Below are 52,026 nucleotides of genomic sequence, written 5' to 3' on the forward strand. Positions count from 1 at the left end.
GAACACGGGAGGGCACCGATCCACGAACCCGGATTAAGTGACCTAGTCGCCGAACACACTGGCGAGAACCTAACGGCGACTACTTCGTACGAGAACGTCGCCGACGCTGACGTGACATTTCTGGCGATCCAGACGCCGTCGCAGGAAGACGGGAGTATCGATATCTCCCCACTCGCCGCGGCAGCGGAGATGACCGGCGAGGCGCTCGCCGATGTCGAGGACGACCACCTGATCATCGTCAAGAGCACGATCACACCGCCGAGCATCGAGGAGATCCGATCGACAGTCGCCGACAGCGCGGGCGACGCCGCCGACCGCGTCGAAGTCGCGACGAATCCCGAATTCCTCCGGGAGGGTACTGCCGTCGAAGACTTCCTGCAGCCCGAAAAGGTCGTATTCGGGACCGAATCGGAGTGGGCGACCCGGCGGCTCGAGGAAGTGTTCCAGCCGCTACTGGCCGATCACGATACCCATGTCGTCCGGACCAACCCGGAGACGGCGACGATGATCAAGTACGCGAACAACGCCTTCCTCGCGTCGAAGATCTCGCTCGTCAACGACCTCGGAAATATTTGCAAGGAGTTCGGGATCGACGCCTACGAAGTCGCCGACGCGATCGGGCTGGACGACCGCATCGGCGAGCAGTTCTTGCGCTCGGGCGTCGGCTGGGGCGGCTCGTGTTTCCCGAAAGACGTCGCCGCGATTGTCGCCGCCGCACGGGAGGCAGGCTACGATCCTGCCATGCTGGCGGCGGGTATCGAGGTCAACGATCGACAGCCTGAGCGCATGCTGGCGCTGCTGGACAAGCACGTTGACGTTGAAGGGGAACGTGTTGCGGTGCTCGGATTGGCGTTCAAGCCGGGCACCGACGACACGCGCAACTCGCGGGCGATCCCCGTGATCGAGGGGCTCCAGGAACGAGGTGCCGAGGTCGTCGGATACGACCCCATCGCTACCGAGAATATGCGAGATCGATTCCCGGAAATCGAGTACGCGGACTCGGCCATAGCGGCTTTGGAAGGAGCCGCGGGTGCACTGGTCGTCACCGACTGGGACGAGTTCACGGCGCTCGACGAGAAGTTCGACACAATGGCGACTCCGGTTGTCGTCGACGGCCGCCGGATCGTTGAACGCCGCGAGGGCATCGACTATGACGGACTGACCTGGTAAAGCGGCGCCTCTGAAGGGACTTCAGGGGGCACGACCAAACGAAAAACCCATCACACCTAGGTTTCACCATTCGTAGTAATGTCAACGGAGCTCGGACGGGAGCCGGATGTTTTCGAGACTGTCCGCTCGGTTCTGTGCAACCACCCGGATGACGAAGCGACGATCGGAAACGCACTTTCGGTTTACACCGAGAGCGAGACTAGGGCGTTCGAGGAGGGTGCCGCGGACTCGAGTGCGTTCGGAGAACTCGAGTACTCGATCAAGAAAAATACGGTTAGGGTCGGTCTGAGAGTCGTTTTCGAAGGCGGACGAATCGAGAAATGAGAATCGACCGGGACAGCACAGGGCTTATGTCGATCGCTGCGAGGACACAACTACGATGAAAACGGGGTGGCGGTACCGGTTGCTGAGTATCATTGGCGTATGTGCGATTACTGCGGCGGCAGTTCTCGTAGCGAACCACCGTATCCCTCAGTACCTATTCACGACGTACGTCCCCGTCTTCAATCGCCTCCCCGTAACCGTTTATACCGGCGAAAAATTCGTACAGATACTGAGCTTGAGTATTGGGTTCACGGTCGTCACCCTCCTCCCGCTGTACAAACCACGTCCGCGCCGGCACATAGACACGGTGACGCTCGTACAGAAGCGTACGCTCGTCGCCGGTCTCGCCCTCGCAACGCTAGGGTACTTCAACCGGTCACACAGCCTCCCTCGGGCGACGCTAGTTATGGCCACTGGGATTCTAATGGTAGCGCTCCCCCTCTGGTTCGTGCTAGTACGGCGAGCGCCATCGACAGATCCTGATCGGGTACTTATCGTCGGCGACGATATCGATCAAATCCGGCGGATCCACGAAGAGGTATCGATGCCGTTTATCGGGTACCTCTGCCCGACGACTGTCAGTACCGTCGACTCCCGGGAACGGGTCACGGCTATCGTCGACGGTGGCGATCCGATAAGTAATCTCGAACGACTCGGCGGCCTCTCACGGCTCAACGATACGCTCGTCGAACGCGATGTCGATACGGTCGTTCTCGCGTTCCAGCAGTCGGATCGCGAGGAGTTTTTCGGGGCACTCAATATCTGCTCCGAGCACGGCGTCGCCACGAAGGTCCATTACGAGTACGCCGACAGCGTCCTCACGTCCGAGTCATCCTCGAGGCCGCTAATCGACGTGGAGATCGAACCCTGGGATCTCCAGGACTACCTAGTGAAGCGCGGCTTCGACATCACGTTCGCGGTGACCGGGTTGATCGTGTTCGCGCCGTTGATCGCCTGTATCGCGGTGTTGATCAAACTTGACAGCGACGGCCCGGTGCTGTATCGGCAGAAGCGAACGGCGGGGCTCGGCGGTCGGCTCACCGTGTTCAAGTTCCGTACGATGTATCCGGAGGGCGAGTCATCAGTCCCGATCGAAGACGAGGAAAACGACCGCATCACGCGCGTCGGGCGCATGCTTCGGAAGACTCATCTCGACGAGTTACCGCAGCTCTGGCTGATCCTCGTCGGAAAGATGAGCACCGTAGGGCCCCGTCCCGTGTGGACCGACGAGGAGGCGTTACTTGAGGACGAGACCGAGGTCTGGCGGAAGCGCTGGTTCGTAAAGCCCGGGTTGACCGGTCTTGCCCAGATCCGCGGCGCAGGGAGCACGACGCCTGAAGCCAAACTACGATCGGATCTGGAGTACATTCGCCGGCAGTCGTTCCTCCTCGACTGCTACATACTCTTCAAGCAGATCTGGCTGGTCGTGCTCGACGTCGCATCTTACTGAATGGCCGCGCAATCGAGGGACCGATCATCGGGACACGGACTCGACGTGCGCGGTGAGCTTCGACCGCATTGCGGGTGAAGATACGAGAAACATGCCGTAAGTAGCTGCACCAGCCGCGATTACGGCGACCAGTTGGGGAACGGTGTGGATCGTGAGACGCGAGGAGATGGGAAACAGGACGGCGAACATACCGAGCGCAGAGAGCGTACACCAGCCCAGTGCCTTGCGATCGACGCGGAGCGTCAGGAACTTATTGAGGTACATAACATGCAGGTACGCGCTGATCGTAGCGGCGATCAGCGTCGCCACGGCCGCGCCCGGGAGTCCGAATGCCCAGACTAGCGACACGTTCAACAGCAGGTTAACCACGATACCCACCAGCGTCGCCCTCGCCGCGAGATCCGGGTGATCGATCGCCTGCAAGGAACGTCCCATGACCATGTGGAGCGCCTGAACTACCTTTTCCAACAGCAGGACGACGAGTACGAGCCAGGCGACGCCGAACTCGGGGCCGAAGGTGATCTGCAAAATCTCGCGGGAAAAAAGGACGGCACCGAAGAACGCGGGTATCACGAGGGACACCGCGGCGGTCGTCGCGTCCGGGATAACGGTCTCGATCTTGTCCGCGGCATCCTCCGCGTCCCACCTGCTCACCTGCGGGAAGATCGTAGTCGCAGTGGCTTCGCTCAACAGGACGACGACCGCGCTGATCCGCCAGGCGACTTCGTAGGCGCCGACGTGGAACTGAGAGAGGAAGACACCGATCACTAGAACGTCCATCCAGTTGTAGAACAGGCTCCCGATGGACGAGACCGAGTTGTATTTGGCGTAGCCGAGGAGACTGCGGGCGTGCGCTCTCGTCGGGCGTCCGATCGTCGCTCCGTTCCGGTACCAGGCCCAGACTAGGAGGACGAGCATGCCGACGAGCAGTCCGTAAACGAGAGCGCGCACGTCGTACCCCAGCACCAGCAGTCCGCCACCGACGAGCAGCCAACTCACCTTCTGGGCCAACTCGAGTACGGCCGTCTGGCCGACCTTGAGTTCTCCCTTGAGTACACTCAGGGCCAAGCGTGCGAGTTCTTGAATGACCAGAGCGACGACGAGCAGTCCGACGATGTCGGCACCGAGATACGCCGCGACCCGGTCGCGTGTCAGTACGAGTAGCACCACGACGAGACCGACCGGAACTGCTTTCAGGACGAGTGCCGTACCGAACACGGCATCGGGCAACGTCCCCTCGCTGATTCGTTTCTCGACAGCACCCCTCAGCCCGAAGTCGGCGGGAACAGTGAGTACGCCGAGCAGCGCGACGAACAGAAAATAGCTGCCGACCTGCGACGCCCCGAGCGCTCTGGCGAAGAGTGTGATTCCGATGAACGAGATCGCGGCGTTGGCGACGTTCGCCGAGAAGAGTTTGAGAGTGGCCTTGGCGAGATTCATGGAACAGATCGCCGCCGGTGTGTCCGACGGTTTCGGGAGCCCGAAATACGGTATCCAGATAGCGGACCTGCCATTAAAAACCGTACCGTTTTCTGCGTCGGAGGCTCGGTCACGGTTCGGAGCGAATCCGACGCACCGGCCGCGGAGGGGTCATCGACAATAGTAACACCTATATTTCGACTCGGGCAAACACGCCGTGATGGCTATAACGGCGGATCGGACCACGATGACGTACTTTGCCGCTGACTGCCATGGCTGACATCGCGGTTTTCCACCCGGATCTCACCTCCCGCGGTGGTGGAGAGGCCGTCTGCATGAACATCCTTGATACACTCGAGGAAGATCACACCGTGACGCTGTACACGATCGTCTCCCCCGATTTCGACGGTCTGAACGAGTACTACAGGACCAACGTCTCGGACGTAGGAGTTGATCACTTCGGACCCGTCGGCAGTGCGCTAGCGACGGCAGGCGCCGTCGCCGCGGAGTACGCGGACGTAACGTTTGGCCGCCTGCAGAGTTCTATCCTGAATCGGTATCTCGACGGACGCGACCACGATCTCATTTTCAGCACGTACAACGAGTTCAGCTTCGACTCTCCGGCGATCCAGTACATCCATTTCCCGAACTTCGGAGTGTCCAGAAACAGCCGCGTATACCGGGTGTACGATCGGATCTGCGACGTTATCGATGGGTTCGACAAGTCTCAGATCTGTGAGAGTACGCTGCTCGCCAACTCAGAGTGGACAGCGGGGGTCGTCGAAGACGTGTACGACGTTCGGCCGGACGTGGTGTACCCGCCGGTCGACACTGCGGGGTTCGAGGGAGCGCCCTGGAGCGACCGAGAGGCGGGGTTCGTCTCTATCGGCCGCGTCGAACCGAGCAAACACGTCCTTAGGAATATCGAGATAGTATCGCGACTCCACCAGCGCGGTCACGACGTTCACATTCATCACATAGGACCGGTCGCACACGACGGCTACGCTCAGAAGGTCAGCGAGGCGGCCGACCAACGAGAGTTCGTCCAACTCGAGGGCGCGCTTCCACGCCGCGAACTCGTCGATCTCGTCTGCTCGCACCGGTACGGCCTTCACGGGAAAAAGGAGGAGCACTTTGGGATGGCCGTCGCAGAACTCGCGGCGGGAGGAACGCTCCCGTTCGTCCACGACAGCGGCGGGCAGCGCGAGATCGTCGACCGACGACGAGAGTTGCTCTACCAGGATGTCGACACGGCGGTCGAAACGCTCGACCGCGTCCTTGGCGATCCAGCACGTCAGGAACGTTTGCGGGAAGCGCTCCCTGACGTCGAAGCGCTGTATGGACGGACCCGATTTCGCGAGTCGATCCGCGACACGGTCGACAGAGTGCTCGAGTCGTGATCGACCAGACGACCGTTCTGCAGGTGAGCAAGTATTACCCTCCTGCTGTCGGCGGCATTGAGCAGGTCGTTCGAGCGCTCGCGGAAGGCCTCACCGCAGACGTACGGGTTCTAGCGGCGGCAGAGCGCCGGATCGGACGTAGCGAGCAAGTAAATGGGGTCCGGGTAGCCCGTGCCGGACGGATCAGCACCGTGAAATCAGTCCCGATCGCCCCGACGTTCCCGGTTCGGCTCGGCGCGATGAGCCGTCGCGCGGACCTCGTCCACTACCACCTGCCGAATCCGCTGGCAGTGGCGTCTCACTTTGCGGCAGGGACCACACGGGGGCCGCTGGTGGCGACGTATCATAGCGACATCGTCCGACAGCAGACTGCCTTCCGGATCTACAGACCGGTACTCGAGCGCTTTCTCAACGAGTTAGACGCGATCATCGTCACGTTTCCTGCGATGGTCGAACACTCGGAGCGCCTTCGACCGTACGCCGAGAAATGTACGGTCGTCCCCCTCTCCGTGGACCTGGACGAGTTTGGAGGGCAGGCGCCGTCGGTTGGCCTTCCGGTTACGGACCGACAGACGGTCCTCTTCGTTGGGAGACTCACCTACTACAAGGGCGTCAGGTACCTCGTCGAGGCGATGGTCGATCTCGACGCGGACCTCTTGGTCGTGGGGGATGGGGAACGGCGCGACGAACTCGAGCGCCACGCCCACCGACTGGGGGTAACGGACAGAGTACGGTTCCTCGGACGGGTCTCAGACGAGACGTTGCACGCCTGTTACGACGCCGCCGACGTGTTCGTTCTCCCGTCGATCGCCGAGAGCGAAGCCTTCGGAGTCGTCCAACTCGAAGCGATGGCATACAGGACGCCGGTAGTCAACACGAACCTCCCCACGGGCGTGCCGTGGGTCAGTCAAGACGGTGAAACGGGTACGACGGTTCCGCCCGAAGATCCGGAAGCGCTGGCCGCCGCTATCGAGGAGCTACTGGAAAACCGGTCGCTTCGTCGCCGCTACGGAGATCAAGCCTACGAACGGGTAAAAACGGCGTTCTCTCGAGAGCGGATGATCGAGAGAACGGAAGACGTCTACGCCCGTTTACTTCGAGGGTAGAGGGTGTTATCTGTCTTGGTACCAGTCCAAGAATCGGCGCATTCCCTCTTCCAAGTCGACCTGCGGCGCCCAGTCGAGTTCTTCTCGTGCCCGGGAGATGTCTGAGACGTACACCTTCTGGTCGCCCTCTCTCCAGTCGTCGAACGTGATATCCGACCGGTTCCCGGTCGTCGACTCCAGCAGGTCGAGGAACTCGAGTAAGCTAGTTGTCTTCTCGGACCCGCCGCCCATGTTATAGACCGCCGACTTCCCTTCCGGATCGGAGAGGAACGCGTCGTAGGCCCGCACGAGGTCCTCGACGTAGAGGATGTCTCTGACCTGCTTTCCATCGCCGAATATGGTCAGCGGTTCGTCACGTAACGTGCTGATCGCGAAGTGGGCGACCCAGCCTTGGTCCTCGTTTCCAAACTGTCGAGGACCGTAGATGCAACTCATGCGGAACGCCGCCGCGTCCACAACATCCCGGGCGGCATAGTCTTGGACGTAAAGATCTGCGGCGAGTTTCGAGACACCATATGGTGTGTGTTCGCAGCTGTCTATGGAGAGGGACTCCGGGATTCCGTCCTGGTATTCGGGGCTGTCGTACCAGTATCGGTCTCCACGTTCCTCAACTGGGATGTCGTTCACGTTGTCTCCGTAGACTTTGTTCGTAGAAGCGACGACCACGGCGGGGTCGCTCTCGGCTTTTCTGGCGGCTTCGAGAACGTTCAACGTCCCTTCGGCGTTCACTTCGAAGTCCGTCCGGGGATCGGTGAGCGAAGACGTCACAGCTACTTGTCCCGCGGTGTGGACGACGCCGTCGTGTCCTTCGACGATGTCTTCGACGAGATCGGCGTCCCGCACGTCGCCCTCCACGATCTCAATCTCGGGGTACTCGTCCCGTAGGAACTGCAGGTTGTAGGAAGACGTATCACGGTCTTCGTCGGCCGTTTCCAGCGTATCGGTTCTGCTGAGGTTATCAAGAACAGTGACATCCGCACCTTTATTGCGATAGTACGTGGCGGCGTGACTACCCACGAAACCGGCACCGCCGGTTACCAGAACCTTGTCAAGACGAGTCATCAGCGGCTTCTTATCCTACTACTGCAATAAGCCTTCTCGTCTGGACAATTAAGACATCTCTAATCGTCGCGGACTAGTGGTCTACGGTACTGATCGCAGAACGAATGGCATACGACCTGATAGTGAGGAGGTATCCGGTCCAGTAAGGTAACACTTATAATGAAGGCAGTGACTTAATCACTACGTAAGGCACGCGTGCTCTGCGATATCAGAGACGACCGCTGCCGTTAGCAACACTGGTTATACATGAGTTCTGGTGACAAAGTCCCTCACGCGATCGTTACAGGCGGTGCAGGATTCCTCGGGAGTCATCTGGTGGACGAACTCCGCGAAGACGGGTACAGAGTAACGGTAATAGACCACTTCGGCAGCGGTCGCTCTGCGAACCTCCACGGCCACAGAAACGACCCGCTGGTAGACATTGTTGACTACGATATCCGTAATCCCCTGCCTGACTTCGACCGCGTAGATCAGATCTATCACCTCGCGTCTCGTGCGAGCCCCGCCGACTTCGAATCGCACGCAGTGGAGATCGCTCTTACGAACAGCATGGGGACCAGAAACGTGTTCGACCTCGCCCGGAGACACGACGCGAGGACGATCTTGGCTTCGACGAGCGAAGTGTACGGAGACCCGGAAGAGAACCCTCAGAAGGAGACGTACAACGGGAACGTGAACGTTCGCGGTCCGCGAGCGCCCTATGACGAAAGCAAGCGATTCGCGGAAGCGCTAGCGGTTGCGTACCGACAGCAACACAGCACTGATATCCGCACGGTTCGTATCTTCAACACGTACGGACCCCGCATGCGATCCGATGACGGCCGAGTCATCCCGAACTTCCTCTCGCAGGCTCTAAACGACCGGGATCTCACGGTGTACGGAGACGGGAGCCAGACGAGGTCCTTCTGCTACGTCGCAGATCTAATAGACGGAATCCGGACGTTTGGCGAGCTACCTCCCTCGGAGGGCTCGGGAGCCGTCGTCAATCTCGGTAGCACCCACGAGATAACGATCATGGAACTGGCCGAGACGGTGTTAGAGATGACCGACAGCGATGTCGGAATCACGTACGAGCCGCTCCCAACTGACGATCCCCAAGTCCGGCGACCAGACATCTCCAAGGCAAAGGATCTGCTCGGCTGGGAGGCCACTACGGATCTCGAGACCGGCCTACGAAAGACGCTCTCCCACTGGGAAACGGAGGCGGACGCCGAACCCGGTCGGCGAAAGGCGATCGAATCGCTGGAGGATTAGATCCCCCAGTATCGATGTCGTATCAGGACATACCGATCCGCCGATTCGTCCAGTTTTGCTTCGTTGGACTGAGCGGTGTCTTCGTGAACGTCAGCCTGTTGTACGTAGCGATCGAGATCGCCGGGATACACTACCTACTCTCCTCGGCCATAGCGATCGAAATTTCAATCATCTCTAACTTCCTGCTGAACGAGATCTGGACGTTCGAGGAGAAAGTCACGGAGGACGAAAACCGGTTGCGAAGGATGGTGAAGTTCAACCTGGCGTACACAGGAGGAATGGCCATAAATATCGCGGTTCTGGGCGTATTGACCGAGTACGCGGGTGTATACTACATGCTCGCAAACCTCGCAGGTATCGGTCTCGCGACTTTCTGGAACTACGGATTCAGCGAACGGTTCGTATGGAGTTCTGGAACATAGACGTTGGCAGAGCAGAACAAATATATACACGTAGTATCTGGGTACCTCATAATGCATATTACCGCAGTTATTCCTGCCTATAATGAACGAGACAATATAGAGGAACTCACGAGACGTCTAGATCCCGTATTGGCCGAACACGTGGACGAGTACTCGCTCCACTACGTCTACCAGGGAACCGACGGGGGCGCAGAGCGGATCAAAGAACTCTCCGACGAGTACCCGAACATCTCCGTTGATCACTATCCGGATCCCCTTGGTGTCGGTAAAGCGTACCAGGTCGGGCTCCACTCAATTTCCGACGAGACGACCCATGTGCTGACAATGGACGCCGACCTTAACCACCGGCCCGAGGAGTTAGACCGGCTCTTCAATGCCCGGGGTGACGGTGACGTCGTCATCGGTTCGCGCTTCGTTGAAGGGGGCAACTTCGACGACCTTCACTCGTGGCGGAAGCTCGCTAGCCCCTTTGCCGCGAAAGTGGTATCCGGTCTGTTCGGAGTCGACGCGAACGACGTGAGCTCGGGATATAGACTCTACGATGCGGAAGTCATCAGGGAGATACGGGATAATCTCACCTTCCAGAACTTCGAGTTTTATCCGGAAGCGCTGGTCAGGGCGACCCGAGCCGGTTTTTCGGTTACGGAAGTTCCGATCACCTATGACCCGCGAAAACACGGTGAAAGCAAGATGGACGAGTTTGGGACCGCCCTTGGATACGTGAAGTTGCTGTACGCGCTGAACTTCAGTCGTGAGTGAGACTAAATATAATGGACTGGGACCACACATCTAGCGCCTTTAGCCGAATGTCGGACCGGCTCCCAGCTCGGCGAGTCAGTGTCCCCCTGAATCTCGTACTTTTTGTTGGGGTAGTGCTCCGGTACCTGAACACACACCACTGGTTTAGCTACTTCAATGACTACGACGAGGGAGCGTGGGCCCTCGCAGCGCGGTTCCTTGCTGAAGGCCACGTGCCGTACAGAGAGTTTGTACTGGTTCACCCGCCGTTCCACACCACCGTTCTCGGGGCCGTCTACGCCGTGTTCGGGTACGACTTTTTTATGGGGAGATATCTCTCGATCGCCCTCTCGGCAGTGGCAATCGTACTGGCCTATGGCGTGGGCCGACGAGTCGGCGCGGAGAGTACGGGGCTGTTCGCTGCCAGCCTCGTCGCAGTCGCTCCGAACTTGGTATACTTCGGACGGCGCATCGTCCAAGAGCCGCTGGGACTCGTACTAGTGTTCGGCGCGCTATACGTCGTACTGGGAACCGACTTGGAACAACCGGATCGAAAACCGGTGTTTCTCGCAGGCGGACTTCTGGGACTAGCCGTCGCCACGAAGTACGTATTCATTCCGGCCGCCTTCGGCGTTTTCGCCGCATTACTGCTGGTAAACATAGATGAAAAGTGGTGGGACAGCGCCCGTATCATCGGCCAATTCAAAACGTGGTACTGGTACGGGATGTTGGTGCTGCTGTCGTGGGTCGCGGTCCTGTTTCTCAGCGGCGGCTTCGGCCTCAGTCTCCCGATCCCGATTATTGATCCCCTCTTCCTAGAGACGGCGGACATGCTGTCGTTCGCCGTTGTATTTTTGTTGCCGGTAGCAGTACTCGCGCTGGCGGCCTTCAAGACTGACAACCTGCAGCGCGGGGCGAGAACAGCGGTCACCGCCGCTAGGGCCAGTCCGCCCTGGATTTTAGCCGCCGGGGGCGTCACGTCGTTCCTCCTAGCCGCGGGGCCGTTCATCTTGCTGGCTCCACAAGAGTTCCTGAATCAGACGCTCCGTTATCACATAGGACGTTCAGGAACGCAGTTCCCCTCGCTGCTCGCGCTGGTACGTCTCACGATGTCGAATATAATCCATCTAAAGTCGACCTCACTATACTCTCTCCCGGTGATCGCATCAATGCCGATCGCACTGTACGGGATCCGGCGCGCTCACACGCCTGCCGAGCGGTTCCTTTCAGTGGCTATCCTCGGAGTTATCGTAATGTGCCAGCCTCTATTCTACCTACAGCGGTACTACGTCGCCGTGTATCCGTTCCTCATCGTCCTAGTGGCGGCGTTTGTCTCGGCAACGACGCTTCCCACCCCACAGTTCTCCGAGACCTTGTCCTCACTCCGTCGTCGACTGTTCTCCAACCGGGACAAGTCAACGCTTGTCGCCGTTTTGATTGTACTCGTGCTGCTGGTATCCTCTTTGCCAATTCCGTTCTACTACCTCGGCTACGATATCCAGAACACCATCTCGGACGACAACCCGGAAAAGGTGTACGACCAGACCATTGAGTACGTAGAGAGCCACGACGCTGATCTGGCGTACGCTACCAGCCCCACGATACTGGCGCTCTCCGAGGAGACACAGAGCGTTGCCCAATTCGATAGTTACGCGTACATGTTCCTGATGCCAAAAGAGGAGAGGAAGGCGGCAGAGGAGATCCTGCAGCAGAACCCTGACTACGTTATGACCGACCCGTGGATCCGCTCTTGGGGGCCAGGGCGGGAGGCGGAAGTAAATGCGTTCAAGCAGAATCTCACGGGTAACGCAGAGCTAGTGCACGTGATTGGTACCGAAGCGGAGAATGTTAGAATATATAAGCCCACAGATACCCCTCCAGTAGTAAGAAACGGCGGCCTCGTCACCGTCGGAAGCGACGGACCACCCGTAGACTGGAGACACATCCGGTTGCAGAGCGAGGGCGACGACGTCAGCCTGTCTACCGTCAACTCTGGAGAACAGTCGGCGCTCGAATTATCCGTCACGCAGGATGGGCGCAGCGGCGGTAGCGAACAGGACTGGGCACACACGGGCATTGAACAGACGATTTCGTATCCCGATCGTACGCTCTCTGCGTGCGTGCTAACGAAGAACGGAACCACATCCGCGCACGACACGTCTGTCCGAAAAGGTATACAGTTCACTGACGAGAAAGGGAATCGACTTGTCTTCACGGTTTCTCCGAACACCACCAAAACCATGGTATACGATGAATCAGAGCAGGCGCGCTTCGTCTTCCTCCCCGTAGACGACGGATCATGGAGCAAGGTAAAGCTAGATGTCAGCAAGTACTGGCGAACGAAGTGGCAAACCCCAAAAAATGTAAGGGCAGAGGCTTTCGTCGCCGCCCACCGCTCCAGTCCGGGAACCTACTCACTGCGCGTGGACTCAATCGGGACAAACACTGAGTGTCAAACCTCCTGAGCCACCGTATTCGATGGTTCTGAGGAGCGACTGAGAGACAAGTCTCGACGGTGGAAGAGAGACGAACACTTCGCTGACGATTACTGTGTCCGTCAAGTCTGGCCGTCTTCGGTCACCCCAGTTCGAATACCTCGCTCGTCTGCTAGAGGAGCGCAGTTAGCACGAGCCGCCTGCAGATCGCCGCGATGACGTGAACACCGCTAAGACCGTCTTTCCGGCCTTGATGGCGAGTGACGGCCGAACTACCCCCTCGAGAGTAGTACCGGCGAGTACGAGAAACGCAAGAAGTCCCTCGTGCTCGAGTTCTGACCGAAGTCCACCGGGGGCGAAACGAGCGAATAAGACCGATGTCAGTTTTCCCTGTCAAGTGTCACTGCCGTCCCGTTTTCGACGTCTGCCTCGGTGACCGACACTTGGCGCTCGCCGACCGAATATCCTCCAGCATAAGGAACCGTCACCGTGGCTCGGCCGTTCTCCGCAACCGTCACCGTCCGCTCGTACGTGAACGATTCGTCTGAGACGGATACCTCGGTACTCACAGTTACGTTCTCACCCGGGTTCCCGGATGCATTGATCGTTGCGCCGGGCACCACTGCGAACGCCCCCACCTCATCGGCGATATATACCGCTTGGTAGTGGGAAACCGCCTCGGTATTGGATCCGCCGGCGCCCCAGTTTTCGAGCAGGCGGGCCTGCGCGCTAGTAGCCGGACGTTCCCCGTCGGTCGCCGTCACGACGATGTAGCCGACCCGGCTGTCGAACCGGTCGTACCAGCTGTCGGGATCAGATGCCGACTGAAACGCACCGTAGTTGTCTTGCGCGTAGCTGTAACTGTTGGCTTCTCCACTGACGAGATAGTTGTACATCCGGTTGTCGCCCCACTCGCTCAGCACGTAGGTTTCGGGATACGTGCGGTCCGCCGCCGCGGCGTGGTCGTCGATCGCGCTTGCAGCTTCGACCTGTGCCTCGCTATGGGTCACGTCCGCCGTCAGTCCAGGGACGTAGATGAGGCTCAGCCCGAAGACGAGCAGGCCAATCCCGATCACGTACCCGACTGCACGGCCGTCGGGGAGCGAAATCGATGGCTCGAGTGCCTGGCCACCGTCCGCAGCAACGATCCCCCGCTCCCGAGACCCCCTAGTTGAACCGGACTCTCGATCCCGGAACGGAACCGGTGTGCGCGCCAGATCGACGACCGAAAGCAGGTGGACGATCCCCAGCCCGGTCAGGACGGCAAGCGGAATCGCGAGTTGGCCGGCGAATCGCACCTGAACACCCGCCAACACGAGCAGATAGCTCGCGTAGGTGCCAATGAGCAGCCATCCGGGTTCGTACTCACGGGTAACGGTCCATGCCACCCAGCCCAGTACTGCCAGCGCGACGTAGAACCCCATACCGAGCTGGTACAACGGCCCGAAGATCACGAAGTACTCCGCGGCGAACAGCGAGGCCGTCTCCGTCGCGCCACCGCGGAAAAAGAGATCGGTGGCCCGTGTCGCCGCGGTGGCCCACGCCGCAGGACGGAGGATCCGAAACCCGACGAGCCCGCCGATCGCGACGACCGCTTCGAGGGCGATCAACCCTCGCGATCGGGCTTCGAGCCGCCGCCAGAGTTCCCCCAGCGCAGTTACGGCAACCGCCCCCCCGAACACCAGTATGGGTGTGGCCGCGACGAACGATGCGTGCCACCCCCACTGGGAGTGGACGGCGAGCGAGAGGCTACTGCCGACGAACAGTCCACCGAGGAGCGGCAGGTTTGCACGCACTGGTGAGAGCCCCGCTCGAACGTCGAGTGCCACGCGTGACCCAACGTATGCCGCAAGTGGAATCAGCAGTAATGGTGAGCCCCCCCACGTGTGGGTTCCAGCCGCAACCGAGAGGCCGAAAATGATAGTGATAGCCCACGTTGGCGGTGATCGGAGATGCTCTCGAACGGCTGTCTCCTGATCGGTGCTACGCTCGAGTCGCCGCTGCAGATCGACGGCGAGCCACGTGAGCGTCACCAGCGTGATTCCGAGCCAGAAATACTGGTGGGCGTTGTGATCGAGGAAGCCAAGCCCCGTATACACCGCGTGGATCGGCGTCACCGCGAAGACGAGAACCGATGTGATCCCGACCCGGACGTCTCGCGTCAGCAGAACGGCAAGCGTGTAGAGGACGAGCGCGAGCGCGACGGACGCAAGGACAGGTAGCCACGCTGCTACCGTCTCGGCTGCGCCTTGGCCGCCACCAAGCAACTCGGTGAGGAACCAGTTCGTAACATGTGACAGCGGCCGCCGGCCGGCCGCCTCGGGTGGCAGGTCAACGAACACACCGTAGTCCGCCGGTCCCGCACTCGCCGCCAGCAACTTCTCCATCCAATACCGGAAGTAGTACGGGTCATTTCCCGGTGATACGACATAGCCCTGCTGGAACACTGATCGAACCGCCGTCAGCCGAGCCGCGGCCACGACCAGTAGGGCCCCCAACAGTGCCGTCAGGGTCCGGGGGTCGACGGCGTCCCAGAACCGATTAAGGCCAACTTCAAACCCGCTGCTGGTCGCTCTAGTCTCCGGCTCGGGGTCCTCGCCTGTCAGAGCGGCCTCGACAACCGTCGGCTCCGCGACCCGATATGCGTCGTGGGCCTGTGTGACGATCCCTCTCGAAACCAGCTCCCCGAAGGTACCAGAGTCCAGATCCACATCGTCGAAGGTCCACCTCTCGTGATTGGAATCGACTGCGAGGACGGCCTCGAGCGCGCGCTCCCCGTCATCACGATCCTCAAGAAACGACGCGGTCGCCTCCGCGATTCTATCCACGTCGCCGTCAGTAGACATTATTCTGCAAGTGCGTGTACGGGGCTATCATGTTTTCGTTCCCGATGAACGACAGCGAGTTACCAGAGTTGCGCGCCCGGCGTCCCACATTCGTCACAGAGCGCAGCCGTGTTTCCCTTGTAGCTGCCGCGCACGAGTTGTCCCTCCTCACAGAACGCACAGGCCTGTCCCTCGAGGTTCTCGAGAAGATGTTGCTCGCCCGTGGCCTGGTCTGGCAGTTGCATTATAGCCGAACCAACTCACGATCGTGTTATAGTCTTTTTGCGCAGGCAGACTAGTCGGCCGAGATCGTCCGTACCCAGATTCTGCAGGCGAGAGGGGACACTGTCAAAGTTAGTACCGCGCCTCAAGGTAAACAGGTTCTGTTCGTGACGGCGCCCATCATATCCGTTTGTGCAGACAGAGCGCCGACCGTGGGCCCGTCAGACGACGGTGACGACGCCCCCGCCGACGACCGCCAGCCCGCCGAGGCCGAAACAGACGAGCCAGAACGGGACGCGATCGACGACCCGCATGAGCGCATCGATCGTCAGGTAGCCGACGACGGCACTCACTCCGAGGGCCGCCAGCGCCGGGACCGGATCGATGCCTGGCAGGCCGCCGGCGCCCGCGATAGTGAGCGCGGCCGCCCCCAGGCTAGCGGGGATGGACAGCAGAAACGAGAGCCGGAACGCGGCCGGCGGATCGTAACTCCGAAAGAGCAGGGCACTCGTCGTCACGCCCGACCGCGAGATCCCGGGGAGGATCGCGACGCCCTGCACGGCCCCGACGAGCACTGAGTCCGAGAGCGTCGGCGCGTCGCGGATCCCTATCGAGACGGACTCCGACACCAGTTGGAGGGCGCCGGTCAGTACCAGCAGGACGCCGATCGCGGCGATGAAGACGCCGCCAGTGAGCCGGTCGGCGAGGTCGACCGCGAAGACGTAGAGGGGAATCCCGACGAGGCCGGTCATCGCCGTCGCGACGACGACGTACGACGGGATCGCGTTCGCCCCGTCGTAGGCGGCGGCGGGCCGCCAGCCGGGAACCGCCCTGACGGCCGCCGCGATCTCCGCGCAGTAGTACATCGTGGCCGACAGCGTCGTCCCGACCTGCATGAACAGCGCCAACTGGACCGCAACGCCGGGATCAGTCCCTACCAGTGTCAGAAACAACGCGAGATTGCCCTGGCTCGAGACGGGCAGCCACTCGACGATCCCCTGGACGATCCCGGCGAGGATCGCCACGATTAAATTGACCCGACTCACTGCTGATACCGGGCTCCTGCGACTACTTAAATTGTCTGAACGTCTCTCTCGTCAAGTGGACGGATAAGATCTGCTATCACTGGGCAGGCCACTACAGAAATCATTCCACTGTCACGCACTTAGCGAGGTTTCGGGGCTTGTCAATCGACCGGCCGAGCCGGTTTGCAAGCCAGTAGGACACCAGTTGTAACTGGGTGGCTGCGAGGACTGAGCCAGTGAAATCATCGGTGGTTGGAATCTCGAGGACGTAGTCGGTATACCGCGTTACGTCTGATCCCCCATCGGTGACTGCCACAATCGGTGCCTCTCGCGCTGCAACTTCCGCGACGTTGCCGATCGTTTTCCGAGCGCCCTCGCCGTCGCCGGTGACGACGGCGAACACCGGCGTGTCCTCGGTCACAAGCGCGAGCGGGCCGTGTTTCAGTTCGCCGGCGGCAAACCCCTCGGCGTGGCGGTAGGTGATCTCTTTCATTTTGAGCGCGCCCTCGAGCGCGACCGGATAGTGGTAGCCACGGCCGATGAAGAAGAAGCCGTCGGCGTCGACGAATTCCTCGGCGACCGCTCTGGCGTCGCTCGTATCGAGAACGGTCTGGACCTGCCCCGGAATGTCCCGAAGCGCCTCGAGGGCCGTTCGATTCGAGCTGTCGACGAGTTTCGCTGCCAACAGAGCGAGCGTGAGCTGCTGGCTCGCGAAGGTCTTCGTCGCGGCGACGCCGATCTCGGGCCCGGCCCGGATGTAGAGTGCGTGGTCGCACTCGCGGGCGGCGGAGCTCCCGACCGTGTTAGTCACCGCCAGCGTCGTTGCACCGGTGCGAGCAGCCTCCCGTAATGCGCGGAGCGTGTCGGCGGTCTCGCCGCTCTGGGTAACGCCGACGACGAGCGTCTCCGCGTCGACGGGAATACGATCCGTCGTGTACTCGCTGGCGAGGAACGCCTGGGCAGCCATGCCGTTCCGGCGGAGCCGTTCCGCGCCGAACAGCGCCGCGTGATACGACGTGCCGCAGGCAACGAACTGAACCGGGCCGTCGTGGTCGAGTCCGTTGATATCCTCGAGCGTCACTGTTCCCTCGAGGTCGTCGATGCGGCCGCGGAGACACTGACGCAGGGCCGTCGGCTGCTCGTGGATCTCCTTGAGCATGTAGTGGTCGTAGCCGCTTTTCTCGGCGTCTTCGGGATCCCATGCGACCGTTTCCGTCGGACGGTCCACAGGATTTCCCGCGGAATCGGTGACGACGGCCCCATCTGCGGTCAGCCGTACGACATCGCCGTTCTCGAGGTAGCAGACGCGGTCCGTATGTTCGATGAACGCGGGAACGTCGCTCGCGAGGTAGGTTCCAGTCTCGCCGAAGCCAACGACGAGCGGGGAATCCTGGCGGGCCGCGTACACCGTTTCAGAGCCCTCGAAAACGGCAGCGATCGCGTAACTCCCCTCGAGTTGGTCGATCGCTCGTCGGAACGCCGCTTCCGGACTCACACCGCGGTCGAGATACCGTCTGATCAGATGTGGGACGACTTCGGTATCGGTCTCGCTCCGAAAGACAACACCTGCCTCCGCGAGGTCGTCGCGCAGGCGCTGGTAGTTCTCGATGATACCGTTGTGGACGACGGCGACTCGCCCCGCCTCGTCGGTATGGGGGTGTGCGTTGACGTCCGACGGCGCACCGTGGGTACTCCAGCGCGTGTGCCCGATGCCCGTCAGTGAGCCCGCGAGGTCGCCACGCGGGACGATCCCCTCGAGTGCCGCGAGTTCCCCCTGGGCCTTGTGGACTGCCAGCGACGGCGTCGGGACGGCGAGGCCGGCGGAGTCGTAGCCGCGATACTCCAAACTCGACAGCCCATCGAGAACGACATCGACGGCAGCAGCGCCTCCAGTCGTGCCGACGTAACCGACGATACCGCACATCTCACTGGACCTCCGTCCCGCCGTCGATCACGCCTGCCACGCGCGTCCCGGCCGCGAGGTCCGCATTGGGGCCGACAACCGTCCCCGGTGCGTAGGTGACGCCGCCGCCGTCGCGAACCCGATCGGCGATCACGGCCCCCAGCGGTTCGTCCTCGTGGATGGAGCTGCCGACGCGAACGTCACCGGGTCCGCCGACGACGGTCGAACCGGCACCGATTCGGACGCGACGACCGGTCACACAGTCGACGAGGGTCGCGTTCGCACCGATCCGGGAGTCGATATCGACGACGCTTCTCTCGACGACGGCGTTGGCCGCGACCGTCACGTTCTCGCCGAGGGCGACGTTCGGTCCGACGACGGCACCGGGACCGACGACGCAGTCGGGCGCGATCACGAGCGGTTCGATAAGCGTCGCCGACTCGTGGACCTGCGCGTTCGACGAGACGCGACTCTCGACGCCGTCGTCGCTCTCGAAGAGCGTCGCCGTCACGTCGAGGAGATCCCACGGATACGTCGCGTCGATCCAGATCCCGTCGGACACGGTTCCACGGACGGCCTCGTCGGCGGCGATCGCGTTCGTGATCCCGTCGACGAGCGAGTACTCATTGAGGTGCGGTTCCGGGCCGCGGAGATAGTCGAACAGTGTCGGATCGATCGCATACACGCCCGCATTGAGGTGATAGGTCCGATCGTCACGTGGCCGTTCGACGATCTCCGAGACGTGTCCGTCATCATCGCGGATCACCCCGCCGTAGTCCTCGACGGCCGCGTCTCGAATGAGACCGAGCGTCGCGATCGCGTCGTTGTCGGCGTGGGCCTCTCGGACGTCCGTCACGATCCGTTGCGCAACGAGCTGATCGCCGTTAACGACCAGTCGCGGTTCCGAGATGTCGGCTTCGGCGGCCAACAGCGCGTGCCCGCTTCCGAGTTGCTTGTCCTGGACCACGTAGTCGAGCGCCGTGTCCCGATATGTCGACCCGAAGTGCGATTGCACGTGTGTCCTGCCGTACCCGACGACGACGGTGATCTCCGTGATCCCGGCATCGACGAGCGCGTCGAAGACGTGCTCGAGGATCGGTTTGGTCGCCGCAGGGAGCATCGGCTTCGGCCGATGTGTCGTCAGCGGCCGCAGCCGTTCCCCCTCCCCTGCGGCGAGAACCACTGCAGAACGGATACTCATGTCGGTACTGACAGTAGTGGGATAATATTATTCTTGTGGCTGACGTTCTGTCCTGCGATCCATTATCACACGGCTGAGACGCGCGATTAGTGAATCGGAACCGGCGTCACACCAACCCCCCTACAGCTACCGGAATACATGGCCCCCGGCCGTCACCGTCGTTCCGTCCGAGTGTGCCACCGAGGGTTTTTCCCGTGGGCCCCGTACGGACGGGATATGCGACTGCACAACAGGAACGTCCGCCAGGACGTCCGCGAACTCGGGGCGTTGCTCGGCGACGTCCTCGAGGACCAGACTTCCCGACGCGCGTTCGAGACCGTCGAGTCCTGTCGCCGGACCGCGATCGAGTACCGGTCGGGCGACCTCGAGTCCCGGGAGCCGCTGATCGCGGAACTCGAGGGACTGTCGCCACACCAGCAACGGATCGTCGCCCGGGCGTTTACCACCTACTTCGAGTTGATCAACCTCGCCGAGGAACGCGAGCGGGTCCGGACCATTCGGACCGCGTCCCAGGAAGGAACCCTCGAGGACAGCCTCGAGACCGCGGCCGCCGAGTTGGGCGAGGCCGACGTCGAGACTGTCCGGCAGGTACTCGACGACGTCCTGATCGAGCCGACGTTTACCGCCCACCCGACCGAGGCCCGCCGGAAGACGGTCAAGTCCAAACTGCGGGAGATTTCGACGTCACTCGAGACCGTCGACGAGCGGCTGCTGACCGACAAGGAAGAGGGGCAGGTCTGGCGGGACGTCGACGCGGAGGTCACGAGCCTCTGGCAGACCCCACAGGTCCGCAATCGCCAGCCCGAACCCGAAGACGAGGCGCGCAACGTCCAGTGGTACCTCGAGAACACGCTGTTCGACGTCGTCGGCGAGGTCTACGACGAACTCGCCGACGCGATCGACGAGGAAGTACCCGGGAGTCTCGAAATCCCGAAGCTCTTCGAGTTCCGGTCGTGGGCCGGCAGCGACCGCGACGGCAACCCCTACGTGACCCCCGAAGTCACCGCCAACACCCTCGAACGGCAGCGCTCGGTCGTCTTAGAGCAGTACCGCGATCAGCTCAAGCGCCTCTCCGGCGTGTTGAGCCAGGACGGTAGCCGGATCGACGCTGGCTCGGCGTTCCAGGCCTCGCTCGAGGAAGATCGCGAGCGGCTGCCGGGGACCGCTCGGACGGCCGAGGAGCGCTACCCCGACGAGCCGTACCGACAGAAGCTCAAGCTGATGCGCGAGCGACTCCGCCGGGTCGGCGACGTTCGCCCCGGCGGCTACGAGACGGTCGAGGGCCTGCGCAACGACCTCGCGGTCATCGCCGAGAGCCTCCGGGACAACGGGGCCGAAAGCGTCGTCGACGCCCACGTCGACCCGATCCGACGGCGGGTCGCGACCTTTGGCTTCTCGCTGGCGAGTCTGGACCTGCGCGATCACCAGCAAAAACACACCGACGCCATCGCCGAGGCCCTCGAGGCCGAGGGGATCGACTACCACGGCCTCTCGGAGGACGAGCGCGTCGAGTTCCTGACCGACGCCGTCCTGCAGGACGAGCCCGTGATCGACCTCGAGCGGACGACGGACCTCTCGGACGACGCCGCCCGCGTCCTCGACCTGTTCGATCGCCTCGCGGCGTGGCAGACCGAGTACGGGAGCAACGCGATCGACACCTACTGCATCTCGATGACCGAAGAGCCGAGCCACGTCCTCGAGGTACTCTTCCTCGCGGATCAGGCCGGCGTCGTCTCTCTGCCCGAACACTCGGGGATCGATATCGTGCCGCTACTCGAGACGGAATACGCCCTCTCGGGGGCCCGCCGGATCATGGGCACGCTGTTCGAGAACGAAGCCTACGCGCAGGCGCTGGAGGCCCGCGGGCGGACCCAGGAGATCATGTTGGGGTACTCCGACTCGAACAAGGAGAACGGCTTCCTCGCGGCCAACTGGTCGCTGTACAAGAACCAGCGCCGGCTGGGCGAGATCTGTGACGATCACGACGTGACGATGCGGCTGTTTCACGGCCGCGGCGGCTCGATCTCACGGGGCGGCGGCCCGATGAACGAGGCGCTGCTGGCCCTGCCCAACTCCACGGTCACGGGCCAGGTCAAGTTCACCGAGCAGGGCGAAGCCATCGCCGAGAAGTACGCCAACCCCCGCATCGCCGAGCGCAACATCGAACAGATGCTCAACGCCCAACTGCGGGCGCGCAAGCAGGCGCTGGACCAGCCCGAGGAGGAGGTCCCCGAGGAGTGGGTCGACGCGATGGAAACGATGGCCGACGCCGCCCGCCGGGAGTACCGCGACCTCTTAGAGAGCGACGGGTTCGTCCGCTACTTCGAGCAGGCGACGCCGATCACCGTCATCGAGGATCTGGATCTGGGCTCGCGGCCGGCCTCCCGCAGCGGCGAGCGCACGGTCGAGGACCTGCGGGCGATCCCGTGGGTGTTCTCCTGGACCCAGTCGCGGTGTATCCTCCCGGGCTGGTACGCGCTCGCGACGGGGATCGACGCCTACGCAGACGACGGCGGCTCGATGGAGACGCTCCAAGAGATGTACGAGGAGTGGCCGTTCTTCCGGACGACGCTGGACAACGCCGCGCTCTCGCTGTCCCGCACCGAACTCGAGATCGCCGAACGGTACGCCGAAATGGCCGACGACGACCTCCGGGAGCGCTTTTTCCCCCGGGTGACCGACGAGTACGCGCGGGCAAGCGAGTTGATCACCGAGATCGGCCAGCGCGAACAGTTACACACCCGCGACTGGCTCGGCGAGAACCTCGAGCGACGAAACCCCTACGTCGACCCGCTGAACATGCTTCAGGTCTACCTGCTCGACCGGACCCACCGGACCGACATCGAGGAGCGAACGCTGCGACTGACGGTCAAGGGGATCGCGGCCGGGATGAAGAACACCGGGTAACGCCGCTCGGCTCGAGGGGCTATCGCCCTCGGGCGAACCGTTCGCACGGAGCGAAAAAATCGAAACGGGTAAAAACGTCTCTCGAGTAGAGAGGAGTGAGCCGAGATAGCCTAGCCCGGCCAAGGCGGCAGATTCGAAATCTGCTGTCCTCACGGACTCGGGAGTTCAAATCTCCCTCTCGGCGCTTTTACAGCAACAAACCGATGAGCCCCGCGTAGCGGTGCGAATCGATGTTCGGTGCTGCAAAACGATTACGGACGATTTGAACCAGACGAGGCGCAGTCCGGGACGTGAGCGGAGCGAACGATCCGGGACGTCTCGGCGTGATTCGACTCGCCTTCTCGGTTTTCGGTATAGCACAAGACGATAAGTAGAGCCAGCCATCCGCCATCGTGATGCCTGTCGGAGAGGACAGTTTCCGGAGACCGCAACCCGAACGTACGGATCGTCCGAACTGACACCGCAAGGTTGCGCTGCTCGGATACTTCGATTCTCGACCCACCCCCTCCGGCGGCAGTTCACGGCAGGTGCCGATTCGGGGGACAGCCGATCCCGTCATTTGCAGGCTGGGCCTCTTTGCGAAGACTTGTGATAGGTGTGGGAACACGAGTCACAATGAACGGACCTCGAGCGACACCGGACCGGTGGGGACGATGAGTTTCGACGACGACACCTCGGACGACGAGGCGTTTCACCCCCTCGGCGAGTCGTGGCAGGACGACCTCGAGGAGATGCTCGACGAGACCGAGTACGACACCGAACTCGGGATGGAGATGGGGAGAGACGCCATGCGGGTCACGAAGGGCGAACTCTCGGAAGAGGAGTTCCATGAACGGTATCACGACGACGTGATGGCGGAGTTCGGCGAGGACGAACGGCCGATTGCCAGTCCGGACGATGTGGACGGCAACGAGGATGGGATCGGGTCGACGCTGTTGGAATTCGCCAACGGCGACGGCTCCCGTCGTGAGATGCTCAAAAAGACCGGGGCCGGGCTGGGGTTCGCGAGTCTCGGCTGGGGCGCGGTCGATCAGCAGGAGCCGGAACCTGCCGTCGAGGAAGCGGGAGAAGTCCAGGACGCAGACGAGGGAACCCAGTGGGGAATGACGATCGACCTCGAGAACTGTGACGGCTGTCTCGCCTGCGTAACGGCCTGCAATCAGGAACACAACTGGGACCAGGGGGCAAACTGGATGTACGTCCTCGCTTTCGAGGACGGCGCGGTCGAGTCCCCGGACCCCGATACCGTCGACGTCGATCCCGAGGACTGCGGGGATAACCCGGTCGTTCACGACTTCAACTACCTCGTCCGCCCGTGTCAGCACTGCACCGATGCGCCCTGCGAGAAGGTCTGTCCGACGACGGCCCGGCATACCCGCGACAGAGGCGGGCTGGTGCTGACCGACTACGACGTCTGCATCGGCTGCCGGTACTGTCAGGTCGCCTGCCCGTACGGCGTTAACTACTTCCAGTGGGGGGAACCGAAAACCGACGAGGACGAACTCAGTGCGGACATGGTCTATGACTATCGTGACCGGCGCGTCAGCAGTCGTGCCCCTCGCGGCGTCATGTCGAAGTGCGTCTTCGATCCCGCCCGTCAGGACGGCAACTTCGGCGAGGGCAACATCGGCACGAGCGCCTGCGAGGTCGCCTGCCCGCCGAACGTTATCCAGTTCGGCGACAAGAACAACCCCGCGAGCGATCCCGAACGGTACAGGGAGAACCCGGCTCGATCGCGAACGATCATCAACCTGGATGCGGCGCTTCCGTCCGCGGATTCGGTTTCGTCGTCGCTCGAGGGCGTCAGCGGCGACCTGGACGCGGTCATCGATGCCGTCGACGAATTCACGAGGAGGCGAATCGCGCTCGCGACGGGGATCCGAATTACCCAAGAGGACTACGAGGAGGAAGCGCCGCCGGGCGATTCGCTCCCGGACAAGGAAGCGGGCATCCTTGAGGTCGTCAGCGCGATCGAAGAAACCGGCCTCGACCTCGAAAGCGACGAGGTGCGCCGAGAACTCGGGCTGATGCCGGACCAGTTCGAGGGGCCGAGTCAGGACGTCCAGGTCGCCGACACGGCGGAGGTCGCCCAGGAATTGTTCGAGGATTACGTCAACGCGCCCCAAAACGAGTTCGAGTTGCTCGCGGATATCGGAACGAACCCGAACGTCGACTACCTCGGTCACCAACCCGGGCCCGAAGCTCATCAGGTCAGGGGGCCGGTTTCGTACGAGGACGTCGGAATGCTCGATACGCGCCAGAACGCCCTCGAGGAGGAGACCGTCGGCCTCGGGCCGATCGACTCGTCTTGACCTCCCCTCACCCCGATCGAGACGGCAGTCAGTGGCCGTTCGAAACCCCACGCATTCAAGCGACTCGAGCCGAACGGGCGACTATGGACCGTCGAAAACGAACGATCGTCGGCACCCTCTGGATCGGGGTCGCGATCGTGATGGCGACGACCCTCGAGATCGGCGTCCCCACGTCTGCGAGCGCGGTCGCTCGCCTGTTCGTCGTCGCTGTCGCCCTGTTTCTGGCCGCCATCTACGCGCTCGACCCGTGGAACGTCGTGAGCGATCCGTTCCGACAGGAGTAGGAGACGGCGGGCGTCGACGCTGCTGTTACTGTCGGGTCGAATCGGGGAAAACGGCGTGGCCGCGTCAGCGACCGGAGCGCTGATCAGCGGCGGCTGTCGTCAGTCGTCGGCCGGTGCGAGCGGCTGCTGGTCGGTCGCGAGCAGCCGATCGAGCGCGTCGACCATCGCTTTCACGCTCGCTCGAGTGATGTCGGCCTCGCTGCGGGCGACCGTCACCGAGCGGTCATTGCGGACCATCGTGACCTCGACGGTGACGACGGCGTCGGTGCCGCCGGTGACGGCGTCGACGTGGTAGGACTCGAGTTCGGCGTCGGCCATCGAGCCCAGCGCCTCGCGGACGGCCGAGACGGCGGCGTCGACGGGACCGGAGCCGGTGCCGCTGGCGACGCGCTCCTCGCCGTCGACGGAGAGTCGGACGCTGGCCGTCGGAACGGCACCGCCGCTGGTGGCGGAGAGGTCGAGCAGGTCGACGACGCGGTCGCGGTCGTCGCCGGTGACGTCCTCGGCGATCGCCAGCAGGTCGGCGTCGGTGACCCGGCGGCCGCGATCGCCCAGTTCCGTCACGCGAGTGGCGATCTCGGCGACCTCGTCGTCGTCGGCCTCGACGCCGTGTTCCTCGAGCGCGGCCCTGACGCCGGCGCGACCGGTGTGTTTGCCCAGCGCGAGCCGGCGTTCGCGCCCGACCGTCTCGGGGGCGTAGGGCTCGTACATCTTGTCGTCTTTGAGCGTGCCGTCGGTGTGGATGCCGCTCTCGTGGGTGAAGGCGTTCTCGCCGATGACGGCCTTGTTCGGCGGGAGCTGGACGCCCGTCGCCCGGGCGACGGTCTGGGCGAGGTCGTACACCTCTTCGAGATCGAGCGTTTCGACGTCGTAGACGTGATCGAGCGCGATCGCGACCTCCTCTAAGGCGACGTTGCCGGCGCGTTCGCCGAGCCCGTCGACCGTGCAGTGGACCAGATCGGCCCCCGCGGAGACGGCCGCGAGCGCGTTCGTGACGCCCAGCCCGAGGTCGTCGTGAGTGTGGGCGCTCACCGGACCGAGGTCGGCGAGTCGGGAGACGGCCTCGTGGGTGTGTTCGGGGCCGGTGTGGCCGACGGTGTCGGCGAAACAGAACCGGTCCGCGCCGGCCTCGAAAGAGGTCTCGGCGAGTTCCTCGAGGTAGTCGAGATCGGCCCGCGAGCCGTCCTCGCCGATGACCTCGACCCAGAGGTCGTGATCTTTGGCGTAGGCGACCAGTTCGGCGGTGTTTTCGAGGTTGTCCGCGCGGGAGGTGCCGACCTTGCCCTCGACGTGGCGATCGCTGGCGGGGACGACGATGTGAACCCCGTCGACGTCACACTCGAGCGCGAGGTCGATGTCGCCTTTCATGCCGCGACAGAAGCTGGTGACGCGGGCGTCGAGATCGAGGTCGGTCACCCGCGAGATGGCCTGTCGCTCACCCGCACCGGTACAGGCGCTGCCGGCTTCGATGACGGAGACGCCCGCGCGCTCGAGCGAGCGGGCGATCTCGACTTTCTCGTCCGGCGAGAGCGAGACGCCCGGCGCTTGCTCGCCGTCGCGAAGCGTCGTGTCCAGCAGGCGTACTGTACGGTCCGATGCGATCGTCTGTTCGGGTGAGTGAGTTACAGGCAAGAGTGGTGAATTGCGGGAACTGCGGGTGTTGTCGTCGGAACGGTGATTATACTCGTCGGAGAATTTCACGCCCAGCCGGGTCGCCCCGACTTCCTCTATCCTCGTCAGATGGCGTATGGCGTGCCATTGTATCCCGTCACAACGTATCACGGTATCTTAAAACCGCCGGTTCCGGATACCGATCCGTCAGGCGTCCTCGAGTCGCACCCGGTCGCCGGGGTCGACGGTCGCGGCGCTGCCGGCGGGGAGTTCGACGATGAGATCGGCTCGGGCGCGGGCGAAACTCCGCCACGGCCGGAGCCGCTCGACGCGCTGGACGACCCCGTCCTCGACCCAGAGGGCGTCGATGGGGAAGAACACGAACAGCATATGGAGATCCCGGACCGCCGCGTCGTCGAACCGAAAGGCGAGCGCGTAGTCGTCCGGCACGGATCGGCGGAACATGAGCCCGCGGGCCTGGCTCACGAGCGTGTCCGCGACCTCGACTGTCATCGCCAGCGTTTCCGTCCGCTCCTCGAATATCTCGTCGTCGGCGTCGGAAGCCGGCTCGTGGACGAGTCGCACGACCTCGAGTCGTACGGGTGCCAGTAAAAACCTTCTCGCCGGGCAGTCGGACCGCGCGAATGCCGCCCGTCGGCCCGTCCGTGTTCGGTCAGCCGAGAGTCGTTGCGACGAGAGTGACCGTCAAGGCGGCGTTGACCACGACGTGAGCCACCGTGCTGCTGACAGTGTTCCACCGGTAGCGAACGACGCAGAGGAGAGCGGCCAGGGTCAGCAGTGTCGTGAGTCTGACTACCGACAGATCCACGATCACGTGCTTGAACGCGAACAGGACGGCCGTCACCGCGATTCCGGCGACCGCTCCTCGGGCCTCGACGAGTTCGGTCTGGACGACGCCCCGCCAGACCTGCTCCTCCGCGATCGGAACGACGAATCCGTTGCCAACGAGTAACAGGATCGCCGCCGCCACCGTCGTTTCGTCGCCGGTCCCGCTCCCGTCGCCCAACCCGAACAGCGCCGCGTCGACCTGGGACGCCCCAGCTACCAGTCCGAGCCCGACGATCCCCGCGAGCGCCCCCGCACCGACGGTCCGCCGGGACCAGCCCCAGCCCCAGCCCCAGGTCTCGCGGTCCTGCCCGCGCTCGAGCGCGTACCGGCTGAGAACCGCCGCGATGAGTGGAAATCCGAGCGCGAGGACGAACGCATCGACCAGTCCCGGATCGATCCCGGCGGCAGCGCCGGCCAGAACGAAACCCCAACGAAGCGTGACCTCGAGGGCGACCCAACCGGCGACGACGACGCCGACGGTTCGAATCGGATCCGATTGGTTCATTCACTTTCGTTACTCCTCACACATATTATACTTTTTACGTTCCGGCGTGGCTATCGGACGCCAAATTCAACTGGTCGGTCCGCCAAAGACGGACGAGCGACGATGGAGAAAACGCCGCAGGGGACCTCGGTCGGCGTCGACGACCCCTACGAGTTCGCGGGCGTCTGTGACTACCTGACCGGCGAGGGGACGTGCCGGTACGCCTTTGATCACTACGAACACGACCCCGAGTTCGCCCGCGAGCGCGCGGCCGACGACTACGAGTGTCCCGTCGTCGACCCCGAATCCGACTGGTCGTGGGCCGACTGCCCTCACTTCCGGTCGCGAAACCGCGATCGGGAGTGCGTCCGCTGCGGACTCGAGGAAAAACGCATGGCCCACGACGACGAGCGGCCGCTGCTCGAGGAACACCACCTCTCCTATGACCGCGACGGCGAGACCCTCTCCCACGAGATCACGGTCTATCTCTGTCGCTGGTGCCACTCGAAGGTCCACGACTCGTGGGCGCGGATCACCGATGACGCCGCGCCCGAGCCCGAGGCGATCGCGGCCCTCGAGCAGCGCCGTGGGCGCGAACAGTCGGAACTGGGGTTCGAGTCGGCGGCCGAGCGGTACGACGACTCGGAGCGGTAGGCGGCCGCGTGCGGCCGGCGGACGGCGTTCAGACCAGCTTGCGGACCAGTCCGTAGAGCCTGTCGCGAATCGAGGCCGGGAGGAACCGGGCGTACAGCCCGTACTGTGCGAGGGGACCGACCGGGTACCGGGCGGGCGGATCGGGGCTGGTCGCCGACTCGAGGATCGCTTCAGCGACGTCCTCGGCCTCGGAGGCGAACGGGCCGCCGCTGCCGCCGCCGATCAATTGCGCGTCGTCGTAGAGTTCGTACAGCGACTCGTAGTCGGCCGTCCGCTCGTTCTCCGGGAGTTCCTCGTCGACGCGGGTCGTGAACGCCGTCTCGACCGGGCCGGGCTCGATCAGCACCACGTCGATGTCGAACTCGTCGACTTCGGCCCGTAACGCGTCGCTCATCCCCTCGAGGGCGAACTTCGAGCCGGAGTACGCGCCCGAGCCGGGCATCGAGATCCGACCGGAGACGCTCGAGACGTTGACGATCCGGCCCTCGCCCTGGGCCCGCATGTGCGGGAGAGCGGCGCGGGTCAGCCGGTGGGGCCCATAGACGTTGACGTCGAACTGCCGGTGGAGATCGCTCGTCGAGACGTCCTCGAGCGGCCCCATCTGGGCGTAGCCGGCGTTGTTGACCACGCAATCGATCGAGCCGGCAACGTCGACGACCGCCTCGACGGTCCGGGCGACCTGCTCGGGATCGGTGACGTCCAGCGCGAGGGTCTCACAGCCCTCGTCCGCGAGGTCGGCGATGTCGTCGACGTTGCGCGCCGTCGCGAAGACCTGCCAGTCGTCGTCGAGGAAGGCGCGGGCGGTCGCGCGACCGATGCCGGACGAGCAGCCGGTGATGAGTACCGACTGCTTGCGCGTGTAGCGGTCCTCGTCGCCTGCGGGGCCCGCGTCGTCCGCGGCGGTCTCGTGGCCGGGGTCGTCCTCGACGACGGTCCCGTCGGAGCCATCGTCGGCTGTCCTCTCGACGTCCGCATCGGTAGCCATACCCGACCGGTTCGTGCGACGATACCTAAGTATCGATGGTTTGTCGCGCTGATCGTACTGTTCGGATCGGATTCACGTTCGATCGGCTCTACCGATCGTCTCGAGACGGCAAACGACCAGAAAGCCCCCGGATCGATCGCCTCGCGCGCCTCGGTGCGCTCCTCGCTCCCGACGGTCGCTGCGGTGCTTCCGTCGTCGTGCTTCGTCGATCGGTCCGGCCCCTTTCAGTCCCACCCGCTGCAGGTGGCTGATCAGCAGGCTGCAGCCGGTGGACAGTCGAATCGGCTACGCGTCGACCTCTCCCTTGGCCTCGTCGGCGTACTTGTCGGCGAGTCGGACCGGTTCGGGGAGTTTGTACGAGGTAGCCAGCGCGAGCGCAACTTCGGCTGCCGTCTCGGGACCCACGCGGTGACCGGGGCTGACGTAGAGCGGATTGATGTACCGGTTCGGCGACTCGTACTGGCGCGTCTGGACCGCATAGCCCAGTAGAGTGCCGTCTGGCGCGTCGACCCTCGAGTTCGCTTCGATACCGATCGTCGTCCCCTCGGGGAGGTCAGCGGTGTCCGCCCGGGGAGTCCCACAGAGCAGGCTCTTGGCGACGCCGACGCTTGGCACGTCCCGGACCACGCCGATGTGGGTCGCGATGCCGGCCTGTCGGAAGTGGATGCGGCCGCTGCCGTCGAACAGCAGCAGATCGGGCTCGACGGACAACTCCTCGAGCGCCGCGAGGATCGGCCGCCCCTCGCGGAAGGAGAGCAGGCCGGGGATGTAGGGGATCTCGAGGTCGGTCACCGCGTGGACGCGCTCGATCACCTCGCCGCCGCGGGTGGCGACGACGGCGCTCAAGGCACGGTCCTGCTCGCCCTCGGCGTTCGTCAGGAAGGACTGGTCGACGCCGACGACGACCGGTCGCTCACCGCCGCTCGCAGTCGCCTCGAGCGGGTTCGACAGCACTGCGTGATCGAACGAGAAGTCGTCCTCGAAGGTCGCGACGGAAGCGATCTCGCGCTGGAGGGTTTCCATCTCCGCGCGCGAGAGCGAGCCGTCGGGAGCGAGGTCGGGACGGGGCTGGTGCATTGGATCGAGGGTAGACGCCGGGCGAAAATCAGTTGCGGGGTCCTGCGACGGGTGCGGGCGTCAGAACCGGCCGCGGCCGGGACCGCCCGGACCACCGGGGCCCCCGGGACCGCCCGGACCGCCACCGCCGCCGCCGAACTCGAGGCGACTGGGCGCGCTGACGTTTCGGTTCTGTTTGACGTACTGGCCGTAGGCGAGGCCGATCACGAGGCCGACGAGGTGGGCCCCGTGGGCGATACCTCCGCCCCCGGTCGCGCCGGTGAGGAAGAAGATGCTGATGAAGGCGTAGCCGGCGGTCAGCAGCCAGATCGGGACGGGGAGAATGAAGTAGAGATAGACCTTCAGGCCGGGGTTCAGAACGGTCAGGACGCCCATGATCGCGAGGGCGGCACCGCTGGCCCCGAGGACGGCGGACGGACTCCCCTGGGCGAGCGAGATCGCGATCTGGCCGAGACCGGCGAGGACGCCGCTGACGATGAACAGGGCCGCGAAGTTCCGCGACCCGATGTAGCGCTCGACCAGCGGGCCGAAGAAGAATATCACGATGCTGTTCCCGACGATGTGCATGAAGTTACCCGGGCTGTGGGAGAAGACGGACGTGACCCACGTCCAGACGTACTCGACGTTCCACGAGGTCAACAGGAACAGCGACTCGTAGAGCGATCGACTACCGAACTGCCCGACGATCAGTTGCGCGAGGAACGTGAGCCAGATCAGCGCGAGGAACGTGTAGGTCATGTTCCCGCGGAAGTACGCCAGCGGGCCGCCCGGGCCGGTATCGATCGGGAGTTTGTCCATGATCCCGGAGGCCCGCGACGTCCCCCCGCCGGAACTGACGTTGTCGTCGAACCCGCTGTCGAAGACACCCTGCGGGTCGTTCCAGTTCTCGAGTCCCGAGCAGTCGTGGTTCTCGGGCAGCCGATGGTCGCCACAGTAGGTGCCGCCGCAGTGACGACAGTTGTACGGCATGTTTTCGTCGTTCCCACACGCGTCGCACTTCGCCATTGACCGGGGGTATGTGCGGCGTCGCTAAGGGATTTGGGGTTTGTCACTAGTTTCGGGGCGCTGTCAGGTACGGCGGCGGCCCCGGCGGTCACATCGCTTCCCGGCGGACTGTACATTTTTGCCCGGCGGGCTCCCATATCCGGGCGTGCAAGAGTACGAGCGCAAGCAACTGCTCGAGCGCGTCGAGCGCGAGGGCGCGACCGTCGGCGCGGACATCCCGGAGACGATCACGGTCCAGGACGAGGAGATCGATCTCCGGACCTTCGTCTTCGAGATCAAGCGCCGCGAGACGGTGCCGTCCGGCGAACGCGAGCGCGTCGAGCAGGCCAAGCGGAACCTGCGACGCGAGCGGCTCGAGCGACTCGAGCGGATCGAGGAGGGTGCGATCACCCGCGAGGAGGGCGAGGAACTCGCCCAGAGCATCATCGGCATCGACCGGGCGTTGAACGCCCTCGAGAGCCTCGGCCCGACGGACCTCGAGCGCGAGCAACAGGCCAAGCAGGCCCAGGACCGCAAGCGCTGGATGTCCTTCCTGAAGAAGGCGCTGGGACGGGAGGACGACGGAGCCTCCCGGAGGGGCCGATGACGACGAACGCCGAGATCGCGGCCCGGTTCGAGGAGTTCGCCGACCTGCTCGAGGCCGACGATGTCGAGTACAAGCCCCGCGCCTACCGGCGCGCGGCCGAGAACGTCCGGGCCCATCCGTCGCCGATCGCCGACCGGGTCGCGGCCGGCGACCGCGAGGTCCTCGAGAACATCGACGGCGTCGGCGACGCCATCTCCGCGAAGATCGTCGAGTACGTCGAGACCGGCGGAATCGAGGAACTCGCGGAACTGCGGGCCGAGCTGCCGATCGACATTGCCGACATCACCCGCATCGAGGGCGTCGGCCCCAAGACCGCGGGGAAGCTCTACCGCGAACTCGGGGTCGAGACGTTGGACGACCTCGAGGAAGCGGCCGAGGCCGGCGAGGTGCAGGACGTCAAGGGGTTTGGCCCGAAAACGGAGCAGAACATCCTCGAGAACCTCGAGTTCGCCCGAACGGTCGGCCAGCGCCAGCTCCTGGGTGAGGCCCGGCCGCTTGCTGACGATGTCCTCGCGTACCTCGAGGGTCTCGAGGCGGTCGAGCGCTGCGAGGTGGCGGGCTCGATCCGCCGATGGCGCGAGACGATCGGCGACGTGGACGTCCTCGCGGCGACCGAAGACGGCGAGGCGGTCGTCGAGCAGTTCGTTTCGTGGGAGTCGGTCGACGACGAGATCGAGTCCGGCCCCGAGAAGGCCAGCGTCCGCGTCGGCGAGAGCCGCGTCGACCTGCGGGTCGTCGTCCCCGCGGAGTTCGGCTCGGCGCTGCAGTACTTCACCGGGAGCAAGGACCACAACGTCGCCCTGCGCAACTACGCGATCGACCGCGGGATGAAATTAAACGAGTACGGGGCCTTCGACGTCAGCGAGGTCGAAGACCACGAGGCGGACCAGCGCATCGGCGACCGCATCGCGGGCGAGACCGAGGCGGGGATGTACGAGGCGCTCGGGTTGGACTGGATCCAGCCCGAACTCCGGACCGATCGCGGCGAGATCGACGCCGCGGCGGCCGACGAGTTACCGGCCCTGCTCGAGCGCGACGATATCCGTGGCGACCTGCATACCCACACCGAGTGGTCCGACGGCAACACCTCCATCGAGGCGATGGTCGAGGCTGCCGCGGACCGGGGCTACGACTACTTCGGGATCGCCGATCACGCCGAGGGCCCGGGCGTCGTCGGCGGCATGGGCCTCGCCGACGACGAGATCCTCGAGCAGGTCGCGGAGATCCGTGCAGTCGGCGACGACGCTGACATCGAGGTCCTCGCGGGGATCGAGGCCAACGTCGACGCCGCGGGCGAAGTCGACCTCTCCGAGGACGTGATCGACGCGCTGGACGTGATCGTCGCCTCGACCCACAGCGCCCTGAGCCAGGACGCCGAGACCGCGACCGAACGGCTCGTCCGGGCCGTCGAGAACCCGACGATCGACGTCCTCGGCCACCCCAGCGGCCGCCTGCTCAACGAACGCGCCGGCCTCGAGTTCGACGCGACCGCGCTCGGAGCGGCCGCCGCCGAGAACGACACCGCCCTCGAGGTCAACGCCAACCCCCGTCGGCTGGATCTCTGGGGCAGCGCGGTACAGGCGGCCATAGACGAGGGCGCGGTGATCGCCGTCAATACCGACGCCCATCGGCCGGCGACGCTCGAGTACATGCGCTGGGGCGTCCACACCGCACGCCGGGGCTGGGCCGAGCCCGCGGACGTGATCAACACCTGGAAACTCGACGAATTACGGCAGTTCCTCCACTGACACGTCCCCGCTACACCATGCGACTCCTCCTCGATCTCATGTGCGGCGGGCTCCGTGCCTATCTGCGGATGTGCGACCACGACACCGCCTACGCCGGCGACCGCGGCCTCGAGGCCGACGACGACCTCCTCGCCGTCGCCCGCGAGGAGGACCGAACCGTCGTCACGCGAGACGTCGACGTGGCGGCCCGCGCCGACGAGTCGATCCTCCTCGAGAGCCGCGACGTCGAGGCCCAACTCGCCGAACTCGACGCGGCGGGCGTCGATCTCACCCTCGCCGACGACCCCGACTTCTGCGGGCGGTGTAACAGCTCGCTCGAGCCGGTCGGCCCCAACGACTCGACGCCGGACTACGCGCCGGATCCCACGGAGTTCGAGACGTGGGTCTGTCGGGACTGTGGCCAGCACTTCTGGCGCGGGAGCCACTGGGACCGGGTCGCGGAGACGCTCGCGAGAATACGCGACTCGTAGCGTGGTCAGTCGAAGCCGTCGGTCCCGGCCAGCAGGTGGTCCTCGAGAACGCCCTCGTCCAGTTCGATCCCCAGCCCCGGCTCGGTCGGCACGTCGATGTAGCCGTCCTCGATGAGTGGCTCCTCGCGTGCGAGCAGGTCGTCCCACCAGTCGACCTCGAGGGCGTGATATTCCAGCACGTCGGCGTTGGGGACGGCGGCACAGAGGTGGACGCAGGCCATCGTGCCGACGGGGCTACAGACGTTGTGCGGCGAGAACGGAATGTAGCGCTCCTCGGCGCGCTGGGCGATCCGTTTCGACTCGGCGAGGCCGCCGCAAGTGGTCGGGTCGGGCGTGATCACGTCGACCGCGTAGTCGTCGAGCAGGTCGCTCAGTTCGTGGATACGAAAGCGGTTCTCGCCCGTCGCGAGCGGTGTCTCGGTCCGGCGGGCGACCTCTCTCTGGGCGTCGGTCTCCTCCGGCGGGACGACGTCCTCGAGCCACATGAGATCGTAGGGCTCGAGTGTGCGGGCGAGCCGAGTTGCGCTCTCGACGGTGTAGTCCCAGTGGCAGTCGAAGGCGAGGTCGATCTCGCTCCCGACGGCGTCGCGGACGGCCGCGACGACGTCGACCTTGTGATCGATCGCGGCGTTGGTGAGCCGGCCGTTGTAGGGATCGGGCTCGTTGTCCCGTTCCACGTCGAGGTCGAACTTGATCGCGTCGAAGCCCATGTCGACGACGCGCTCGGCTTCGGCGGCGTAGGCCTCGGGGGTGTAGGCGTCCGCGTCGGCGTACTCGGTGAACCCGCCGTCGTCGACCGCGTAGGCCTCGCCGGCGTGACAGTCGCAGTAGAGCCGGACCCGATCGCGGTAGCGCGAGCCGAGCAACTGGTAGACCGGCAGGTCCAGGACCTTCCCGGCGGCGTCCCAGAGCGCGATCTCGATGCCCGAGGCGGCGGTGACGACTTTCCCCGTCGTCCCGCCGTGGCCCGACGTCTCCTGCACGATGCGCCGGAACAGCCGCTCGACGTCCAATGGGTTTTCGCCGACCAGAAACCGGTTCGCGTACTCGATCAGTTCCGGGACGCCGCCCCCGCGGTAGGCCTCGCCGATCCCCGTCACGCCCGCATCCGTGTGGACTTTCACGAGGTTCCACTCGAAGTTTCCGTCGACGACCGCCGATTCGATTCCGGTGATCGCGACGTCGTGACCCGCCGGGCGATCCGTGGCGTGGTTCGAAAAATCCCTCACCGCCGATCACCGACGACGACGGTGGTACTGGGTTCGCGGTCGAACGACGACGCGGCGAGACGGGGACTCGAGATCATCGTGGGAAATACTGGCACACGTTCGCACGTCAAACCACCGGCTCGAGCATCGATGGCGGACGGTATGCGGTCCCGGCGGTACTAATAGACGGCGGCGTCGTCGAACCGCCCGTCGTAGGCGATATGCTGTGGATGGGTCGGCTCGGTTCCCGAGAGGAAGAGCCGGTCGACCTTCTCCCAGGTGTTCTCGTAGACGAGATTGCCGAGTTCCGAAGCGGTCGTCGACCAGCGATACGGCCCGTCGTCGTAGATCACGCGGCGAGCGACCCCGTCGTCGAACGCCTCGAGGAGGTCGGCTTCCGTCTCGATCGCGGCCTCGAGGGCGGTGTGGGCGACCCCGACGGACCGCGGGAGGTGTGCGTACGACGACGTGAAGGGCGGCAGCGAGAGGGAGTCGGCGAGGTCGCGGGCACGTCGGTTATCCCACGGGAAGTGTCGCGGGTTGAAGATCTCGATGGCATCGATCACGTCGGCGTACCGGCGCAGATCCGCCTCGGAGAGACTCACGTTCGCAAACTCCGGATGCGGGACGAGTACCGTTGCTCCCTGGCGCTCGAACTCGGCCATCGCCGTCTCGAGCGGGATGAAATCGGGAACCGGCTCCTCGAGGCCCAGAGCGAGGACGTGTTTGCGGTTCCGCCACGTTCCGGTGAACACCTCGCGGGCGGGGATCACCAGCAGGTCGTCGTCGGAATAGGCCGCCGCCCGCTCGCGGGTCTCCGGAAGCCGGGTGAAATGCGGTGCGTAGACGATCGCGTCGAGACCGGCCCGTTTTGCCCGCTCGACAACGCGATCGGTCAGCACCTTCACGTGGGGGTCGACTCGGTACGTCACTCCTCGATCACGCCCCCCACTTTCGGGACAGCCGAGTTATGAATTCTGATTCGGCGGCCGATCGGCCACCTGTCTTCCGACCGATGGGCTCGGCTGCGAAAGGATGATTAGGGCGGCCGTGCGAGTTCCGGTATCGAATGGCCTGGGAATGCGGAATCGACGGCTGTGGATCGGTCTTCGAAGACGTCGAGTCGGCCGTCGTCCATCAGGCGACGGAACACCAGCGCCGCGAGTGTAAGGTCTGTGGCACCGTCGTCCCCGACGGCTACCTCGCGATCCGACACGCCTTCACCGAACACAGTCGCGCCGAGTACGTCCGCGCCTACGGTGCCAGCTCCGAGGCGGTCCGGGAACGCGAGGAACTGCTCGAGGAGATCGAATCGGTCGCGGACATGAAAACGATCGCGAACGAACTGAAGCGGTAACGGCAATCGTCGTCCCTGCCGTGGCGTCCTCACTCTCGCCGTCCGCTCGAGCCACGTTGTATCGGCGTCAGTAGTTGTCGATAATCGCCGAGACGCAGCCGGAACTCTCCTTGTAGGAGGTATGGTCGGGGACGGCGTCGCTCACGTCGACATCGGCGTAGTTACTCGCCGTCTCCCCGTCGGAGAACCAGCCGCCGCAGTCGGCCGGTCCGCTCCCGAGTCGGGCGATGCTGTCGTTGGTCGAGTAGTAGTTGTGGACCTCGCCGGCCGAGGACTCGATAGCGTCGTCAAAGTCCCCGCTCTCACAGGGAGCGTCATCCACCTCGTAGGAGCCGATGCTGTCTGCTGTCTCGACAGTGAACGCGCCGCCGATGGCCGCGAGCGTCTCCATCTGGACGATTCCGCCCATCGAGTGGCCGAGGATGCGGATCGTCGTGTCCGGGTTCGCGTTCGTGTAGTCGCCGAGCCAAGCGGCGAAGGCGTCGCCGGTGTCTCGAGCGCTCGCTTCGGCGGAACTTGGGAGGCCGCTGTCGTCCCACGTCACGGCGGTCACGGTCTCGGTATAGCCGAGATCCCTGGCGGTCTGCTGGAAGGTCGCGGCCTCGTTGACGCTCTCCGAGGATCCCGTATAGCCGTGGACGTTGAAGACGACCTCGTCCTCGTTTTGTGGCGCGTCGTCGATGCTGGGCGTCCCATACCGGAAGTCGACCTCCATGATCTCGTCGGTGTCGGCCGCGACCGACCCCGACGCGACGCTCAACCCGGTCCCGGCGACGACCGTCGCCGCCGTCGTCCGCAGCATTCGCCGCCGCGAGAGCGTCGTATCACTGTTCCCCGCAGTCGAATCCGCGTGTGCTTCGTGAGTCATCAGTTATCGTTCGCGTTGTGGTAGCGAACGACAATCCCATTCTCGTGTCCGTCGTTACCGCTTTATCTTCGGAACTGAACGTTTTTATTACAGGGCAGATGGCTAGCTCGTCCCGACTAGCCGTCGATCGGTTTCGCGACCGCTGGTAAATGTCGTGGGTAGGTTGACGACGGATGTGGCTCGCCCGCTCGGATTACGATGCCGGGTGCCCGCGGACAATCACCTCCGTCGTTACTGTGTCTCGCAAACTGGCGTAGAAACGTCCGCGAGGCTCACTTCGTTCGCGCCGAGCGACCCCATCCGCGACCGCTCGTTACTGTCCGTTTACGGGTGCGTCGCATCCGCTCGCATCGTCGACGAACTACCGTTCGTCGGAATCCAGCACGCGAATCTGGTCGCCCCGAACCGTCACCGGAATCGGAACCGTCGCCTCGTACAGTTCGACGGTCACCTGGTCTTTGCCTTCGTCGATTCGCTGTACCTGTGCCTTCTCGCCCTTGAACGGACCGGCGATGAGTTCGACGATGTCGCCCTCGGCGATCCCCTCGACGTCCGGCTTCGGCGAGAGGAAGTGTTCGACCTCCGAAATGTCGGACTCGCCGGGGACGATGCTGCGGGCGTGGGGAATGTCCTCGAGGACGCGGTTGAGGACGGCGTTGCCCTCGGCTTCGACCATCACGTAGGAGGTCAGCGAGTCGGGGGCCAGCGCCGCGTGGATCTCCGGCTCCTCGCGGTTGATGATCATGTCGGCGACGGTTCGTTCCTGACTCGCCGTCGTTTTGACAGCGTAGATCCCCATTAGATGCCACCACCGCCCGAGATGAACAGCATAATCGCGCCGATGATGAAGCCGACGAGGCCGACCAGGAAGATCCCCGCACCGGCGATCTTCGACACTTGGAGGAACTCCTCGGTCGTGGGTGTCGTCGCCATTTTCAACACCCGAACGTACGAGGTGAGGTCGTAGGGAACGTCCATATCTGTCTATTCACAGCGCGGGGTCTTTTATCTGTCTTTCGTGTCAGCCGAAGTGTTGCCACGAGTGCCCCCGCTCAGCGGGCCGACTCGAGGCAGCTATCGACGTTGCACTCGACGGCCCGGCGTCCAAACCGCTCGCCCCCCAAGCGCCGCCGCATGGCTGAAGACGATACCGACAGAACCGACGAGTACGAGGCCGAACGGGAAGCCGAAATCGAAGACGAACTCGAGCGGATCGACCGCGACCCCGACGAAGTCGACGACGGCGACGGTACTCTCGGGACGCAGAACGCGCCCCGGGAGAACGCGGAGACCCTCGAGGAAGCGGAAGGCGAAGCCGAGGAGGAGTAACGCCGAACGACTCGCAGACCGCGACGAAAGCGGGTCGGAAACGGCAGTAACCGGGACGTGCCGGTTTTTGTGACCAAGATCAACGGCGATCAGGGCCGGGGGCCCGGCGGTCGCTCGCCCGGGCCCGGACCGCCCGGAATCGGGGGCCGCTGCCGTTCCGGCTCCGGCCGGGAGCCAAGCGTCAGTTCGACGGTCCCCCGCTCGCCGTCGCGGACGATCTCGACCTCGACCGTCTCGTCCGGCGACGCCTCGAGCGCGAGATACGAGGAGAGTTGGTCCTGCGTGGGGATCGGCGTCCCCTCGATGGCGACGATCACGTCGCCGGTCCCGGGCCGTCCCGTTACCGCCGGCTCGAGGACGCCGTCCGCGGGGGAGTTCGGGACGACCTCGGCGACCAGCACGCCGGTCGCCTCCTCGAGGCCGATTTCCTCGGCGACGCTCGGGCCGACCGGTCGGACGCCCACGCCCATGTAGGGATGTTCGTAGTCGCCGTCCTCGATGAGCGCGGGGACGACGCGGTTCGCCAGTTGCGCGGAGATCGCGAAGCCGATGGTCTGGCCGGCCCCGGCGAAGACGACGCCCAGCACCTCGTTGTCGAGGCTCACCAGCGGCCCGCCGCTGTTGCCGGGGTTGATCGGCGCGTCGGTCTGGATCGCGGCCGGGATCGAGAACCCGGTCGGGCTGGGAAGCGCCCGATCGAGCCCGCTGACGATCCCCTGTGAGACGGAGGCGTCGAGCCCCAGCGGGTTGCCGATGGCGAGGACTTCCTGCCCGATCACCGGCCGGAAGTCGGCCAGCGAGAGCCCGTCGGCGACATCCGGCACGTCCTCGACTTCGAGGACGGCGAGGTCGCTGTAGACGTCGGTACCGACGACGGCGGCCGTCCGCCACTCGCCGTTGTTGAACTGGAGTTCGATCCCGCCCTCACTGGCAGCCTCGACGACGTGGTTGTTCGTCAGGACGTATCCGTTCTCGAGGACGAACCCGGTGCCGAGACCGCCTCGCCCGCCGCCCGGACCGCCGGTCCCGGCGACGGACACCAGGACGACGGAGTCGATCGACTCCTCGTACACCGCCGCGTACTCGCTGTCGACGTCGGGGCCCTCGCCCGCCGCGCTCGAGTCGCCGTCGTCCTGTGCAGCGCCGGTTCCCGCCCCGCCGAGGCCCAGCGCCGCGATGGTGCTGATCGTTCCAGCCGTCCGCAAGAACCGTCGTCGCGTCCGTTCGTTCGATGGCACGCGGATAGCCACCCCGACGAGCGACATAAAACGGGAGCCGGCAGGGGCAGCCGATCGGCCCCGAACAGCAGGGTCAGGCCTCGTCGAAGAGGTCTTCGCCCTCGACCGCGTGTTCCGCAACGGCGTCCATGTCGAGCGTGACGCCCAGGCCGGGCTCCTCGGGGATCTCGATGGAGCCGTCCTCGATGACAGTCTCCTCGACCAAGTCCTCCCACCAGTCGAGTTCGTAGGAGTGGTACTCGACGGCCAGGGCGTTCGAGATGGCCGCGCCGACGTGGGCGCTGGCGACCGTCGCGACCGGCGAGGCGACGTTGTGCATCGCGACCGGGACGTAGTACATGTCCGCCAGATCCGCGATCTTGCGGGTTTCGCGCATCCCGCCGACCTTCGGCATATCGGGCGCGATGATGTCGACGGACTGCTCCTCGAGCAGGCGGCGCTGGCCGTGTTTCCGGTAGACGTTCTCGCCGACGGTGATCGGCGTCGTCGTCGACTGCGTGATTTCGCGTTGCACGTCGTGGTTCTCCGGCGGCACGGGGTCCTCGAGCCACCAGACGTCGTACTCCTCCAAGCGCTTCGCGAGCCGCTTGGCGCTGCCGCCGGAGAAACTCCAGTGGCAGTCGAAGGCCACGTCGGCGCGCGAGCCGACGCGCTCGGTGACCGCCTCGACGATCGAGGCTTTGTGTTCGATTTCGGGAGCCCGGAGGTGGCGGTTCGCGCGGTCCTTCTCGTGGCCGCTTGGCACGTCGAGGTCGAACTTCAGGGCGTCGTAGCCCAACTCCTCGACGACGCGCTCGGCCTCGTCGGCGCAGGCGATCGGATCCGCCTCTTCCTCGGTGTGGCAGTCACAGTAGACCCGGACCTCGTCGCGGTACTTGCCGCCCAGCAGCTGGTAGGCCGGCACCTCAAGGATCTTGCCGGCCAGATCGTGCAGGGCGACCTCGATGCCCGAAATCGCGGTGACCGTGACGCCGCCGATCGAGCCCTCGCCGGACATCTTCTGGACGAGGTGTTCGGTCAGTCGGTCGATGTCCAGCGGGTTCTCGCCCTGCAGGAACGGCGTCATCCGCTCGATCAGTTCCGGCGCGCCGGCACCCCAGTAGGCCTCGCCGGTGCCGACGATCCCCGCGTCCGTGTAGACCCGCACGAGCGTCCACGGGAAGTTGCCGTCGACCATCGTCGTCTGGACGTCAGTGATCTCGACATCCCGACCGCCGCCGCGCTCGCGCGTGACTCCCATCGTCTCCGCCGAGAGGTCCCGCATCGTGTACTCGGCGTTCGGGTCGTGCAGCCTCGAGTAATCGACTCCCATAGTCGGACGTTCACTCGCACGGTAGTAATAACTGTCACCTGCGGTGGGCGGGGTTGCGCAGTCGTGCCGGACGGGACGGAGTATCCTGGCCGGTTCACGTACTGGACTCGTCCGAAACGGCGTCCGTCGCCGCTACCACCCCGTCGGGCGAGAGTGCGTACACCCCGTTCGCGTTCATGACGAGATTCGAGACGATCGAGTGCGACGACGCTTGCCACTGAGTGGAGCCGTCCGATTGCGAGAGAGCGACCAGTCCACCGGGTGCAGCCCCGACCAACACTGACTCGGGTGTACAGACAGGGGCCGACAGCGTCGTTGACGACTCGCCTGTTCCGTCGTCGCGTGGGATCGGCGCCTCCCACGTTCGCTCGCCGGTTTCGGCGTCGAGGGCGACGGTCTGTCCGCCGGACTCGTCCGAGACGTAGACGGTCCCGTCCCGAACGGCTGGGATCGTATACCGGTCGGGCGTGTCAGTCACGCGCTCCCGCCACTCGAGGTCGCCGGTTTCCGCCTCGAGCGCGTACAGCGTTCCCTCGTTGTTCAGGACGTAGACGGCGTTGCCGACGACCGGCGACGAATACGTTTCGCCGATCACGTCGGTCGTCCAGCGGATCTCCCCCGTTCCCTTCTCGAGGGCAGTGAGCGTCCCGCCCTCGCCCGCGGTAGCGTCGATCACGAAAACCCTCTCGTCCGAGCTGCTGATACCGACTGCCGTCCACTCGGGTTCGAACGGCCACGCCGGCTCGCCCGTGTCGACTGCAAACGTCTGGATTCCGCCGCCAAGTTGAAGATAGGCGAAGTCGTCGTCAACAAGCACGTCCATGAGCGGTGTACTCGCGGATGTCTTCGAGACGATGTTCCACTCATCGATATCGATCCAGTACACTGCTGATTTCGTGTGGACTCCCAACAGCGAGCAGTGGATTGCCGGATAGACACGTAACCGAGATTGCAGCGAGAGTGAGTCGACCCTACCCGACGGTATATGATACCGATGAACGGTCTTTCCCTGCTCGAGATGCCAAATAACGTACTCGTCGGTACACACAACCATTGCCCGTCCCGAAATAGAATTCACAGGCCCCCCTTCGCTTCGCAACGCGGGCTGACGCTTCATCGATTGGTCGATGGCAGCATTTCGTTTTGGATCGCGCTGGAGCGTCGGCCAAGCGGCTCGCTCACTGCACCCGTCTACTGGGATGGAGTTCGGTAGCAACGGCTCATTCGAACCGACGCCACCTGTGATGGCGAGCGTTCCGTAGCCCAGTACGCTACCACCACCAAGCAGTAATGCCGCCCTCCGACGCGATATTTCGACCATATCTAACGTAAGATCAGGCAGTAAAAATCACTGGTGCAGTATTATTATACTACCTCACCGATCCATGATAGCTGATATCCGTATGTTGGTATAAACGAGAAAAACGTTTCAGAGCTATTTGTAGCTTCAGTCACACACTGTCCCAATTGAATCCTACTAATCATGTATGATAGCGAAAATACGACAGGCGACGTCAGTATCGGCTACGACTCGAGGTCGTCGGGTACGTCCTCGAGGGCGGCGTCGGTCGCTTCCATCGCGGCGAAGGCGGCCCGCTTTTCGGCCGTTCGCCGTTCGATCGCCGCCGGTCCGACGGCGAGTTCGATCCGGGTCACGTCCGCGTCGGGACTCGAGGTACCCAGCAGGGTGACGGGACCGATCTCGCGGGTGTTGCGGACGTGGGTCCCGCCGCAGGCCCGCGCGTCCCACGGCTCCGGGGAGCCGGTCGTCGCGGTGAATCGACCCGTTCGCTGGCGGTCCTTCTCGTCCTCGATCGAAACGGTTCGGACGCGGCCCTCTTCCACGGCGGCGTCGTCGGCGTGGTCGTCGAAGACGACGGCGTCACGCTCTCGGACCGCCGACACCGGCTCGTCGTCCCACGATACCGGCCGGGACTCCCAGACCACGCGGTTGACCGCCTCGTCGAGTTCCAGCAACCGCTCGTCGTCGACCGTCGCCGCCGTCTCGAGGTCGACCCGGACTGTCTCGGGGCCGATCTCGAGGCCGGCATAAGAGCTGTCGGGAAGCAGTCGGTCGGCGACCCCGAGCAGGACGTGACTGGCGGTGTGGGCCCGCATGCAGTACATCCGGAAGGACCAGTCGACCGAACAGAGAACGCGGTGGCCGACCGAAAACGAGGGGGCGTCGGCCAGCACGTGGACCTGCTCGCCGTCGACCAGTTCGACGTCGGTGACCGCGGTGGCGGCGACTGTCCCCCTATCGGCCGGTTGGCCGGCGCTCGCCCCGAAGAAGTGACTGCGCTCGAGCCAGACCCGTCGCCCGTCGATCGACGTCACCTCGGTCTCGAACCGCGTCGCGTACGGCTCCGCCGCCGCCCGTTGCCCGGTCATCGGTTCCAGTCGGTTCTCGGTCACTAAAAGTCTGCCCGCCGAGACCGTCGCCCGACGCGAGAAAAACTACCGGTCGCTTACTCCGCGAGCGTCACGTCCAGTCGCTCCTCGAGGGCGTCGATCAGGCCGCCGCCGACGCCGGCCTGGGTCGCTCGACCCTGTTCGACCGCGAGGATGTCCTTCTCGGGTGCGCCGAGTTCCTCGGCGAGTTCCTCGCGCTGGAGGCCGGCCTCCCGTCGGGCCTCGACGAGGGCCTCGCCGTAGTCCGAGACGAGGTAGGGAAGGGGGTCGTCGTCGTAGTTGGTACCCTCGCTCTCCCAGTGTTCGGAGTCGCCGTCCCAGACCGGATTGGCCTTCGCGACGTTCTGGGCCGCCTTCCGCTTGCGGTTCGGTTCGTCGGTCGAGCCCGCGTCCTGCTCGCTTCGCTTTCGGTCTCCCCCGCCGTGGGCCTTCGAATCGTCGTGTGGCGCGCAGTCAGGACAGACCTCGAGTTCCGCGCCGGCGACCGACGCGAGCGTCAGCGAGTCGCTCTCGGTACCACAGAGTTCGCAGTTCGTCCCGCCGCCACCGCCGGACGAACCGGTCGAGTATTTGGCCATGCGGACGTTTGGCATCTGCCGCATTTCAACGGTTCGGTAGCGTACACGCCGTCGCGACGGACACGGGCCGCGGGGGATTCCGTCGGTCAATCAGCGCCCGAACCGTTTCCTGATCGTCGCTCGCAACGGCAGCCCCAGCCCGCCGAGCAACGGTAGGACGACGACCGCCGCGATGTCGAGCGGGAGGCTGGCGACGCCCGCTGCCGCCGCGCCGACGGCCGCGAGCGGCGCGAGGACGGGCAGGACGTAGAGATACGACGGCGTCCACCCCGGGCCGCGTCGCGTGTGTCGGACGACGACGCCGAACAGCAGCGGCATGAGGACCGCACCGGCAAGCAGCGGGCCGCCGATCAGCGTCGTCGGCACCGCCACCGACAGCGCGACGACGATCGTCTCGTCGATCGTCACCGGTCCCCAGGTCTCCTCCCGGCGGACGACCCGCGAGACGAGCAGTCCGAGGGCGGCGAGGGCGACGACGCCCGCCAGCGCGCCGTACCACAGCGGCCGCTCGAGGGGCGGGGTCACGACCTCGAGACCGCGCATGAACGCGACGGTCGTCTCGACGCCCCCACGGTCGGCCGAGAGCGCGGTCCAGAGCCCTTGCGGGTCGGTACCGATCCCGGCCAGTTCGGCCCGGAGCGAGCGAAGCGCGCCCTCGTTCGCGAGTCCGTACTGGACGAGGCCGGCGGCGTAGACGATCACCGACAGCCAGAGCAGCGGCAGCGAGAAGTTCTGTCGCCGCCACCAGCCGGCGATCGGATTGGCCGTCGACCCGTCGTCACTGTCGGTCGTCCGCGATCGATCGGTACCGCCGGCAGTATCCCCGCCGGCTCGATTGCTCGTTCCCGAACCCGTCCCGCCGCCGGTCCCCGTCGCGGTTCCGGTGGCGGTCGCACTCGAGGCGTCGGCCGTCGCGCCGGCTGCTGACGTGTCCGTACTCGAGGTCGCGCCACCGGTTCCGGCACCCGAGTTGGTGGCACTCCTACCGGCGCTCGAGGTCGACGTCGAACCGTGACTCGAGGTCCCGGCGCTACTGCTCGCGGAGCCGGCCGCCGACGCGCCGGCGGCCGACGCCGACGCGGAGGCCGTCTCCGACTCCGAGTAGCTCACCTCCGTTCCCTCGTCGTCGCCGTCGTCGCTCTGCCAGACGTCGGGTGAGGGGAGGCCACTGGTCCGTTTGGCGACGTAGTCCTCGTGGCCCAGTCGGTCGTAGGCCTGTCGTTCGACGGGATCGCCGAGGATGTCGTAGGCGGTCTTGACTGCGGTGAACTGCGCCTGTGCGCGGTCGTCGTCGTTCACGTCAGGATGATAGACACGGACCTGCTCGCGGTAGGCGTCCTTGATCTCGTCCTGATCGGCGTCGGGCGAGATCTCGAGCAGATCGTAGAAGTCCTCTGTCATATGAGCGTAGGGAAGTGTAGTCTGTCCCCGAGTTGTGGGGGAGGGGTTATAGTTTCAATGTTATTGCCGATCCGAGCGGAGGCTCGGTCTCGAGCGCCGAGTGCGTTGTGGCCGCCGCCGGTCGGATCGGACGCGGACGGGCAGTCACGAGAAGTCCGCGAGCGACGACTGTCCGCTCGAGCGATCGCCGCCGAGCGCCCCCGGTTCCGGCTCGTCGTCGGTTGTGTCGGCAGTTGATTCGTCGTCGGTCGGCTCGAGGTTCGACCCCCCGTCGGCATCGTTCCCGCCCCCTTCCCAACTCTCGAGGCTGGCCTGATCGGCGGCCGCGAACTCGAGGTTGGCGACGCGGACGCCGACCTTGCGGACGGGTTCGGACTCGAACTCGGTGAAGAGATCGCGCGCGACGCGGTCGACCAGTTCGGGGTCGTCGACGGGGCCGGGGAGGGACCGCTCGCGCGTGTTGACGTCGTACGGCGGCGTGACCGCCTTGACGCCGATGGTTCGATACAGCGCGCCCTCCCGGCGGGCGCGGTCGGCGACGGCGGCCGCGAGCGTCTCGATCTGGTCGTACTTCGGCTCGGGTTCCGCGACGGCCTCGGCGAAGGCGGACTCCCGCGAGAAACTCTTGGGGTCGCCCTTGGGCTCGACGCGGCGGTCGTCGTCGCCGCGCGCGCGGTCGTACAGTTCTCGGCCGCGCTCGCCGAACCGCTCGACCAGTGGCTCCGGGTCGGCCGCCGCCACGTCGCCGGCCGTCTCGAGGCCCATCTCCCGAAGCTCGCGGGCCGTTACCGGGCCGACGCCGTGCAGCAGGTCGACCGCGAGCGGGGCGAGAAACTCGCGGATCTCGTCGGGTCGGACGACGGTGAGGCCGTCGGGTTTGTCGAAGTCGCTGGCGATCTTGGCCGTACTCATCGTCGGCGCGACGCCGACGCTGACGGCCACGCCGACTTCCCGGCGGATGCGGTCCTTGATGTGCCGGGCGAAGCCGTCGGCGACCTCCCACGCCGTCCGCTCGGTCACGTCGAGGTAGGCCTCGTCGATGCTGACCTCCCGGACCACGTCCGCGCAGTCGTGGAGGATCTCCCGGACGTCGGCCGCGACCGACTCGTAGTAGTCCATGTCGACGGGGCGGTAGTGGCCGGTCTCCTCGCGGTCCGTCCCCCCGTCGAGGTCGCCGACCTCGTGCGCCGCGCGTCTGGGCAACCGCTCGAGGGCCGTCGAAATCGCTTGGGCGCTCTCGACGCCGAACTCGCGGGCCTCGTAGCTGGCGGTAGCGACGGCCCCGACGGTCTCGCCGGGTTCGTACCCCATGCCGACGACGACCGGCTCGCCCCGGAGTTCGGGCTCGCGCAGCCGCTCGCAGGAGGCGTAGAAACAGTCGGCGTCGACGTGACAGACGATCCGGTCCTCGTCGGCCTCGCGCTCGACGCCCGGCAGCCGGGGCCCGTCGGACATTCGTCTACCGGTCGATTCGTCCGGACCGACGTGAACGTTGCGCCCGCCGTCGGCGGCCGCGGTCCGCCCGGATCGACGCCGCTACAACTCGTAGGCCATCATCGCCTCATCGACGTACTCGCCGTCGATCGTGTAGTGGTCCTTGCGGATCGCCTCGGTGTCCCAGCCGTGGACGGTCAGGAACTCGAGTGCGGTGTCGTTGACCACGGGAACGCTGTTGTAGAGCTTCCGGTAGCCGTTGGCCTCGGCCCACTCGATCCCGCGTTGCAGGAGCGTACTCCCGATCCCGTGGCCACGGTAGGCCTCGCGGACGCCGACGGTCTGTTGGGCGACCTCCCGGACCGGTTCGACCCGGTGGAGATCGAGGTGCGTCCAGCCGACGACCGCGCCGTCGACGGTCGCGACGAAGAACTGGCGGGTCTCGATCGCGTTGTGTCTGGTGACGGTGTCGTCGTAGAGCAGTTGTTCGGCGACCGTCTCGGCGACGACGTAGGTGTCCTCGGCCGTGACGTCCCTGATCGTCTCGATCAGTCCGTCGAAGTCGTCCTGTCTGGCGGGGCGGACGGTGACGGTAAACTCGTCCAACTCGTGTTTCTCGACGGCCCCGAACTCGAGCGCGAGTCGGAGGGTCCCGCCGTCCTCCGCGAGATAGCCGTCCTGCTTTAGCTCCTCGAGACGGGTCTGGAACTCCTCGACCGGGAGGGAGACGATCTCGCGCAGTTTGTGCCGTTCGACGGTCCCGTGGCGCTCGACGCACTCGTAGAGACGCCGGCTGGCCTCGGAATTAAACGTCGGCCGCTCGAGCGCATCCATACGACCGATACGGGGGACCGGCGCTTATTCCTTGCCCATTGGTGTCGATTAGCACGATAATCCAGTCAGAAACGCCGAACGGACCCGGTAGCGTCGTCAGTTGTACTCCCGCCACCGATTCCCGCACTCGGTACACTTGAAAAAGCGCGTCGGCGGCTCGTCGGCCGACGCGGTCTGTTTGAGCGTGTACCACGCTTCTTCGGCACCGCACTCGTCACAGATCACGTCGTTTGCCTTCGGTTTCCCCTCGAAGTTGGCGTTCTCGTCGGATTCGATCACGTCGTCGTCGGTCTGGGACTCCGTCGTGACGAAGGCGTCTTCCTGCTCGCGGTCGCGTTCGCTCGAGGCCCCGCAGTCGTCGTTCGTACAGACCATGCGGTCACCGCGAGCCTTCATCATCGAGCCGCAGTCGTCGCAGAATTGCATACCCGGCCGGTACGTGCCCGAGCGGCAAAAACACTCGAGATCGGCGGGTCACCGCTCCCGGTCGCCCGCCTCGTCCGCGAGGACGAACGGACAGTCCGCGACCCGGACCGTCTCGATCGTCGGCACCGCCAGGATCTCGGCGTCCGCGTGGGTGCAGGCGACGTCGGGCGGCTCGGTGAGGTATTCACACCCCTGGCAGTAGGCTCGCTTGTCGACCTCGCGGACCTCGCTGTCGTCCGCGTCCGTCGGTGCCGGCAGATTGTCGCCCTCGAGTTGCTCCCAGAGTCGGTCGGCGTCGATATCGGCGGTGTCCTGCCGATCGAATAGGTCGTCGAAATAGGCCGTCTCAGAGACTCTGTCGTCCGGTTCCGCGACGGTCGAGGCGATGCCATCGGGAGGATCGGCATGGTCGTCCGATTCGGGATCGTCGGACTCGAGCGGAGCCGCATCCGCGTCGTGAGTGATCTCGATTCCGGCGTCTCCGTCCGCGGATTCGCTTCCGTGGTCGTCCGCGGATTCAGCTCCGGCATCCATCTCGAACTCGCTCTCGTCGTCTCCGGTGTCGTCAGTCATCGGACTCACCGCCGGTCTCGGGGCCGGTGTCGTCGTTGTGCGTCGCCACTGCCGAGTCGATCGATTCGGCCGTCGGCGTCGGGTCGTCGTCGGTCGCGACCGCGGCCGCAGCGGTCACCAGCCGCCGACAGATCTCGTCACGACTCTCGCCGCGCCGGGCGGCTTCGTCGGGGACGGCAAAGGAAACGGCGCGCTCATCGTGGTTTCGGCTGGACATCTGTCCGTACTTGGGATATCGAGCGTATAAGCGTTGGTCCGAACTCGAGGGGGAGCCGCGCCGCCGGTCACCTGATCTTGCGGACGTTGCTGATGTCGAAGCCGCCGTCGTGGATCTCCGTCTCGAAGCGGACGATGTCCTCGTCCTCGAGCCGGGAGAGGACGCCCCGGAACTGCTCGACGACGAGGGTGCGGGCGCGTTCGGAGCCGCCGCTTTCCCACTCGAACAGCAGCGTGCCATCGGTAGCCTCCTTGAGCCGGCCGAGTTCCGTCGGCCCCAGCAGTTCGGCGTTGACCAGCAGGAGGATGACGCCGCCCCAGCGATGTGAGGCGCGTTTGAGTCCCTTCAGCAGGACGGTCAGGTCCGACCAGTTCAGCCGATCATCGGCCGCCGCCACGAGATCGGTGAGCGAGTCGATCACGACGAGGTTGTCGGTAGCGTGGTCGGTCAGGTACTCGCCCAGCGCCTCGAGGACGTCAGTACGTTCGTTGTGGCTGCCGAGTTCGGTGATGTCGGCCATCCCGTCGGCGTACCAGTCGGTCGGCACCGGCGTCAGCTGGAAGTACTCCTCGGCGAGTTCGACGAACCGGACGTCGTCCATCCCCGCGTCGACGAGGGCCTCGTCCATGACGAACTGCATCTCGTCGACGACGGCGCTCGGTTCGTCGGTAAACGAGACGTAGTGGACGTCCTCGGGGAGGGTCACGTCGGATGCGAGGTCGCCGTAGTAGAGGTCGAAGAGATCGGGGTCGGCCTCGACGAGCCCGTTCAGCACGGCGCTGGTGTAGCAGAACTCCCGCGCGCCGGCACCGGACTCGCCGGCCAGTAAGACGACGCTGCCGGTTGGCGCGCCGCCACCGATCATCCGATCGAGCCGCGAGACGCCGAGCGGCATCCGTTCCATACGGGGTCGTTTGCTCGCGTCCGTTTACCGGTTGCGGCCGACCGTTTGCGCTCCGCTCCCTCGCGTCGCTCGGTCGCTCGGCAAAAGGTCGATCAAAAGCCTCCTCCCTCCCTGCCGCTCGTTTCACTCGCTTCAGGTCGGTCGTCGGCCCGCTCGTCTTACCGCGGCGCTACGCGCCGCGGTTTCGTTCGCTCGCGGTGACAATATCTCCATCACTATCGGCGACCGACATCCGTCTCGACTCGAGCCCCACTCTCGGCCGCTTCGGCGAGGATCACGCGACCCTCGAGCCCGCGCTCCGCGAGCGCGTCCCGAGCCGCGGCCGCAGCCTCCTCGGCGTGGGGGGTATCGGTCACGCCGTAGACGACCGGGCCCCACGAGGACTGGCCGACGCCCGAGAGGACCGGGCAGTCCTCGAGCGCGTCGACGAGTTCGCCCGCGGGCGGCCGGAAGACCCCGCCCTGTGCGTCGGCGTACCAGGCACCGTTCTTGCGGCCGATCTCGGCGACGGCCTCGCCGAAGGGCTCGAGGCTGCCGCCGGCCGCGGCGGGCAGCAGTTTCCGGGTGACGACGCCGGCGATCTCGTCGGCGATCGCGGGGTCGGCCCGCTCGACGACCGCGCGCATGCTCTCGTCCTCGTCGTCGCCGCTGCGGCCGGGCTCGGCGTCGGGGACGACGACCAGAAAGCGCCAGTCATCGGGCAGGTCGTGGCGGGCGACGACCGGCGGCACCGTCCAGTCGCCTTCCGCCGGCGGCTCCGTGGTAAAGCGGTTCGTCGGGTGGCCGGCGTCGACGACGAACCCGCCACTCTCGAAGGTCGCGACGCCGACGCCGCTGCGGCCGCCCCGCCCCATCGCGGGCGCGTTCTCGCGGACCCGCGGCTCGAGTCCGTGGGCCCGTGCCGTCGCCGTCAGCACTGCCAGCGCGAGTTGGGTGCCGCTCCCGAGGCCGACGTGGCGCGGCAGTCCAGTAGGCGAGCGATCGCCGGCCTCGTGGCTGACGGCACC

At 64.8% G+C, this 52,026-nt stretch carries 49 protein-coding genes and 1 tRNA gene (1 of these 50 only partly in view); 19 read left to right on the forward strand and 31 right to left on the reverse strand.

Annotation, left to right across the window (positions count from 1 at the left end; translation table 11 throughout):
• The 3 genes from aglM to ACSBP4_RS14995 form a co-directional block, all read left to right on the forward strand.
• Window positions 1-1,170 carry the 3' portion of a UDP-glucose 6-dehydrogenase AglM gene (aglM, locus tag ACSBP4_RS14985; protein WP_435552667.1) on the forward strand. 117 nt of this gene lie to the left of the window's left edge, so the window shows 1,170 of its 1,287 coding nt (coding positions 118-1,287); its start codon lies off the left edge, out of view; its stop codon occupies window positions 1,168-1,170.
• Window positions 1,171-1,248: 78 nt separating this feature from the next.
• Window positions 1,249-1,494: a hypothetical protein gene (locus ACSBP4_RS14990; protein WP_435552668.1), complete on the forward strand. Its 246-nt coding sequence runs from the start codon at window positions 1,249-1,251 to the stop codon at window positions 1,492-1,494.
• A gap of 55 nt (window positions 1,495-1,549) precedes the next feature.
• Complete coding sequence (locus tag ACSBP4_RS14995; protein ID WP_435552669.1) at window positions 1,550-2,944, forward strand: sugar transferase; 1,395 nt, start codon at window positions 1,550-1,552, stop codon at window positions 2,942-2,944.
• Between the two features lie 24 nt (window positions 2,945-2,968).
• On the opposite strand, the gene ACSBP4_RS15000 is transcribed toward ACSBP4_RS14995, so the two are convergent.
• Window positions 2,969-4,384, reverse strand: a complete 1,416-nt coding sequence (locus tag ACSBP4_RS15000; protein WP_435552670.1) for an oligosaccharide flippase family protein — start codon at window positions 4,382-4,384, stop codon at window positions 2,969-2,971.
• 251 nt (window positions 4,385-4,635) lie between these two features.
• On the opposite strand from ACSBP4_RS15000, the gene ACSBP4_RS15005 reads away from it, so the two are divergent.
• Complete coding sequence (locus ACSBP4_RS15005) at window positions 4,636-5,763, forward strand: glycosyltransferase family 4 protein (protein ID WP_435552671.1); 1,128 nt, start codon at window positions 4,636-4,638, stop codon at window positions 5,761-5,763.
• Window positions 5,760-6,869 (forward strand): glycosyltransferase, encoded by a 1,110-nt coding sequence (locus tag ACSBP4_RS15010; RefSeq protein WP_435552672.1) that lies wholly within the window; start codon window positions 5,760-5,762, stop codon window positions 6,867-6,869. The genes ACSBP4_RS15005 and ACSBP4_RS15010 overlap by 4 nt, the downstream gene beginning before the upstream one ends.
• Before the next feature lie 6 nt (window positions 6,870-6,875).
• Here the strand turns inward: ACSBP4_RS15010 and ACSBP4_RS15015 are convergent, their stop codons facing one another.
• Window positions 6,876-7,931 (reverse strand): NAD-dependent epimerase/dehydratase family protein, encoded by a 1,056-nt coding sequence (locus ACSBP4_RS15015; protein WP_435552673.1) that lies wholly within the window; start codon window positions 7,929-7,931, stop codon window positions 6,876-6,878.
• A gap of 246 nt (window positions 7,932-8,177) precedes the next feature.
• On the opposite strand from ACSBP4_RS15015, the gene ACSBP4_RS15020 reads away from it, so the two are divergent.
• From ACSBP4_RS15020 to ACSBP4_RS15035, 4 genes are read left to right on the forward strand one after another with little or no spacing between them, the layout of a single operon-like run.
• Window positions 8,178-9,185, forward strand: a complete 1,008-nt coding sequence (locus ACSBP4_RS15020) for an NAD-dependent epimerase/dehydratase family protein (RefSeq protein ID WP_435552674.1) — start codon at window positions 8,178-8,180, stop codon at window positions 9,183-9,185.
• Window positions 9,186-9,199: 14 nt separating this feature from the next.
• Window positions 9,200-9,607 (forward strand): GtrA family protein, encoded by a 408-nt coding sequence (locus tag ACSBP4_RS15025; protein ID WP_435552675.1) that lies wholly within the window; start codon window positions 9,200-9,202, stop codon window positions 9,605-9,607.
• Window positions 9,608-9,658: 51 nt separating this feature from the next.
• On the forward strand, window positions 9,659-10,366 hold the full coding sequence (locus ACSBP4_RS15030) for a glycosyltransferase (RefSeq protein WP_435552676.1): 708 nt from the start codon (window positions 9,659-9,661) through the stop codon (window positions 10,364-10,366).
• An 11-nt stretch (window positions 10,367-10,377) separates the two neighbouring features.
• Complete coding sequence (locus tag ACSBP4_RS15035; RefSeq protein WP_435552677.1) at window positions 10,378-12,810, forward strand: ArnT family glycosyltransferase; 2,433 nt, start codon at window positions 10,378-10,380, stop codon at window positions 12,808-12,810.
• 350 nt (window positions 12,811-13,160) lie between these two features.
• On the opposite strand, the gene ACSBP4_RS15040 is transcribed toward ACSBP4_RS15035, so the two are convergent.
• The 5 genes from ACSBP4_RS15040 to ACSBP4_RS15060 all read right to left on the reverse strand — a co-directional run bounded on the left by ACSBP4_RS15040 (window position 13,161) and on the right by ACSBP4_RS15060 (window position 19,956).
• The gene (locus tag ACSBP4_RS15040) at window positions 13,161-15,626 is read right to left on the reverse strand and encodes an MFS transporter (protein ID WP_435552678.1); all 2,466 of its coding nucleotides are present in this window, start codon (window positions 15,624-15,626) and stop codon (window positions 13,161-13,163) included.
• Between the two features lie 59 nt (window positions 15,627-15,685).
• Window positions 15,686-15,850: an HVO_A0556 family zinc finger protein gene (locus tag ACSBP4_RS15045; protein WP_435552679.1), complete on the reverse strand. Its 165-nt coding sequence runs from the start codon at window positions 15,848-15,850 to the stop codon at window positions 15,686-15,688.
• Window positions 15,851-16,048: 198 nt separating this feature from the next.
• Window positions 16,049-16,873, reverse strand: a complete 825-nt coding sequence (locus tag ACSBP4_RS15050; protein ID WP_435552680.1) for an undecaprenyl-diphosphate phosphatase — start codon at window positions 16,871-16,873, stop codon at window positions 16,049-16,051.
• Window positions 16,874-16,973: 100 nt separating this feature from the next.
• Window positions 16,974-18,776, reverse strand: a complete 1,803-nt coding sequence (glmS, locus tag ACSBP4_RS15055) for a glutamine--fructose-6-phosphate transaminase (isomerizing) (RefSeq protein WP_435552681.1) — start codon at window positions 18,774-18,776, stop codon at window positions 16,974-16,976.
• A 1-nt stretch (window position 18,777) separates the two neighbouring features.
• Complete coding sequence (locus tag ACSBP4_RS15060) at window positions 18,778-19,956, reverse strand: sugar phosphate nucleotidyltransferase (RefSeq protein WP_435552682.1); 1,179 nt, start codon at window positions 19,954-19,956, stop codon at window positions 18,778-18,780.
• 216 nt (window positions 19,957-20,172) lie between these two features.
• On the opposite strand from ACSBP4_RS15060, the gene ppc reads away from it, so the two are divergent.
• The 4 genes from ppc to ACSBP4_RS15080 all read left to right on the forward strand — a co-directional run bounded on the left by ppc (window position 20,173) and on the right by ACSBP4_RS15080 (window position 25,459).
• Window positions 20,173-22,863 carry a phosphoenolpyruvate carboxylase gene (gene ppc / locus ACSBP4_RS15065; protein WP_435552683.1) on the forward strand — a complete coding sequence of 897 codons (2,691 nt, stop codon included), beginning with the start codon at window positions 20,173-20,175 and terminating at the stop codon, window positions 22,861-22,863.
• A gap of 99 nt (window positions 22,864-22,962) precedes the next feature.
• A tRNA-Ser gene (locus tag ACSBP4_RS15070) sits at window positions 22,963-23,047 on the forward strand.
• 469 nt (window positions 23,048-23,516) lie between these two features.
• Entirely contained in the window at window positions 23,517-25,175 is a 1,659-nt protein-coding gene (locus tag ACSBP4_RS15075; RefSeq protein ID WP_435552684.1) for a 4Fe-4S ferredoxin N-terminal domain-containing protein, read from the forward strand.
• Window positions 25,176-25,258: 83 nt separating this feature from the next.
• A complete protein-coding gene (locus ACSBP4_RS15080) occupies window positions 25,259-25,459 on the forward strand; it encodes a hypothetical protein (protein ID WP_435552685.1) in 201 nt (66 codons plus the stop codon).
• 99 nt (window positions 25,460-25,558) lie between these two features.
• On the opposite strand, the gene ACSBP4_RS15085 is transcribed toward ACSBP4_RS15080, so the two are convergent.
• The 3 genes from ACSBP4_RS15085 to ACSBP4_RS15095 form a co-directional block, all read right to left on the reverse strand.
• Window positions 25,559-27,160: a (R)-citramalate synthase gene (locus ACSBP4_RS15085; protein WP_435552686.1), complete on the reverse strand. Its 1,602-nt coding sequence runs from the start codon at window positions 27,158-27,160 to the stop codon at window positions 25,559-25,561.
• A gap of 117 nt (window positions 27,161-27,277) precedes the next feature.
• Window positions 27,278-27,655 carry a DUF192 domain-containing protein gene (locus ACSBP4_RS15090; RefSeq protein WP_006650753.1) on the reverse strand — a complete coding sequence of 126 codons (378 nt, stop codon included), beginning with the start codon at window positions 27,653-27,655 and terminating at the stop codon, window positions 27,278-27,280.
• Window positions 27,656-27,743: 88 nt separating this feature from the next.
• Window positions 27,744-28,424 (reverse strand): CPBP family intramembrane glutamic endopeptidase, encoded by a 681-nt coding sequence (locus ACSBP4_RS15095; RefSeq protein WP_049966724.1) that lies wholly within the window; start codon window positions 28,422-28,424, stop codon window positions 27,744-27,746.
• Between the two features lie 102 nt (window positions 28,425-28,526).
• On the opposite strand from ACSBP4_RS15095, the gene ACSBP4_RS15100 reads away from it, so the two are divergent.
• On the forward strand, window positions 28,527-29,057 hold the full coding sequence (locus ACSBP4_RS15100) for a DUF7097 family protein (RefSeq protein WP_435552688.1): 531 nt from the start codon (window positions 28,527-28,529) through the stop codon (window positions 29,055-29,057).
• Window positions 29,058-29,085: 28 nt separating this feature from the next.
• Here ACSBP4_RS15100 and ACSBP4_RS15105 read toward each other — a convergent pair whose 3' ends face one another.
• The 3 genes from ACSBP4_RS15105 to ACSBP4_RS15115 all read right to left on the reverse strand — a co-directional run bounded on the left by ACSBP4_RS15105 (window position 29,086) and on the right by ACSBP4_RS15115 (window position 32,124).
• Window positions 29,086-30,042 (reverse strand): SDR family oxidoreductase, encoded by a 957-nt coding sequence (locus ACSBP4_RS15105; RefSeq protein WP_435552690.1) that lies wholly within the window; start codon window positions 30,040-30,042, stop codon window positions 29,086-29,088.
• A 285-nt stretch (window positions 30,043-30,327) separates the two neighbouring features.
• Window positions 30,328-31,119 carry an endonuclease V gene (locus tag ACSBP4_RS15110; protein ID WP_435552691.1) on the reverse strand — a complete coding sequence of 264 codons (792 nt, stop codon included), beginning with the start codon at window positions 31,117-31,119 and terminating at the stop codon, window positions 30,328-30,330.
• A 60-nt stretch (window positions 31,120-31,179) separates the two neighbouring features.
• Window positions 31,180-32,124: a rhomboid family intramembrane serine protease gene (locus ACSBP4_RS15115; RefSeq protein ID WP_435552693.1), complete on the reverse strand. Its 945-nt coding sequence runs from the start codon at window positions 32,122-32,124 to the stop codon at window positions 31,180-31,182.
• A 145-nt stretch (window positions 32,125-32,269) separates the two neighbouring features.
• Between ACSBP4_RS15115 and ACSBP4_RS15120 the strand changes: the two genes are divergently transcribed.
• Genes ACSBP4_RS15120 through ACSBP4_RS15130 form a run of 3 tightly spaced genes read left to right on the forward strand, consistent with a single transcriptional unit; the run spans window position 32,270 to window position 34,928 of the window.
• A complete protein-coding gene (locus ACSBP4_RS15120; protein WP_049966729.1) occupies window positions 32,270-32,710 on the forward strand; it encodes a DUF5788 family protein in 441 nt (146 codons plus the stop codon).
• On the forward strand, window positions 32,707-34,458 hold the full coding sequence (gene polX, locus ACSBP4_RS15125) for a DNA polymerase/3'-5' exonuclease PolX (RefSeq protein WP_435552694.1): 1,752 nt from the start codon (window positions 32,707-32,709) through the stop codon (window positions 34,456-34,458). The genes ACSBP4_RS15120 and polX overlap by 4 nt, the downstream gene beginning before the upstream one ends.
• Window positions 34,459-34,475: 17 nt before the next feature.
• Complete coding sequence (locus ACSBP4_RS15130; RefSeq protein ID WP_435552695.1) at window positions 34,476-34,928, forward strand: Mut7-C RNAse domain-containing protein; 453 nt, start codon at window positions 34,476-34,478, stop codon at window positions 34,926-34,928.
• A gap of 5 nt (window positions 34,929-34,933) precedes the next feature.
• On the opposite strand, the gene ACSBP4_RS15135 is transcribed toward ACSBP4_RS15130, so the two are convergent.
• The gene (locus tag ACSBP4_RS15135) at window positions 34,934-36,157 is read right to left on the reverse strand and encodes a mandelate racemase/muconate lactonizing enzyme family protein (RefSeq protein ID WP_435552696.1); all 1,224 of its coding nucleotides are present in this window, start codon (window positions 36,155-36,157) and stop codon (window positions 34,934-34,936) included.
• A gap of 158 nt (window positions 36,158-36,315) precedes the next feature.
• On the reverse strand, window positions 36,316-37,068 hold the full coding sequence (locus ACSBP4_RS15140) for a PHP domain-containing protein (protein WP_049966734.1): 753 nt from the start codon (window positions 37,066-37,068) through the stop codon (window positions 36,316-36,318).
• 137 nt (window positions 37,069-37,205) lie between these two features.
• On the opposite strand from ACSBP4_RS15140, the gene ACSBP4_RS15145 reads away from it, so the two are divergent.
• On the forward strand, window positions 37,206-37,493 hold the full coding sequence (locus ACSBP4_RS15145; RefSeq protein WP_006180676.1) for a DUF7565 family protein: 288 nt from the start codon (window positions 37,206-37,208) through the stop codon (window positions 37,491-37,493).
• Between the two features lie 67 nt (window positions 37,494-37,560).
• Here ACSBP4_RS15145 and ACSBP4_RS15150 read toward each other — a convergent pair whose 3' ends face one another.
• From ACSBP4_RS15150 to ACSBP4_RS15160, 3 genes are all read right to left on the reverse strand, one after another.
• Window positions 37,561-38,361: an alpha/beta hydrolase gene (locus tag ACSBP4_RS15150; RefSeq protein ID WP_435552697.1), complete on the reverse strand. Its 801-nt coding sequence runs from the start codon at window positions 38,359-38,361 to the stop codon at window positions 37,561-37,563.
• Between the two features lie 361 nt (window positions 38,362-38,722).
• On the reverse strand, window positions 38,723-39,160 hold the full coding sequence (locus ACSBP4_RS15155) for a transcription elongation factor Spt5 (protein WP_006180674.1): 438 nt from the start codon (window positions 39,158-39,160) through the stop codon (window positions 38,723-38,725).
• The gene (locus tag ACSBP4_RS15160) at window positions 39,160-39,339 is read right to left on the reverse strand and encodes a protein translocase SEC61 complex subunit gamma (protein WP_006180673.1); all 180 of its coding nucleotides are present in this window, start codon (window positions 39,337-39,339) and stop codon (window positions 39,160-39,162) included. The genes ACSBP4_RS15155 and ACSBP4_RS15160 overlap by 1 nt, the downstream gene beginning before the upstream one ends.
• A 156-nt stretch (window positions 39,340-39,495) precedes the next feature.
• Between ACSBP4_RS15160 and ACSBP4_RS15165 the strand changes: the two genes are divergently transcribed.
• The gene (locus ACSBP4_RS15165) at window positions 39,496-39,690 is read left to right on the forward strand and encodes a hypothetical protein (protein ID WP_006650767.1); all 195 of its coding nucleotides are present in this window, start codon (window positions 39,496-39,498) and stop codon (window positions 39,688-39,690) included.
• An 89-nt stretch (window positions 39,691-39,779) separates the two neighbouring features.
• On the opposite strand, the gene ACSBP4_RS15170 is transcribed toward ACSBP4_RS15165, so the two are convergent.
• From ACSBP4_RS15170 to ACSBP4_RS15230, 13 genes are all read right to left on the reverse strand, one after another.
• Window positions 39,780-40,955 carry a S1C family serine protease gene (locus ACSBP4_RS15170; RefSeq protein ID WP_435552699.1) on the reverse strand — a complete coding sequence of 392 codons (1,176 nt, stop codon included), beginning with the start codon at window positions 40,953-40,955 and terminating at the stop codon, window positions 39,780-39,782.
• A 46-nt stretch (window positions 40,956-41,001) separates the two neighbouring features.
• Window positions 41,002-42,240 (reverse strand): mandelate racemase/muconate lactonizing enzyme family protein, encoded by a 1,239-nt coding sequence (locus tag ACSBP4_RS15175; protein WP_435552701.1) that lies wholly within the window; start codon window positions 42,238-42,240, stop codon window positions 41,002-41,004.
• A gap of 94 nt (window positions 42,241-42,334) precedes the next feature.
• Window positions 42,335-43,126, reverse strand: a complete 792-nt coding sequence (locus ACSBP4_RS15180; RefSeq protein WP_435552702.1) for a PQQ-binding-like beta-propeller repeat protein — start codon at window positions 43,124-43,126, stop codon at window positions 42,335-42,337.
• A gap of 638 nt (window positions 43,127-43,764) precedes the next feature.
• On the reverse strand, window positions 43,765-44,631 hold the full coding sequence (locus ACSBP4_RS15185) for an alanyl-tRNA editing protein (protein ID WP_435552703.1): 867 nt from the start codon (window positions 44,629-44,631) through the stop codon (window positions 43,765-43,767).
• A 77-nt stretch (window positions 44,632-44,708) separates the two neighbouring features.
• On the reverse strand, window positions 44,709-45,230 hold the full coding sequence (locus ACSBP4_RS15190; protein WP_049905944.1) for a helix-turn-helix domain-containing protein: 522 nt from the start codon (window positions 45,228-45,230) through the stop codon (window positions 44,709-44,711).
• Between the two features lie 90 nt (window positions 45,231-45,320).
• The gene (locus ACSBP4_RS15195) at window positions 45,321-46,631 is read right to left on the reverse strand and encodes a J domain-containing protein (RefSeq protein ID WP_435552704.1); all 1,311 of its coding nucleotides are present in this window, start codon (window positions 46,629-46,631) and stop codon (window positions 45,321-45,323) included.
• Window positions 46,632-46,775: 144 nt separating this feature from the next.
• Window positions 46,776-48,086: a DNA polymerase Y family protein gene (locus ACSBP4_RS15200; RefSeq protein WP_049966740.1), complete on the reverse strand. Its 1,311-nt coding sequence runs from the start codon at window positions 48,084-48,086 to the stop codon at window positions 46,776-46,778.
• 81 nt (window positions 48,087-48,167) lie between these two features.
• Window positions 48,168-48,899, reverse strand: coding sequence for an N-acetyltransferase family protein (locus tag ACSBP4_RS15205; protein WP_435552705.1), 732 nt, complete (start codon window positions 48,897-48,899; stop codon window positions 48,168-48,170).
• Window positions 48,900-48,995: 96 nt separating this feature from the next.
• On the reverse strand, window positions 48,996-49,325 hold the full coding sequence (locus ACSBP4_RS15210) for a transcription factor S (RefSeq protein WP_006180664.1): 330 nt from the start codon (window positions 49,323-49,325) through the stop codon (window positions 48,996-48,998).
• 48 nt (window positions 49,326-49,373) lie between these two features.
• Complete coding sequence (locus ACSBP4_RS15215; RefSeq protein ID WP_435552706.1) at window positions 49,374-49,898, reverse strand: hypothetical protein; 525 nt, start codon at window positions 49,896-49,898, stop codon at window positions 49,374-49,376.
• A complete protein-coding gene (locus ACSBP4_RS15220) occupies window positions 49,891-50,115 on the reverse strand; it encodes a hypothetical protein (protein ID WP_435552707.1) in 225 nt (74 codons plus the stop codon). The genes ACSBP4_RS15215 and ACSBP4_RS15220 overlap by 8 nt, the downstream gene beginning before the upstream one ends.
• 67 nt (window positions 50,116-50,182) lie before the next feature.
• A complete protein-coding gene (locus tag ACSBP4_RS15225; protein WP_006650778.1) occupies window positions 50,183-51,019 on the reverse strand; it encodes an RAD55 family ATPase in 837 nt (278 codons plus the stop codon).
• Between the two features lie 215 nt (window positions 51,020-51,234).
• Window positions 51,235-52,026: beta-ribofuranosylaminobenzene 5'-phosphate synthase family protein (locus ACSBP4_RS15230; protein WP_435552708.1), on the reverse strand; the 792-nt coding region annotated here is incomplete at its 5' end.

Source organism: Natrinema sp. CGMCC1.2065, from assembly GCF_051225675.1.
Taxonomy (GTDB): domain Archaea; phylum Halobacteriota; class Halobacteria; order Halobacteriales; family Natrialbaceae; genus Natrinema; species Natrinema thermotolerans.

Excerpts from the sequence above, each read along its gene's own strand:
- ACSBP4_RS14990 (WP_435552668.1), top strand. The coding sequence starts at position 1,249 with ATGTCAACGGAGCTCGGACGGGAGCCGGATGTTTTCGAGACTGTCCGC.
- ACSBP4_RS14995 (WP_435552669.1), top strand. The coding sequence starts at position 1,550 with ATGAAAACGGGGTGGCGGTACCGGTTGCTGAGTATCATTGGCGTATGT.
- ACSBP4_RS15000 (WP_435552670.1), bottom strand. The coding sequence starts at position 4,384 with ATGAATCTCGCCAAGGCCACTCTCAAACTCTTCTCGGCGAACGTCGCC.
- ACSBP4_RS15005 (WP_435552671.1), top strand. The coding sequence starts at position 4,636 with ATGGCTGACATCGCGGTTTTCCACCCGGATCTCACCTCCCGCGGTGGT.
- ACSBP4_RS15015 (WP_435552673.1), bottom strand. The coding sequence starts at position 7,931 with ATGACTCGTCTTGACAAGGTTCTGGTAACCGGCGGTGCCGGTTTCGTG.
- ACSBP4_RS15020 (WP_435552674.1), top strand. The coding sequence starts at position 8,178 with ATGAGTTCTGGTGACAAAGTCCCTCACGCGATCGTTACAGGCGGTGCA.
- ACSBP4_RS15025 (WP_435552675.1), top strand. The coding sequence starts at position 9,200 with ATGTCGTATCAGGACATACCGATCCGCCGATTCGTCCAGTTTTGCTTC.
- ACSBP4_RS15030 (WP_435552676.1), top strand. The coding sequence starts at position 9,659 with ATGCATATTACCGCAGTTATTCCTGCCTATAATGAACGAGACAATATA.
- ACSBP4_RS15035 (WP_435552677.1), top strand. The coding sequence starts at position 10,378 with ATGGACTGGGACCACACATCTAGCGCCTTTAGCCGAATGTCGGACCGG.
- ACSBP4_RS15040 (WP_435552678.1), bottom strand. The coding sequence starts at position 15,626 with ATGTCTACTGACGGCGACGTGGATAGAATCGCGGAGGCGACCGCGTCG.
- ACSBP4_RS15045 (WP_435552679.1), bottom strand. The coding sequence starts at position 15,850 with ATGCAACTGCCAGACCAGGCCACGGGCGAGCAACATCTTCTCGAGAAC.
- glmS (WP_435552681.1), bottom strand. The coding sequence starts at position 18,776 with ATGTGCGGTATCGTCGGTTACGTCGGCACGACTGGAGGCGCTGCTGCC.
- ACSBP4_RS15060 (WP_435552682.1), bottom strand. The coding sequence starts at position 19,956 with ATGAGTATCCGTTCTGCAGTGGTTCTCGCCGCAGGGGAGGGGGAACGG.
- ppc (WP_435552683.1), top strand. The coding sequence starts at position 20,173 with ATGCGACTGCACAACAGGAACGTCCGCCAGGACGTCCGCGAACTCGGG.
- ACSBP4_RS15075 (WP_435552684.1), top strand. The coding sequence starts at position 23,517 with ATGAGTTTCGACGACGACACCTCGGACGACGAGGCGTTTCACCCCCTC.
- ACSBP4_RS15080 (WP_435552685.1), top strand. The coding sequence starts at position 25,259 with ATGGACCGTCGAAAACGAACGATCGTCGGCACCCTCTGGATCGGGGTC.
- ACSBP4_RS15095 (WP_049966724.1), bottom strand. The coding sequence starts at position 28,424 with ATGAACCAATCGGATCCGATTCGAACCGTCGGCGTCGTCGTCGCCGGT.
- ACSBP4_RS15100 (WP_435552688.1), top strand. The coding sequence starts at position 28,527 with ATGGAGAAAACGCCGCAGGGGACCTCGGTCGGCGTCGACGACCCCTAC.
- ACSBP4_RS15105 (WP_435552690.1), bottom strand. The coding sequence starts at position 30,042 with ATGGCTACCGATGCGGACGTCGAGAGGACAGCCGACGATGGCTCCGAC.
- ACSBP4_RS15110 (WP_435552691.1), bottom strand. The coding sequence starts at position 31,119 with ATGCACCAGCCCCGTCCCGACCTCGCTCCCGACGGCTCGCTCTCGCGC.
- ACSBP4_RS15115 (WP_435552693.1), bottom strand. The coding sequence starts at position 32,124 with ATGGCGAAGTGCGACGCGTGTGGGAACGACGAAAACATGCCGTACAAC.
- polX (WP_435552694.1), top strand. The coding sequence starts at position 32,707 with ATGACGACGAACGCCGAGATCGCGGCCCGGTTCGAGGAGTTCGCCGAC.
- ACSBP4_RS15130 (WP_435552695.1), top strand. The coding sequence starts at position 34,476 with ATGCGACTCCTCCTCGATCTCATGTGCGGCGGGCTCCGTGCCTATCTG.
- ACSBP4_RS15145 (WP_006180676.1), top strand. The coding sequence starts at position 37,206 with ATGGCCTGGGAATGCGGAATCGACGGCTGTGGATCGGTCTTCGAAGAC.
- ACSBP4_RS15150 (WP_435552697.1), bottom strand. The coding sequence starts at position 38,361 with ATGACTCACGAAGCACACGCGGATTCGACTGCGGGGAACAGTGATACG.
- ACSBP4_RS15155 (WP_006180674.1), bottom strand. The coding sequence starts at position 39,160 with ATGGGGATCTACGCTGTCAAAACGACGGCGAGTCAGGAACGAACCGTC.
- ACSBP4_RS15160 (WP_006180673.1), bottom strand. The coding sequence starts at position 39,339 with ATGGACGTTCCCTACGACCTCACCTCGTACGTTCGGGTGTTGAAAATG.
- ACSBP4_RS15165 (WP_006650767.1), top strand. The coding sequence starts at position 39,496 with ATGGCTGAAGACGATACCGACAGAACCGACGAGTACGAGGCCGAACGG.
- ACSBP4_RS15170 (WP_435552699.1), bottom strand. The coding sequence starts at position 40,955 with ATGTCGCTCGTCGGGGTGGCTATCCGCGTGCCATCGAACGAACGGACG.
- ACSBP4_RS15175 (WP_435552701.1), bottom strand. The coding sequence starts at position 42,240 with ATGGGAGTCGATTACTCGAGGCTGCACGACCCGAACGCCGAGTACACG.
- ACSBP4_RS15185 (WP_435552703.1), bottom strand. The coding sequence starts at position 44,631 with ATGACCGGGCAACGGGCGGCGGCGGAGCCGTACGCGACGCGGTTCGAG.
- ACSBP4_RS15190 (WP_049905944.1), bottom strand. The coding sequence starts at position 45,230 with ATGGCCAAATACTCGACCGGTTCGTCCGGCGGTGGCGGCGGGACGAAC.
- ACSBP4_RS15195 (WP_435552704.1), bottom strand. The coding sequence starts at position 46,631 with ATGACAGAGGACTTCTACGATCTGCTCGAGATCTCGCCCGACGCCGAT.
- ACSBP4_RS15200 (WP_049966740.1), bottom strand. The coding sequence starts at position 48,086 with ATGTCCGACGGGCCCCGGCTGCCGGGCGTCGAGCGCGAGGCCGACGAG.
- ACSBP4_RS15205 (WP_435552705.1), bottom strand. The coding sequence starts at position 48,899 with ATGGATGCGCTCGAGCGGCCGACGTTTAATTCCGAGGCCAGCCGGCGT.
- ACSBP4_RS15210 (WP_006180664.1), bottom strand. The coding sequence starts at position 49,325 with ATGCAATTCTGCGACGACTGCGGCTCGATGATGAAGGCTCGCGGTGAC.
- ACSBP4_RS15215 (WP_435552706.1), bottom strand. The coding sequence starts at position 49,898 with ATGACTGACGACACCGGAGACGACGAGAGCGAGTTCGAGATGGATGCC.
- ACSBP4_RS15220 (WP_435552707.1), bottom strand. The coding sequence starts at position 50,115 with ATGTCCAGCCGAAACCACGATGAGCGCGCCGTTTCCTTTGCCGTCCCC.
- ACSBP4_RS15225 (WP_006650778.1), bottom strand. The coding sequence starts at position 51,019 with ATGGAACGGATGCCGCTCGGCGTCTCGCGGCTCGATCGGATGATCGGT.